We start from the raw sequence: 57671 nt of genomic DNA, 5'->3' as shown, positions 1-57671 counted from the left end.
CTCCCATTGCGAGGTGTGAAATGACTCTGCTGAATCCGGTCCGTGTTCCGACACCGGTGAACCTGCACGACGAAGTGGACGCCGCTGTCGGTGCGCTTCCCGGGAGGTTGCGCGCTGAAGTGGACAAGTGCGCGCTTCTGCACGGGAACGGGAACATCATCGCGATCGTCGAACTCTCCGGCCGCGAGGACGACCCGGCGGAGCTGCTCCGCACCGGCGCCGTGGTCCTGAGCGACTCCGTGACGTCGGCTCGCATCGACGGCGTGCTCTTTTTCTACCCACGGCACGTTCGTGGTCCGCGCATGAAGTTCTTCGACCGGGACGGGACGCCGGAACTCATGTGCGGCAACGGCCTGCGGTGTGTTGCCCGGTACGCCGTCGACCGAGGGCTCATGCCCAGCTGGAGCGTCGTCGTCACCGACGACGGCGTGAAACGCGTTCGCGTGACGGACGAGTACACCGAGGTCGCCATCGGCGACCCGCGCGAAGTGCAGAAACTGGCGGACGACCTCTGGTTCGTGTTCACCGGCGTCCCGCACCTCGTCGTGCTGGCCGACGGTGTGGCCGCAGTCGACGAGGTCGACGTCGCCACCCGGGGTGCGCAGCTGAGCCGCGATCCGGAACTGTGCGCCCGGCTGGGATACCCCGGCGGCCTGCACGTCAACTTCGCGGCGGTGCAGGACCGAAGCCTCGTCATCCGGACCTACGAGGTCGGTGTCGAGGACGAGACTCAGTGCTGCGGCACCGGCGCGACCGCGACGGCCTACGTGGGCTGGTGCGCGGGTCTCGTCTCGTTGCCGGTGACCCTGCGGACGAGGGGCGGCGAAGTCAGCGTCGCCCAGCGGAGCTACGGCCTGACGCTGGCGGGCCCGGTCGGGTACCTCACCGAACCCCGCCGCCCCGCGCGGCGGCTCCCGATCCAGTCGGAGGCCTGACGATGACGGAAACCCGACCCGCGTCCGACCGGCTCGCGGACTTGCAGGGCCAGGATCTCGAGCAGCTCCGGGACCGGTTCTGGGCGCTGGCCCGGCGCGTCGTGGAGCCGCTCGCGCAGTACGCGGCCGAGCACACCACTCCCTCGATCGAGCGATCCGTCCTGCTCCGGATGGGGTTCGACTCCACAGAGGCGGGGGAGCTGGTCGACGCGGCCGTCCGGGGTGGCTGGCTCGGCGACGGCGTCGGCGGGGTGCTGCGGAAGTACGCCGACGACCACGGCATGACCGTTCGTGAGGCTTACCGGGCGATGCTCGGCAAGGATTCGCCGCCGGTGCCCGCTGCCGCGTCCGCCGTGGGACCACCTCTCACCTTGCGCCCGGACGAGCCGCTCCCCGTGGACGCGATCCTCCGCGGGCTCGACGGCTACCGGCCGCGACGCCGCGGCTGGTCCTGGCGCGAGCAGGGCGACAGCGGGTCGACCACGTTCCACTATGGACAGTCCACAAAGCCTCTGAAACGCGGCGCGACGCTGCAGGCGGCCGAGTACTTCGCCGGTATCGACCCGCAGCCCGACTGCGCCATCACGGCGGAGATCGCGTCCGGCCGGTTCGAAGACGACCTCCGCCGGATGCGGATGGCGGCCTGGCACGGCGCCGACCACATCATGGTCATCCGCACCCTCGGGCAAAGCCACTTCGACGGGCTGCTCGAGGGCACCCCCGAGGGCATCGGCGGCGTGCCCATCACGCGCAAGCAGCTACGGGCCACCCGGCGGGCCCTCGACCTGGTCGAAGACGAGGTCGGCCGGCCGATCAACCTGCACTCGTACGTGAGCGGCCTCGCCGGCAGCGAGATGGCCGTCGTGTTCGCCGAGGAAGGCGTCAACGGCGCACACCAGGACTGCCAGTACAACATCCTCTACCGCAACATCAACCCGCTCCGGTCGGTGGTCGACGCGTTCGAGGCCAAGCGCGTGCTCGCGGACGCGGACATCCTGCAGGTCGACGGCGCGCACAACGCCAACTCGACGGCGGTCCGGGCGTGGAACATCTTCCCCGAGCTCATGGTCCAGCACGCGCTGAACTGCGTCATGTCGGAGATCGCGGGCATGCGCCGTGACCGGATCGCCCTCTCCACCGTGCCGCCGACCGCCCCGCCGGCCCCCAAGATCGCCCTCGACCTCCCGTACGCCGTCGCGCTGCGGTACCTGTTCGACGGCTTCGTCTTCCGCGCCCAGCAGAACACCCGGTACAGCACCACCAACGCCCACGAGACGACCGTGCTGCACGTGCTGGACACGCTGATATCCCGGCTCACCAGCGCGGACATCCAGAGCACCATCGCGCCGGACGAAGCCCGCCACGTGCCGTGGCACGGCGCGTCGGTGGAGGCGGTTTCAGCCACGAAACAGGCGCTCGTCGGCCTGGACGGGCTGCGGGAGCAGGTGCGGTTCGACGAGGACGTGATGGGCCCGCGGATCCGTGACCTGATCGCCCGGGCCGTGCTGATGTTCGAGGACGTCCTGGCCTGCGGGGGTTACTTCGCGGCGCTCGAAGAAGGGTTCTTCGTCGACAGTGAGAAGTACCCCGAGCGTGGCGGCGACGGCATCCGACGCTTCCGGGCCGGCGGCGTGGGAGTGGACACGGTCGTCCCGCGCAGTCCGGGCTATTCGGCCCCGGTGTGCAGTCACTTCGGCCGGCGGACCGGTAGCGGGACGGCCGGGCACGAGGGCTGCACCCTGTGCGACGACAACCTCGTCCGGTACATCGACGAGCTCGACGAGGACGACAACGTGCTGCGACGCCGGGAACGCGCGCTCGCCGCGGAACCGGGTGTCATCCGGCCCGAGGCCGAGCACGGTGCCGACGGCCTCGTCACGATCAGCATGTTCGTCCCGCTGCCGGCGGGAAAGGCGGACGCGGCGGCGCTGAAGCTCGCGGAGCGGATGAACCTGCGCGATCCGCACATCGTCGACCGGGTCGTGCTCCACCCCGCCGAGGGCGTCCAGTTCGAGGTGGCCGGGCACACGACCGCCGAGGTGCGGGAGTCCGAACTGCCCGCCGCGGCGGCGGTGAGCGCCGCCCCGAGCAGCCCGGAGACCGTGCGCACGTCCCTGAGCCCGCTGGGGCTGCGAGTCGTGGGGGCCACGCTCGGCAACGACGAACATTCGGTCGGCCTCCAGGAGATCACCAACATCAAGCACCAGGGCCTGGAGTGGTTCGGGGTGACGTGCGCCAACGTGGGTACGTCGGTGCCGGTGGAGGTCCTGGTCGAACAGGCGATCCAGCAGGAGGTGACGGTGGTGCTCGCGAGCCTCGTGGTGTCCCACCACGACATCCACCGGGTGATGATGACCAAGCTGAACGACGTCGCCGTCGCCCGGGGCGTTCGCGACCGGCTCGTGCTGATCGCCGGCGGACCGCAGGTCACCGACGAGATGGCCCGGCAGTGCGGTCTCGATGCCGGCTTCGGCCGTGGCACGCGTGGAGTCGACGTCGCGCGGTTCATCCTCGAATCGGTGACCGCCTCCGAGCGAGCGGTCAGCCTCCGATGACGGCCCTCGGACCCGACGCCCGGCTCGCCGGCGGCGTCGACGGACCCGCCCACCTGCTCGAGCTGCTCGCTCCGGCCCTCGAAGCGGTCCGGAAGGGAACGGCGGAGCGGTCGGGGCCGCTGCCGGCGGGCCGGCCCACCGACGCCGCCGACGCCGTTCGCGCCCTCGGCGACGCCCTGCCGGAGGAGGGCGCCGGTGCCGAGCGGGCGCTCGTGGAGCTGGCCCGGGTGTTCGCCGCGCACGCGGTCGATCCCGCGGACCCGGCCTGCGTCGCGCACCTCCACGCTCCGCCGCTCGCGGTCGCGGTCGCCGCGGACGTCGTCGCGAGCGTCTTCAACTCGTCCTTGGACTCCTGGGACCAGGCACCGTCCGCGACCGCCGTCGAGACCGAGGTCGTCGAAGCACTCGCCCGCCTGGTGCCCTTCGGCGAAGCCGCTTCCGGGGTCCTCACGTCCGGGGGCACGGAATCGAACCTGACCGGCCTGTTCCTGGCGCGCGAGCACGCGCGGCGTACCGCGGGGGACCGGCGGCTGCGGGTCTTCTGTTCCGCGGAGGCGCACTTCTCGGTCCAGCGGAGTGCCGGGGTGCTGGGCATCGGCGAGGACTTCGTCACGGCCGTCGACGTCGACGCGGACCACCGGATGTCCCCGGCCGCGTTGCGTACGGCCATCGCCGAGGCGCGGGCGCGCGGGGAGGCGCCGGCCGCGATCGTCGCCACCGCGGGCACGAGTGACCTGGGCGCGATCGACCCGCTGCGGGAGATCGCCGCCATCGCGGCGGAGGCCGGAGCCTGGCTGCACGTGGACGCGGCCTACGGGGGCGGGGCGTTGTTCTCGCGGCGGCTGGCACCGCTGCTCGACGGGCTGAGCGAGGCGGATTCCGTCGGGCTGGACCTGCACAAGCTCGGCTGGCAGCCGGTGGCCGCCGGCGTGCTGCTCCTGCGGGACGGCGCCCTGTTCGCGCCGCTCGCCCGGCGGGTGGCCTACATCTGCAACGAGGACGACGAGGAGGCCGGCTACACCAGCCTGCTCGGGCGCTCGCTGCGGACGACGCGGCGGGCCGACGCGCTGAAGATCGCCGTCACGCTGCGCGCTCTCGGCCGCCAAGGCGTCGGGGAGCTCGTCGACCGGTGTCACGTCCTGGCGTGGCGGGCCGCGGCGCTCATTCAGGCCCAGCCGCGGCTGGAGCTGTTCCGGGATCCGGTGCTGAGTTCGGTGGTGTTCCGGTACTTGCCCGAACGCGGTTCCGCCGACGAGGTGAATGCCCGGCTCCGCCGGACCCTGCTGCGCAGGGGCCGGGCGGTGATCGGCCGGACCGAGTTCGGCGGAGCCGTCTACCTCAAGCTGACCCTGCTGAACCCGCACACCACTGAAGCCGAGCTGAGACGGCTCGTGGACGACGTCGTCCTCGCGGGCCGTACCGAGGACTGAACGAGCGAAGAAACTCCGTGCCGGCGTGCCGGCACCCACCGATACGGGCCGGTTGCCGTGGTCGCACACGGCACCGGCCCGACCTCCGATCATTCCGGGAGCCGACCATGACGGCCACCATGCCACCCCGTGTGCAGTCCGAAACCGAAACTCACGACAAGAACTACCAGCAGCGGTTGCACCGGAACTACGCGGAACTGCTGCAGGAGGTGCGCGTCGCCCAGACGGGAATCCAGCTGCTGCTCGGGTTCCTGTTCGCGATGGCGTTCACCAACCGGTTCGACACGATAGATTCGTTGCAGCGCAGTCTCTACGTGACCAGCCTGGTGCTGTGCGCCGCGGCATCCGCGCTGATGATCGCGCCGGCGGCGTTCCACCGTGTCGTCTTCCGGCGACGCCTCCGGCCGACCTTGGTGAAGGTCTCCAACCGCTTCGTGCTGGCGGGGCTGACGCTGCTCATGGCGGCGCTCAGCAGCGCGCTGCTGCTCACGCTGGACGTCGTGCTGGGCTTCTCGCGGGCGTTCTGGATCACGATCGGCGTCACGACCTGGTTCTGCCTTCTGTGGTACGTGTTCCCGCTCTACAGCCGCGTCCGACAACGGGACGAGGAATCGCTGGCGGAGCGAGGAAGGCATCGCTCGATCAACATCACGCTGAGCTGACCAGGCGTTCTCCCGAATCCCGAGCCCCGGCCTATTCCGGCTCGTCCTTGACCGGTACGCCCAGGTCGAACTTGTTGCCATAGTCCAGGAGGATGACACCGAACGGGTTCACCTCGGGGTCGAAAGCGTTGTCGAGAGGGACGAGGACATTGATGCCGACCGGCAGGAACCCCTTCGGGTCGAACTTGTCGGGCATGGAGACCTCGAAACCCAAGAGGACCGTATTGACGCGGTCGAAGTCGACCTGTTCGCGCCCGGCGCGCGGGTTCGATGTCCCGCGTACGGCGGGTTTGCTGGGGGCGTTCGCGAAAGCGGTGGAGTTGCCGCCGGCGTCCGCGGTCATGTAGTGGAGGTTCTTGCCCGCCCCGGTCTGCATGAGGTACCGAGCCGCGTCTTGTTCCTCGCGCCACCGCTCCATCGCCGCTTTTCGCTCTTCCGGCGGCAGCCTTGGTCCGATGAGTGCGGCCGCGTAAAAGCCGAGGTACCGGCTGTTCGTGAACGAGGGCTGCAGGCCGGCTGGAGTGCTTCCCGGAGGATCCGTGAGGAACGCGCCGTACTGACCGACGATGACCTTTTCTTGAGGCATGGTGTGGTGCGGCCTGACTCGTCCGACGTAGATGGGCCGGTCAGGGGCGACCGGATGCAGGGGAGCGAGTCGAATGCCGTCCCGAGTGGGGTTAGCGGAGTTCCTGACCAGCTGTTTGAGGTCCCTGACCACTTTGCTTTGAAGCCGGGCGATGATTTTGTCGAACTGTTTTCTGGGCAGCTCGGGCAAGCGCGGGTCATCGGGATCTTCGGAGATTCCTTGCAGGACATTTCTGCCGATGCCGATCTTGGCGGTGATTTCGCCGGCCCTGGCTCGGACCGCGGGGTGGACGTCACCGTCGGGACCGGCGAACTCGGGCTCGACGGCGTAGAGGGGATTGTCGAGAGCGCGCCAGGGGAACCAGCCGTCCATGCCGGCGATCGGTCGCAGGCCGCGGGCCGTGGCGTGGGAGACGAGCACGTCGGGCAGCGGGAGGCCCGGATCGGATGGGGGCCAAGTGGTGCGGACATGCGCTTGGTTCGTCCAGTGCACGACACCGCCGGGCTCGAAGTGCGGCTCCGGGCCGGGTGCGGTGTTGTACAACGCGGCGATCCGGTGGGCGGCGATCAACCCGCCGGAGCGCCCGGCCACCACAGCCGGCACCCGCTCGTGCTCGAGCCTGGCCAGCGCCCACTGCTCGACGATGTCACGGGTGGCATCGGAGAGCAGCGCTCCGGTTTCGTCGAAGCGAAGGTCTAATGCGGGAAAGTAGTTCTGCTGCATGTGCTCCAACGCTGCCCGCAACGAACGCAGGTTGCTGTTGCCCGGGTCGAAGGAGATGAGGAACGCGCGGACGTCCGAGGGGATGTCGGTGACCTCGGTAGCGGTGACGTGGCCTCGCGCCGGGCTCACATCGACGGACACGGGTGTGCTCTCGGTGCGGATGCCGGCGGGCCGGCCCGGCAGGGTCAGGCGGCGTTTCGACGCGTCGGCGTTCTGCTGCGCCGGGCGCTTCGTCCCCGCGACGGCCTCTCGGAAGTGCGTCGGTCCAGGGCCCGGGCCGGAGACGTGGTCCACCGTGGGTGGCGCTCGGCGCTCCTCGACCGGTCCCACTTCCGGTCCGGAGCGCGGGTGAGGCGTTGACGAGAGGGCCCGGCGGGTTCCTTCACCGGCCGGCATCGCGGTGACTTCCTGGTGCCATCCGGCCATCCGGCCCGAGTCTTCCGCGGCCACATCGCGCTGCGATGGTGGCTGTGGGCCACGGGCGGCGATTCCGCCTGCTCCCGAGCCGGTCGCCCACGCGTCTCGTGAGGCATCGGCATCGAAGCGGGCGTCGATCGGCGCCGTGATGTGTGATCCCGCTGCCGGGAGCGGGGCCCCGGCTTGCCGTCGCCAGGAGCCCGCCGTGGCCAGGGAGAGCAGGCCACCGGACAGGTCCGCGACCCTTTCGACGGTCAGGCGTGCCGGTCCGGGCGTCCCCGAGTCGATCACCCACGCTTTCACCAGCGCTTTTCCCCACGCCGGCAGGATCCCGGTTCCGTTGGGGGTGAGCTGGGCGTTGGTGGCGTGGCGGTTTTCGAGGAGGAACTGCTTGAACGTGGCCGGCCTTCCTTCCGCGGGGGCGCCAGCCCTTGACCTCGGCGAGCGTCTCGACCGGCGGCAGGGCGGTGTCAGCCTGCCGCCGCCAGACGTTCACCGTCACACGTCTGATCAGCTCGCCGGACAGCTCTGCGGCTTTCTCGGCGTTCAGGCGTGCCGGCCCCGGCGTGCCGGAAGCGACAACCCAGGCTTCCACCAGGGCTTTTCCCCACGCCGGCAGGATCCCGGTTGTGTTGGGGGTGAGTTGTGCTTCGGTGGCGTGGTGGTTTTCGAGGAGGAAGTGCTTGAACGTCGGTGGTCCGCCCGGGACCGGTCGCCAGTTTTCGACTTCCGCCAGTGCTTCCGCGTGCGGCAGGGCGGTCCCGGCTTGCCGCCGCCAGGACTGCACCGAGGCACGTTTGATCAGGCCGCCGGACAGCTCCACGACCTTCTCGGCGACCAGCCGTGCCGGCCCTGGTGCGTCGGAGGCGATCACCCACGCCTCCAGCAGGGCTTTTCCCCATGCCGGTAGAACTCCCGGCCCGCTGGCGATGAGCTGTGCTTCGGTGGCGTGGTGGTTTTCGAGGAGAAAGGCTTTGAATGTCGGTGGCCCACCCGGGACGGGTCGCCAGTTCTGGACTTCCGCCAGCGTCTCGGCGGCCGGCAGGGCGATCTCGGGTGCGGCTCTCCGCCGCCACGCGATCACGGCTTTCGGCTTGACCAGGCCACCGGACAGCTTCGCGACGTCGTGGTCTTTCAGGCGTGCCGGCCCCGGTGCGTCGGAGGCGATCACCCATGCCTTCAGCAGGGCCCTTCCCCACGCCGGCAGCGGCTCCGATTCGTTGGCGACGAGTTGTGCTTCGGTGGCGTAGTTGTTGTCGAGCAGGAAGGCTTTGAACGTCGCGGGCCCGTCTGCCGCCGGGCGCCACCCCTGAACTTCCTGCCGTGTCTCACGGCTTGGCAGTTTGGCCCCGGCATCGCGCCGCCAGGTGTTCACCGTCACACGTTTGACCAGGTCACCGGACAGCTCCGCGACCCTGTCGCTGGCCAGGCGTCCCGGACCCGGTGCGTCGGAGGCGATCACCCACGCCTTCAGCAGGGATTTCCCCCATACCGACAGCGTTCCCGCTCCGTTGGGGGTGAGTTGTGCTTCGGTGGCGTGGTGGTGTTCGAGGAGGAAGGCTTTGAACGTCCGCGGTCCCCCCGAGGCTGGGCGCCAGGCTTCGGCTTCCGCCAGCGACTCGGCCGTCGGCAGGGACAGTGAGGCCGATCCGAATTCCCCGGTCCGCCGCCATCGGGCGACGGTCGACTGCTTGAGTAGGCCGCCGGAGCGCTTCGTGACCTCGTCGTCCATCAAACGTGCTGGTCCCGGCGAGTCGGTGTCGATCACCCACGCCGTCGCCAGCGCCTTTCCCCACGCCGGCAGAACTCCGGCTTTGTTGGGGGTGAGTTGCGCCTCGGTCGCGTGGTGGTTTTCCAGGAGGAAGTCCTTGAAGGTCTGCGGCCCACCGGCCGCCGGCCGCCAACGGCCGGCTTCCGCCAGTGCCTCCGGGGCCGGCAGAGCGGTCCCGGCGTCTCTCCGCCAGATGCTCACCGTCGAGGGTTTGATCAAGTGACCGGAAAGCTCCGAGGTCCGGTCAACGGTGAGCCGCGCCGGACCCGGTAGGTCGGCGGCGATTACCCAGGCTTCCACCAGGGCCCTGCCCCAAGGCGGGAGCATCCCGGCTCCGTTGGGGGTGAGTTGCGCTTCGGCGGCGTGGTGGTTTTCGAGGAGGAAGTGTTTGAACGTCGGTGGTCCGCCGGGCTCGGGCCGCCAGTCCTCGACGGCCGTCAACGTCTCCGGGGGTGGCAGGTCGGGCCCGCCTTCCCGCAACCAGGTATTCATCGTCGCGGGCGTGATCAGACCGCCGGACAGCTCGGCGAGCCTGCTGTCGGCGAGCCGTGCCGGTCCGTGGCTGTCCGCGGCGAGTATCCAGGCTTCCAGCAGAGCTGTTCCCCAGGCCGGCAGGATTCCGGCTCCGTTGGGGGTGAGCTGGGCGTTGGTGGCGTGGTGGTTTTCGAGGAGGAAGTGCTTGAACGTCGGTGGCCCGCCCGGCTCGGGCCGCCAGTCCTCGACGGCCGCCCGTACGTCCGGAGGCAGCAGGGTGGGCGCCGGGGTGGAGCGTGGCCCCGGCGGGGGAGCGAGAGTAACCGATCCGGGCGGGCCCGGAGGGAGGTTCGTGCCCGTGTGTGTCGTCCCGTCAGCGGCCAAGCGGACCTGAGTGTTCAGACTGTACGGCGACATCGCCACCTTGCGCAGCCGCGGGTCGGCGAGAGCGGTGTCCCGCAGCCGGTGCCAGGTCGGCTCTCGGAGATCACACGTGACCACCGTCGCCTTGGACCATCGGCTCCACGCCGCCAGGTGCGTCGGCAACCCGGACATCGTCGCGACGAGTGCCTCCGGGGTCAGTCTCGCTTCGCCACCTTCAGGCCGGGAGACAGCGAACTCCCCGCCGGCCTGGTGTGTGGCGACCACGAAGGCATCCGCCGGGAACTGGCCGCGGGCCACCGCGGCCCGCAACGCGGCGGCCTCGGCAGGGGCCACGAACCCGACACCGGCAGGACCGCCCTCACGCGACAGAGGAACGGCGATCACCGGGCCTGCCGGTGACTCCACCACCATCAACCCGGCCTCCTCGTCGCGAAGAGAACCCCGGCCTTCTGTGACCGTATCGTCGGTGAATCCACCGGAATCCCGCGTACCGGACGCGACGGCGGACCCGATCGCCACATCCGAGTCCGCTGTGGTTCGACCGTCGCCGGTACGGGCCGATCGCGTCACCACGACGTCAGCGACCTGGCTGTGCGCGTGTTTCGGCGGTTCGGAAAGGAAGTGCTCCAGCGTTCGCGGTGGAACCGCGCCACGACCGACCGGCTCCACCGCCCTTGTGGCGAGCGGCTTTCCGGCAGTGGCCGAGACCTCTGGTGCTTCAGCCGAGAACAGTGCATCGCCGGTCTTGCCGGAACCCGGGACCACGCCGGCCACGGCTGTCCGTCCTGACCGTACGTTCGTGCCGTAAGCCGGCGAAGCTCCCGGCCCGCCCGCCGCGGCCTTCGACAACGTCGTACCAGCCGTCGCCGCGGAGTGCGGGCCGGGAACGTGCTCGCCCGGGGAGGCTGTGACGGCCAGGGCGCCCTGAGGTGTGCCCGCCGAAACACCACCACCATCCACACCAGACAAACCCACCCCACCAAACACCACCCCCAACCCCCGACCACCCACCACCACCCGACTGTCCTCATACGACGGAAGGACGACGTCCCCACCCCGCTCAACCACCGGCACCACCGAATACGGCGGCGGCGACACCTCCACACCCACCGCAGCGTCGGCAACACCCGCCTCGACCCCACCACCGGTCTCGCTCTTGACGTCACCCTTCACCACACCCGACACCACCGGAACCGGCCGCACCCCACCCACCGCCGCCAACGCCGCATCCAACGTCCCCACATCACCACCACCCGACCCACCCCCACGACGCCCACCCCCAAACCTGCTCAACGCCCCCAAAACACCCGCCGTCAACGCCCCCGGAGAATCCGTCACCACATTCACCAACGGCGCCGACACCACCGCCGCCCCCACCTGCCCACCCGCATACACCACATCACCCACCGCCGACACATACCGCGGAACTCGCCCCGCCACCGCCACCGCCACCACCGCCGACCGCCCCACCACCGCACCCCCCAACGCCGCCGCATGAAACACCCCCGCAGTCGCCCCACCGATAAAACCCCCCTCCACCGCCGACAACACCGACCTGACATCCACCTCATCCCGCAAACCCGCCGCCTTCTGCACCCCCTGAATCCCCAGATCCATACCCCCCATCAACCCCGCACCCATCACCCCGAACTTCACCGCCTGCTTCCCCGTCACCACCACCGCACCACCCACCTCCCGCCACGTCACCGCCCCCAACCGCGCCGCCGCCGCCCCCGCACCCGACCTGATCGCCGCCGACGCCCCCGCCACCGCCGCCTCCACCGACAACGACCCCAACCTCACCAGCAACTCCCGGAACAACGCCCACAACCCCACCCGCGCCGCCGCCTCCACCACCGGCACCAACAACGCACCCACCACCGACGACAACAACGACACAATCGCCGCCAACGCCAGCAGCGACATCACCACCATCTCGATCTGGCCCTTGACCGTGTCCGCCGCGCCCCTCGTCAGCATCTTCGACAACTCACGCCCCGCCGTGATCCCACCCTCCAACCCCGACACCGCATCCCCACCCAGCCACCCACCGACAAACTCCCCCACCTCACCCACCAACACCGCACCCACCTCAGGCGACAACTCCCGCACCACCCCCAGCAACTCCTCCAACCACCGCACACACACATCCCACGAATCCCGCAACGAATACAACCGAGCACCATTACCCTCCGGCCACGGCGCACCCAACACCTTCAAAAAATTCTGCACACCATCCGGCAAATCAGCGACACCCGAACCCCGCAACACATGAACCCGGCCCACCACCTCCGCATCCGACATCCAGTCCGACAACCACACCACCCCCCTCAGCAAGTGCACGTGCGCCATCGCCGCCGGAGTCACCGCGGGCCGCGACCCGGTTCCTCGGCGCTTCCGAGCACACAGCATCGTCCTGCACGCAGCGGCAATCGGCAGCAGTCGTTGCCCGCACCCTGCTCGATCAGCCGGACAACCCTCACGAACAGACTGCTCGTCGGCGGCCCTTCCCGATCGGTCCACGACAGAGGTGGACGGACGCTGACGCGTCCGTCCACCTCGTACCTTGCGTCCGGCCCGAGATCAGTTCCGGACGGAGTACTGGTCGTTGTCGTACACCGCGACCTCGGCGCCACGCGGGGCGCTGTAGCCGAGAGAGCCGATGTAGCGGTCGGGGTTGTCGGCGTAGACCACGTCGACCTGTTCCCAGGAGCCGTCGCCGCCGAAGTCGAAGCGGACACAGATGTTGCCCGACGGGACGGTGCTGCTTCGCATGTGGTCGCGCCAGGGAAAACTGACGTACGCCCCGTGGCTCGAGTAGTTGCAGACATCGATCTGCCCCGCCCCGGCCGCGGCCGCGACACCGGGGACGAGCACGGCCGCCGCGGCGGCCGTGCCGGCAACTGCGGTCAGTTTGACCAACCTTCGCATCACGCTCGAACTCCTTGCAGATAAGGGAACCAGGAAGCCTCAGCTTCTCTCCCGCAGGACGCGAAATGAGCTGGAAGGGAAAAACTGACAACGCAACCTGCACGTTGAGGCACGACAGACGCCGCCCGGTCTCCGCGTCGATCGAGCCCGACCTGGACCTTTCATGCACACCTGGTGCCATGAAAGGACATCGATCACGTCGTCCGGCGCCCCGCCGGGGTGCGGGGCGGTCTACTTCCCGCGGCGAGGCGTCTCGAAACTGATCACGCCGCGACACCAGAATGACGAGGAGCCATGGCCGACACCGTAGTGCTGGACACCGATCTGACGCTCGACCGGTTCGTCGCGATCGCTCGGCACGGTGCGCGAGTCGAGTTCGCACCGTCCTACGCGGACCGGGTACGGAAGTCCCGCTCGCTGGTGGAGCGATTCTTGCTCGAGAACCGGCTGATCTACGGGGTGACCACCGGCTTCGGGGACAACTACACCGAAGTGATCGCGGCGGATGACGCCGTCGAGTTGCAGCGCAACATCGTGCGTTCTCACGCCGTCTCGGTCGGCGCCTGCCTCGAAGAGGAAGTGGTGCGCGCCATCTGGCTGATGGAGCTGGTGGGGTTGGGAAAGGGCTTTTCCGGGGTACGCCTGGAAACCCTGGACCTGATTCGGCACCTGCTCAACACCGGAGTGTGTCCTCGGGTGCCGGGAGAGGGGTCGGTCGGGTACCTCGCGCCCGAGGCACACATGGCCCTGGTGCTGATGGGCGAAGGCCAGGCCACGGTCGACGGCGAACTTCTCGGTGGCCTGGACGCGCTTCGCCGGACGGGGGCCGAACCGGTGGTCTTCGGCGCGAAGGAGGGGCTCGCGCTCACTAACGGAACCCACTCGGTGACGGCGATCGGAGCCCTTGCCGCCTACGACGCGGACCGGGTCGCACGGCACTGCGACCTCGCCGCCGCCATGTCCTTCGAAGCGCTCAAGGGGAACACCCGGGCGTTGGATCCCCGGCTGCACGCTTTGAAACGACACGCGGAGCAGAATGGTGTGGCCCGCAATCTGAGCCGGCTGCTGCATAACAGCGTGATCTGCGCCCGGGACCGGGGCAACCGGCTGCAGGACCCGCTCGGTCTTCGTGCTGTGCCGCAAATGCACGGCGCGGCGCGGCGCGTGCTGAAGAACGCCGTGCAGGTGGTCTGCGAGGAGCTCTGCTCGGTCGGCGACAACCCGGTCATTTATCCCGAGGGCGAGGACGGCGAGGTGCTGACGGGCGGCAACTTCGACGGCACCTACGTCGGCCTGCAAGCCGATTCGGTGGTCAACGCGCTGGCCGTGCTGGCCAAGATCTCCGAGCGCCGGACCGACCGCATGGTCAACGGCCACTTCAGCGGGCTTCCGGCGTTCCTCGCCGCGCAGCCGGGGCTGCACAACGGCTACATGATGCTCCAGTACACCGCCGCCGCACTGTGTATGGAACTGCGCGCGCTCGCTTGGCCGGCGTCCGCCGATACCGTCCCGACTTCGGCGAATCAGGAGGACGCGGTGAGCAACGCCTACCTCGCGGCGACGAAGGCGTACCGCGCGGCCGGCAAACTGCACTATGTCGTGGCCATCGAGCTGTTGTGCGCCGCGCAGGCACTGGATTTCCTGGTCCCTGATCGCCCCGGTCCGGCGACCGGGGCGATGCACCGGACCATCCGGGCGGCGGTGCCCACAGCCGAAGCCGACCGCGCGTTTCACGCGGACATCGGGAGCGTGCGGGAAATGATCAGAGCGGGAACGCTGCTGGCGGAATGCGAAAAGGTCACTGGTCCCCTGGAATGAGCCCGGCCGGGGCGTCTCACATGCGGTAGTGCTTCAGCGGCTCGGACAGGCCCCAGCGTGGGATGATGGTCGAAGCGAGTCCACTACGACGGGAGATCCCGAGCTTGCGGTACACAGTGGACAGATAGAGTTCCACCGTGCGCAAGGCGACGTGCATGCGCTCCGCGATCTCCTTGTTGCTGAACCCGGAGCGGGCCAGGTGGGCCACCCGGAATTCCTGCGTGCTCAGGCTGCGGAACGGCCCGTCCGGGCGCCAGAGCTCGAGGACGGCGTCGATGCACTCGACGCAGTACTTGTTGCCGGTCTGCCGGGCGATCTCGCGCGCGCCGAGCAAGGCCTGCTCACCCTCGTCGAACCGGCCCTCGAGGTTCAGGCGCGATCCCAGTGTGTAGAGCACATGGCGGATTTCGTACTTCTCCCCGCTCTGTTCCAGCAGCTCGGCAGCGGTGCGCAGCAGCTCGTCCGTCGCGGGGTCTTCGGAAACCAGCGCGTCGACCCACAGGGCCTTGCCGACCGCGGAGGCGGTGCCCCAGCGGTGGGCTTCCATGAGTTCCTCGCGGGCAAGTGCCACGGCGAGGTCCGTGCGGTCGACGGCGCGGGCGCACCGGGCCGCCGCCGAGCGCCACGGGATGACCGCCGGGTTGATCACCGCCCACCTGAGCAGTTCCCGTCCGCAGCTCAGGAACTCCTCGCAGGCCGCCTGCGGGCGGCCGGCCGCCTCTTGCAGGAGACCACGGGCCCAGAGCAGCTCGGCTCGGTCGCCGGCGTCGGTCAGCACGCCGTCGAAACCGTGCTGGTGGAGGAGCTCCGTCGCGTCCTCGACCTCACCGAAGTCGACCAGCGCGGCCACGGTCCACGCCACCGCCAGGCTGTGCAGCTGGGGGAAGACGCCCCCGGCGAGCAGTCGCGAGAACAGGCCGACCGCGACGAGCGGCTCGCCGTCGAGATAGGCCAGGCGGGCCCGCAGCAGCGTGAGGGCGTCCCGGTAGCGCGGCGTCTGCGTCCAGGCCGGATCTTCCGCGGCTTGTTCGCAGTGGTCCCGGGCGATGTCGACGCGGTCCGAGTACACCAGGGTGAGGATCGCGTGCCAGAAGGTGCCGACCTCCCGCCGCCCCGGCGACGCGAGCACGGCCTCCGCCGTGGCGACCGCCTCGTCCCGGTCGCCGATCCGGTTGACCAGGAGCAGGGCGCGCATCGAGGCCGGCCGCTCGTCCGGGACGGCCACGCGTTCGCCCACGATCCGGCGCGCCGGGTCCGGCCGCGGACCGCCGGCGATGTAGACCAGGCCGGCCAGCTCGGGCGCGGTGACCCCGGCCGGCCCCGCTTGGATCAGGCCCAGGGTGTCGAGGACGGTCTTGTTCGCTTCGCTCCACCGGCCCAGCCGGGCGAGCTCGGCCAGCGTGGTACGGGTGGCCGACAGGCGCGCTGACGGGTACTCGACCGGGTCCCGATCCTTCCGCGTTGCCACTCAGTACCCGCCCGATCCACCGTTGTGCGTGCTCACGGGCCTGTCGGCCCGCATTTCGTTGATCTTGACAACCCTTGCCGACCCACGGTAGGTCGCGCCGGCGTGGTCGTCAAATGAGGGTGTCCCGATGGACACCAGGCTTTCACCTGCCTGTCCGGCGGGGTCGGCGACCTGCCGTCCGCGACGGGCTGGGACCAGCACCCGACTGGAACCCTTCCAGCCTGACGCGGCGCCATGCCGCAGGTCGGCTTCAAGGCACGCTCCGGACATGAAGGAACAACTCGACACTGTCAATGACCACTCTCATACCTCTCATATGCTCGTTGCAGCGCTTCTCCTCTTTTGCGTTCGACAGTCCGGAGATTCTCAGGACGAGTCATGAAGCCCTCGGGTCCGGCAAAGAACTGGGCAACAGTCCTGGCTGCGTTCTTCCCGCCGGCTTGGACCATTCTGGCCACTATTCGTTCGAGGTCGACCTGGGAAACTCCGTGATTCAAGTCTCGCTCACGCCAAACGATATTCTGCTCGCTGATGGCTGGAACTGAGCGGTGGTAGGCGATCAGGCGGCGAGCTTCAAAAATTCCAGCCTCTATCTTGAGTGGTGTTTTCCTGAGCAATCTCGATGTGAGTGCGATTTCGACGGAAAGCCAGTCTGCGATGGTGTGGGAATCGTAATTTCCTGCAAATGCCCAGGGTTTTGCCCCCGCGGCATAGAACAGGTCATCAATTACCCCGTATTCATTCGTTTCCTCGGCCCTGTTGAGTCGATCGGCCGACACGCCGCCGTATGCGTCGTTCGCCTGGCTTCGCAGGAGACCGGACTTGAGCCTCCGTCCGTGTTCAGCGCCAAATCCAGATGCGCTGAAGCCCGCGGTGACTGATCGGATCGGACTGACATTTCGTCGCCGGCTGTGATGCGAGCCGTGAGGCCCAGCCCGGTCCCGTTGGGTTGCCGGGCCCAGCCCGGCCCGGGCCGCGGAGGCAGCCTCGAGGTGATTCCGGCCGGAGGCGGATGACTTGGCGGGCCTTCCGCCGCCCGTCCTCGCCGGTTCTCTGCGGGGCGCATCACGAGTCGTCGGAGGCGGCAAGGCGCCCACTCGCCCCTGCGGTGGGCCTGGGCGAACAACGCCACACGTCTATATGGACCATCGCGGGGGCCAGGCGAACGCCACAGAACCCAGCGGCTGCTCGGTTTCCGCCAGCGCAACGCCCACGCCGTGCTAGGGCGCTCGGCTACCGACCATACGTGGCCGACCACACGGACAGACCCCGGTTGGTGATCACAGTTCGTGCCGGTGAAAGGGCATCGAGGAGCACCGGACTGGCGTCACCCGGCCCCTGTACTTTTGCGATGTCGAGTTCGTCGTCGGCGAGGGAGACCCCGTGGCTGACCAAGCAAGTGGTCAGCGCGGTGACTTCGAGGATGACCGGCACGCCGCGCTCCGGCACAGAGTCTCCTGTGGTGCGCGAAATGCGTTGCCGTGGAGAGTGCCGAATCAGATTCTGCCGGATTCTCCGTGTCTTGAGTCGTCGAGATACGGAGGGCAGCAACGTGCAGAACATCTTTTCCGATGCCGTCGATGGCCTTGCAGAAGTACCCGACGAATCCGTCGACTGTGTCCTGGCACGGCCGGACGTTCGTCTTGTCCCGGCCGATGCCGCGGTCATCGGTCTGCGGGGCGTCTGGTCGGAGGTGCGCCGAGTGCTTCGCCCCACGGGTACGTCGTGGCTCACCTTGTGCGACCACCGTGTCGATGGTTCGCAGGTCGGCCTTCCCTGGCGCGTGGCGTTCACCCTGCAACGCGCGGGATGGCTGCTTCGCAATGCCATTGTGGATGGTGCTGGCGAGAGCTGGTCTCCGCCCCGGATGACGTTTCTCCTGGTGCGGCAGCCGCAGTACTACTTCGAACTTCGTGTTCCGCGATCTTCTGGTCCTCATCGTGGTGATGTCGTGCTCTCGGGAGAGCAAAGTGTCGATGAGCGCTTCGCAGCCGTCGGCTGTCCGGCGGACGGCATCACCCTGAGTTTGTTCGGTGGCGAACGGGTTCAGGCCGACGCATGACCATTTATGACGACGGACAGACGATGCTGTGTAGTGGTGATGCTGTCGAGGTGGTGCGGCAGCTGCCGATGCACTCGGTGGACTGCGTGGTGACATCACCGCCGTACTGGGGACTACGGGACTATCGAGTCGGGCGCCAACTCGGTGCAGAGGCGACCGTCGATGAGTACGTCGAGCGCCTTGCCCTGCTCTTCGACGAACTGGCCGGGGTACTGGCACCGTGGGGCACGGTGTGGCTGAACCTGGGAGACAGCTACGGCGGTTCGTGGGGTTACTACGTCGCTGCTGGCTCCGGCGCACGCACCGCAGCACAGCGGTCACGGAACCCCTATGGGACGCATCGACCGCCGCAGGCATCGTCCCGCGCGAAGGATCTCGTCGGCGTGCCGTGGCGAGTGGTACTCGAACTGATGAGCCGCGGCTGGCTGCTGGAGCGTGAGATCATCTGGCACAAGCCGAACGCGCGGCCGGAGAGCGTCCGAGACCGGTTCGCGCACCAGTACGAGAACATCTTCGTGCTGGCCCGAGACCGGCGAGACCGCTGTGAGACCGGTGAGACGTCGGTGTGGAGCGTCTCGTCGGACCGCGGCCGAGTAGGGCACCCGGCGAAGGGAACGCTGGAGATCGCGCGTCGCTGCGTGCGGATGGGTTGCCGTCCAGGCGGGACGGTTCTCGATCCGTTCTCCGGCAGCGGGACCACCGGGATCGCCGCGCGAGAGCACCGGTGCCGGTACATCGGTGTCGACCTCAACCCGGAATGGCACGAGCTTGCCCTGCAACGGCTGGGGCTCAGCAATGGCAGCTGAACTGGAGCACGCGATGACGCTGGCCGAGGTGGCCGCGCTGCCGGCAGTCGTGGACCTCATGACGGCCGCTCGGGCGCTGGGGATCCGCCGCACCACAGCGTATGCCCTGGCCCGGGGTGGCTCCTTTCCTTGCCCTGTCGTCCGGGTCGGCGGGTCGTATCGGGTGCCGACGTCGGGGTTGTTGCGGTTGCTGGGGCTTGCCACCTGATCAGGTGATCTTTCCCGGGCTCGGGCTTCCCCGAGTGGTGCCCGCAGCGCGAGCATTCGGGCTGGAGAAAGCCCTTGGTGGGTGCTTGACGAACGAGAGGTGAGGTGTCCTCAGTGGCCAACGGCTCGGTGTTCCGGCGGTGTTCGTGCCGGGACGAGAACAAGAAGTCGCTCGGCAGCGCGTGTCAGAAGCTGAAGAACAAGCGGCACGGTCAGTGGTTCTTGCGGATCGAGCTGCCTCCGGACGCCGAGGGCAACCGTCGGCCGCGGCGCCGTGGTGGCTACGAAAGCGCGACGGAGGCGGAGAAGGGGCTGCAGCGGGTGCGAGACCTGCTCGGTATCGCGGAGGAGGGCGATACCGAGACCTTGGGCAGGATCGGAGACTTGCTCGCGGGACTGATCTCGCAGAAGCAGCCGTTGCCCGAGATCGATGCGGTGCGTCGTCTCGTCCGGGCGGGAGCTCAGGTGCTGGAGCACCCGATGATGGAGGCGGTCTTCGACAAGTTCCTGGCGTTGAAGAAGCGCACCGTGAGCCGGAACATGTACCGCTCGTACGAGTCGCAGATCCGGTTGTACTTGCGTCCGCACTTGGCCAAGGTGCGAGTGGACCGGTTGCGGGTCGGGCATTTGGACGAGATGTTCGAGGCGATCGTGGAGCGCAACGATCTGATCGGCCAGTACCGGGCCAGTGGGGATCCGGAGAAGGTCGCGGCGGTGAAGTGGCAGCGCCCGGTCGGGCCGGCCTCGCTGCACCGGATCAAGGAGACGCTGCGGGCGATCTTGCGGCCGTATGTCGATCAGGGCTTGCTGACGCACAACGTGGCGAAGCTGGTCCAGTTGCCGCCGGCGGTGCGTCCGACGCCGAAGTTGTGGACTCCGGAGCGGGTCGCGTTATGGCGTCGCACGGGAACTGTCCCGTACCCGGTGATGGTCTGGGACGGCGAGCAGACCGGCCAGTTCTTGGACTTCGCGATCAACCATCCGCTCTATCCGCTGTTCCATCTGATCGCCCACACCGGCTTGCGGCGCGGCGAGGCGTGCGGGCAGCGCCGCTCGGACACCTTCCTCGACGCCGGGAGCATCGAGGTGGCCAACCAGATCGTCCAGTACGGCTGGGAGACCGGTCAGGGCAAGCCCAAGACGCCGTCGTCGGAGGGGATCGTGCCGATCGATCCGAACACGGTGTTGATCCTGCGGGTCCATCTGGCTCTTCAGGACGCGGCCAGGGCCAAGTTCGGTGACGGCTGGCCCGATCACGACTTGCTCTTCACCAAGCCGGACGGCAGCCCGCTGCACCCCGCCGATGTGGCTGACGAGTTCGCCCGGTTGATCACGCTGGCCGGCTTGCCCCCGATCACCCTGCACGGTCTCCGCCACGGGGCGGCGACGCTGGCGCTGGCGGCGGGGGTGGACATCAAGGTGATCCAGCATGCTCCGGCACTCGTCGATCAAGGTCACGATGGACCTCTACACCAACGTCGGGAAAGAAGTCCTGGACGACGCCGCCCGGAAGCTCGCCGGAGCCATCCCGCGGCGGCCGCTTTCACTCCCTGGCACTCTCGGGCTCCCCTCGGGCTCGCAAGAGACCACTGTGGACAGTCCAGAAGCGGAAGAAGAAGTTCCGGAAACCACAAATCCCCAGGTTGAAGAGATTTCAACCTGGGGAGTGAGGGTGCGCCATCAGGGACTCGAACCCCGAACCCGCTGGTTAAGAGCCAGCTGCTCTGCCAATTGAGCTAATGGCGCCGGTGTCTGCCGGAGGTTTCCCTCGGCGACGTGGAAAAGATTAGCACCAGCCGCCGAGCCTGTTTCAGGGGGGTCCCCTTGTGCGGGTTCGGGCGTTCCCGCCCCGGTGTCCGGGCTGGTCGGGCACACTGGAGCCGGACATGGACGACTAAACAGGCGGGTGGCATGAGGCGTTCGAGCGGCAGGTGGGCGCGGTTGCTGGTGGCCGCGGGGGTGATCGGCCTCACGGTGGCCGGGTGCAGTGGCAGCCCTTCGGGTGAGACGCCGCAGGTGACGACGTCCGCGTCCGCGCCGAAGCCGGTGTTGAAGGCCGCCGCGCTCACGCTCACGCCGGCCAAGGACGCCAAGGACGTCGCGCCCGGTGAACCCGTGAGCGTCGCCGTCGCCGACGGGAAGGTCGGGGACGTGAAGCTGACCGGGGCCGACGGGAAGGCCGTCGGCGGGAAGCCGCGGGCGGACGGCGCCGGGTGGGACTCCGCCGAGCCGCTCGGGTACGGGAAGACCTACAAGCTGACCGCGACGGCCACCGGGACCGACGGGAAGCCGGTCACGTCGGAGTCGAGCTTCACGACCGCCAAGCCCGCCCGCCAGCTCGGCGTCTCGGTGAACCTCGTCGAGGGCGAGACCGTCGGCGTCGGGCTGCCGCTGATCTTCACCTTCACCGGCAACGTCGCCGACAAGGCCGCGGCCGAGAAGGCGCTCAAGGTCACCGCCGAGCCGGCCACCGAGGGCGCGTTCCGCTGGTCCGGCGACAAGCAGGCGACCTGGCGGCCGAAGGACTACTGGAAGAGCGGCACCAAGATCAAGGTCGACGCCGCCGTCTACGGCAAGCCGCTCGGCAACGGCAGCTACGGCCGCGAGGACAAGACGATCACCGGCGCCGTCGGCGACAAGCTCGTCGCGGTCGCCGACGGCGGCACCCACCAGATGACGGTCTCCGTCAACGACAAGGAGGTCAAGACCATGCCGACCTCCATGGGCAAGCCGGGCCACACCACGCCGGCCGGGACCTACACCGTGATGAGCGAGCACACCGGCTACACGATGGACTCCGGCACCTACGGCGTCCCCGAGGACACCCCCGGCGGCTACCGCACCTTCGTCCAGTACGCCGTCCGCCTGTCCTACAGCGGCATCTTCTACCACTCCGCGCCGTGGTCGGTCCGGCAGCAGGGGCACAGCAACGTCAGCCACGGCTGCCTGAACCTGTCCACCGAGAACACCAAGTGGCTGATGGACACGTCCAAGAAGGGCGACGTCGTCACCGTGCAGAACAGCGGCGGCCCGAAGCTCGAATCCACCGACGGCTGGAGCGTCTGGCAGCTGTCCTGGGACGAGTGGCGGACCGCCGCGAACTAGCGGTTGTCGTACTCCTCGCGGGCCGCGTCGATGTGCGGCAGGTGCTCGATGCTCCACGCCAGCAGCGGCGCGGTGGCCTCGCGCAGGGTGCGGCCCATCGGCGTCAGCTCGTAGCTGACGTGCGGGGGCATGACGGCGACGACCGTGCGGGTCAGGATGCCGTCGCGCTCGAGGTCGCGCAGGGTCACGGTGAGCATCCGCTGGCTGATGCCCTCGACGGACCGCTTGAGCTCGGTGAACCGCCGCGGCCCGTCCTTGAGCATGCGCACGACCAGCAACGCCCACTTGTCCCCGACGATGCCGAGGACTTGGCGGGCCTTGCACGGGTCCTCCATGGTTACCTCCTGGGAACCGGGGCACCAAAATGTGCCGTATTGCCCGGTGCGCGTCGAGTGGATCACGATGGTCTCGGTTACCAAATGGTACCGAGGCACGAGGAGGAACCACTCGACCATGACGACATTTCTGCTGGTACACGGCGCTTGGCACAGCGGACGCAGCTGGGACCGCGTGGTCCCGCTGCTGGAGGCCGCCGGGCACCGGGCGTTCGCGCCGTCCCTGACCGGCTACGGCGACAAGGCGCACCTGCTGACCCCGGACGTCGGGCTCGGCACCCACGTCGACGACATCGCCGGCCTGATCGAACACGAGCAGCTCGACGACGTCGTGCTCGTCGGCCACAGCTACGCCGGGATGGTCGTCTCGGGGGTGGCCAACCGCGTCCCGGAGCGGATCGCGCACCTGGTCTACCTCGACGCGATGGTGCCCGAAGACGGCGAAACCGCGATCGACGTGATGCCGATCAGCAAGCAGCTCGTCGACGCGGCCGTCGACGGCTGGCGCGTGCCGCCGCTGCCGGAACTGCCGCCGCCGCTCGGCCTGTTCGGCGTCACCGATCCCGGCGACGTCGCCTGGCTGCGTTCGATGCTCTCGGACCAGCCGGTGCGGTGCCTGACGGAGCCGGTGCGGCTGGACGACCCGGCCGTGCGGGCGATCCCGCGCACGCACATCCACTGCGTCGCCGGCCGGCCGGAAGGCATCACCCGGCGTCCCGTCCCGCCGGGCGAGCGGGTGCGGGAGCTGCCGACCGGCCACGACTGCATGATCACCATGCCCGCCGAGCTGGCCGGCCTGCTGCTCGAAGCGAGCTAGCCCGACTCCCGGACGAGCTTCCGCGCCTCGGCTTCGGTGTCGACCGCGGGGCCCGAGCCCCACAGCGGCTTGTTCGCCGTCTCGCGGCTGAAGTACACCGCGACGGCGCCGATCGCGCCGGCCGCCATCATGTACCAGGCGGGCCAGAAGTCGTGGCCGGTGGACGAGATCAGCGCCTGCATGACCAGCGGCGTCGTGCCGCCGAAGAGCGACACGGAGATGTTGAACGCGATGGACAGCGCGCCGTAGCGGATCGCGGTCGGGAACAGCGCGGGCAGCGTCGCGGGCATCGAGACTTCGAAGCAGAGCAGCAGCAGGCCGAGCCCCATCAGGCCGAGGAAGGTGACGACGAGACCGCCGTCGTGCACCAGCAGTATCAGCGGCCAGGAGAGCACGAGGAAGCCGAGGCAGCCGGCCATCATCACGGGCTTGCGGCCGATCTTGTCGGTGATCCGGCCACCGACCAGGATGATCAGCATCATCACGACCATCACGACGATGATCAGCAGCAGGCCGTGCGTCGCGTCGAGGTGCAGCTGCTCGGACAGGTACGTCGGCATGTACGACAGCAGCATGTAGTCGGTGACGTTGAACACGAGCACCAGGCCGATGCAGATCAAGAGCGAGGGCCAGTAGTCGGTGAACATCTTCCAGAACGGCTCGCCGGAGCGGCCGCGCTTCTCGGACTCCGCGGCGTGCTTCTGGAACGCCGGGGTCTCTTCGAGCTTGAGCCGCATGTAGAGGCCGATGATGCCGAGCGGGCCGGCGACCAGGAACGGGATCCGCCAGCCCCAGTCGAGCAGCGTCTCGTGCGGGACCCAGGTCTTCATGCCGGTGACGACGGTCGCGCCGAGCACGTAGCCCGAGAGCGTGCCGAACTCGAGCCAGGAGCCCATGAAGCCGCGGCGTTTGTCGGGGGAGTACTCGGCGATGAACGTCGTCGCACCGCCGTATTCGCCGCCGGTGGAGAAGCCCTGCACCATCCGGGCGAGCACCAGCAGGATCGGCGACCAGACGCCGATGGAGCTGTACGACGGGATCAGCCCGATGCAAAGGGTGCCGATCGCCATCATGATCATGGTGACGGCGAGGACCTTCTGCCGCCCGATCCGGTCGCCGAGGGGCCCGAACACGAGCCCGCCGAGCGGCCGCATCAGGAACGCGGCGGTGAAAGCCCCGAACGTCCCGATCAGCCGCACCCCGGGCGCCACGCTCGCCGGGAAGAATACCTCGGAGATGGTGTCGGCGATGTAGGCGTAGACGCCGAAGTCGAACCACTCCATCGCGTTGCCCAGCGCGGCGGCCGCGACGGCCCGCTTGAGCAGCGACTGGTCGACCACGGTGATGTCCTCGTACCGCAGTTTCTTCTTGCGCAGCGTCACCCGTGAACGTTCCACGAGATCACCGTGCACCCCGGTCGAGACTCCCGCACGTTGAGCCATCCGGTCGTGAGGGTTACCACCGGCAGGCGAAGGCCATCCGGGTGAACCCGGATCGCTACACTGGCCGCGCGCCTCTCGCCGCAGGGCGTTTTGCCAGGTTTTCGAGGGGTGTGCTGCTGCTCGTGGTGCCCCGAGGGGGTTACCCGATGTCGACGGTCGTCGTTCCGGAAGCGCCGGTCGAGCGCAGGTTGCCGGCGCCGCTCTGGTGGTCCGTGCTCTCCGGCCTGCTGTTGCTGGTGGTGTTCGCGGGCTACACGGTGTGGGCCGGGATCTGGACGTCGACCGGCATCTACCTAGAGGACTTCAAGTCCTATGTGGCCACCGGCCAGGCGGTGCGGGCGGGTGCGCCGCTGTACGAGCCGGGCGTGTCCCACCTGCCGACGATCGGCGGCACGTTCAAGTACACGCCGTTCGCGGCCGGGGTGTTCGTCGCCCTGACGCTGGTGCCGAAGCTGCTCCTGCCGATGCTGGCCCTGCTGGTGAACCTGTTTTCGCTGCTGGCGGTCGTCTGGATCTCGCTGGGTCAGCAGGGTTACGCCCGCGACCACGGCCGCGTCGCCGCGACGGCAGCTCTGACGGCGTTGGCACTGCCCCTGCAGCCGGTGCTGATGAACTTCACGGCCGGCCAGATCAACCTGGTCCTGCTGATACTGGTGCTGGCGGACCTGACGGGCCGCAACCGCTGGTGGACAGGCGTAGGCGTAGGAGTAGCGGCGGGCATCAAACTGATCCCGGGCATCTTCGTCATCTACCTGCTGGCCACCCGCCGCTTCCGCGCAGCAGCAGTAGCAGTAGGCGCATTCGCCGTAACGGCCCTAGCAGGCTTCGCAGCCCTACCGGGCGACTCAAAAGCATTCTGGGCAGCCAACCTGGCCGACCCCTCGAGGATCACCGGCGACAGCGACGCAATGTCCCCGGAAAACCAGTCAATCCGAGGCGCCTTGGCCCGCCTCCTGGGCATAGCCGACGTCCCAGGCCCCATCTGGATCCCCGTGGCCGGCGTGGTCGCACTGGCAGCCCTCTGGATCGCGGTCCGAGCCCACCGCGAAGGCCGAGAGCTGCTGGCAGTGAGCGTCATAGGCGCAACAATGGTCCTGGTAACCCCCTGGACCTGGACGCACTACTGGGTCTGGTTCATCCCGTTCTTCGCAATGGCCGCCGGCGGCGCCCTACGCTCCCGCACGTGGTGGCCAGCAGCAATCTTGACGGCGGTCTACCTGCTGACATTCGCCTGGAAGGTAGGAGAGGGACGCTCAAACGTCCCGCTGGTAGGCCTGGTAATCCTCCCAGAGACCTACCCGACAGCAGCCCAGGCGCTAGCCCACACGTTGTACGTGCTCCTAGCCCTGGCCCTACTGGCCCTGGCGGCAGCCCGCCCAGCCTGGCTGAACCCGTCAAAGGAAGACTTCATACCCGCAACCTGACACGCCCGGGCCGACCACACGGGATGGGGGTCCGGGGGCATCCCCCGGCGGGGGTGTGGGGGTTCGACCCCCACAGGAAAAGGCAAAACCCCGACTCGGGAAAGGTCCCGCAAGGGACCGACCAAGTCGGGGCATCGGGGTGAGCGACGGGTTTCGAACCCGCGACCTCCTGGACCACAACCAGGTGCTCTACCAGCTGAGCTACGCCCACCATCTGAGGCAACCGCGTGCGATCACCTCGATGCCGTAATCGTAGCGGGTGCCCGCGCGTGGTTTTCCGGGGGGTTACCCCTGGTGCTGTTCGCGCACTTCAGCGGCGGCGGCTTTGGCTTCGTCGCTGCTGGGGCCGGGTTGGGCGACGAAGGCGACGCGCCGGTAGTAGTCGAGTTCGCCGATGGATTCCTTGATGTCGGCGAGGGCGCGGTGGGCGAGGCCCTTTTCCGGCTTGGCGTAGTAGATGCGCGGGTACCAGCGGCGGACGAGTTCCTTGATGGAGGAGACGTCGACGAGGCGGTAGTGGAGGTGCGCGTCGAGGGCCGGCATGTCGCGGGTGATGTAGCCGCGGTCGGTGGCGATGGAGTTGCCGGCCAGCGGCGCGGTGCCGGGTTCGGGGATGTACTCGCGGATGTACTCGAGGACGCGGCGCTCGGCTTCTTCGAGGGTCACCGTGGAGCGGCGCACTTCTTCGGTGAGGCCGGAGTGGGCGTGCATCTCGCGGACGATCTCGGGCATGCCGGCGAGTTTTTCCTCGTCGGCGTGGATGACGATGTCCACTCCCTCGCCGAGCACGTTGAGCTCCGCGTCGGTCACGAGGGCGGCGATTTCGATCAACGCGTCCTTGCCGAGGTCGAGCCCCGTCATCTCGCAGTCGATCCAGACTAGGCGGTCGGTCACCTGGTGACCCTAACCCGACACGGGGACAAGAGGTGCGTTACCTGCACGTACGGCGCGTTTACGCTCGCGGGGCCGCCACCGGTGTGGTGCAGGACACAGATCGGGGAGTCGCGAGTGACGGAGCAGGGGACGCCGGCGGGCGAGATCGCCGCCGGTTATGCGAGTGAGGGTGCCGCGCTGGAGCTGGGTGCGGTGGTGATCGACGGGCAGGCGGACGCGGGTGCCGCCGTGCGCCTGCCGTTGGCGACGCTGAACCGGCACGGGCTGGTCGCGGGGGCGACCGGGACGGGCAAGACGAAGACGTTGCAGCTGGTGGCGGAGCAGTTGTCGGCGGCCGGGGTGCCGGTGGTGCTCGCGGACGTGAAGGGTGACCTGTCGGGTCTCGCGGCGGCCGGCGAGGCGACCGACAAGGTGTCGAAGCGCTCGCAGGAGCTGGGTGACGACTGGGCGGGGACGGCGTTCCCGGTGCAGTTCCTGTCGCTGGGGACGGGCGGGAAGGGCGCGCCGATCCGGGCGACGATCACGAGCTTCGGGCCGGTGCTGCTGTCGAAGGTGCTGGGGCTGAACGAGACGCAGGAGTCGACGCTCGGCCTGATCTTCCACTGGGCCGACCAGCGCGGGCTGGCGTTGCTGGACACGAAGGACCTCCGGTCGGTCATCACGCACCTGACCAGCGACGAGGGCAAGGCGGACCTCAAGGGCATCGGCGGCGTCTCGGCCGCGACGGCCGGGGTGATCCTGCGTTCCTTGTCCAACCTGGAGGCCCAAGGCGGGGAGGACTTCTTCGGCGAGCCCGAGCTGGACGTCCACGACCTGATGCGCGCCCGCGACGGCAAGGGCGTCGTCACGCTGCTGGAGCTGGACAACCTGCAGGCGAAGCCGGCGTTGTTCTCGACGTTCCTGATGTGGCTGCTGGCCGAGCTGTTCGAGGAGCTGCCGGAGGAGGGCGATCTCGACCAGCCGAAGCTGGTGTTCTTCTTCGACGAGGCGCACCTGCTGTTCAACGGCGCGTCGAAGGCGTTCCTGGAGCGCATCGAACAGACCGTGAAGCTGATCCGGTCGAAGGGCGTCGGCGTCTTCTTCTGCACGCAGCTGCCCACGGACATCCCGAACAACGTCCTCTCCCAGCTGGGCGCGCGGATCCAGCACGCGCTGCGGGCGTTCACCCCGGACGACCAGGCGGCGCTGGCCAAGACGGTCAAGACCTACCCGAAGACGAAGTTCTACGAGCTCGACACGGCGTTGACGTCGCTGGGCATCGGCGAGGCGATCGTCACGGTGCTGTCGGAGCGGGGCGCGCCGACGCCGGTGGCGTGGACGCGGCTGCGGGCGCCGCGGTCGAAGATGGGCTCGATCGGCGCGGAGGCCGTCGCCGCTTCGGTCGCTTCGTCGGATCTGCACGCGAAGTACGCCGAGACGATCGACCGGGAGTCGGCCTACGAGAAGCTGGCCGCGAAGGTGGCTGCGCCTGCGCCCGACGCCCCTGCGCCCGAGTCCGCGCCTGCGCCCGCTCTCAAGAAGGAGAAGGAAGAGCCCGGGATGATCGAATCGGCGATGAAGAACCCGGCCGTGAAGTCCTTCATGCGGTCCGCGGCCAGCGCGCTGGGCCGGGAGATCACGCGCGGGCTGTTCGGCAACCGGAAGCGCTGAGAAAACCTGACGCGACCTGTCAGGTATCGCTGCCAAGCTTGCGCCCATCACCGACGAACAGGGGAAACCAGCCATGACCAGCACCGCCACCGCGTCGTTCGTCCTCGACAAGTGGGAGCCGCAGGCGACCGATGAGGCCGCGGGCACGGAGTTCGCCCGGGTGGCGATCGCCAAGACGTTCACCGGCTCGGTCGAGGGGACCAGCACGGTCGAGATGCTGACGGCGTCCAACGCGACTTCGCGCGCGTACGTCGCCTTCGAACGTCTCGCCGTCTCCGTCGACGGCCGCAAGGGCGCGTTCGTCCTGCACCACACGGCCGACGACACCGGCCTGACGCTGAAGATCCTCACCGGCTCCGGCTCGGGTGAGCTGGCCGGGATCTCCGGCACGGCCGAGATCGGGCCGGACCACACCTTCACGCTCACTTACGAGCTGTAGACAGCGCGAAGGCCGTTTCGAGAGCCCCCGATTGACTCTCGAAACGGCCTTCGCCGTGTTCCCCGCTCCCCGAAGCGGGAGGGACGGGCCGCCCCGAACACGGCCCGTCCACGTCTTTCAGTTGTTCACGATCTGGTCGACGATCTTCTTGGCGTCGTTGATCGGGATGGCGAAGCCGATCCCGACGCTGCCCGCGGAGCCGTTCGCCGACGCCGTCGGGCTGTAGAGCGCCGAGTTGATCCCGATCACGTTGCCGCTCGCGTCGACCAGCGCGCCGCCGGAGTTGCCCTGGTTGATCGAAGCGTCCGTCTGGATCGCGGTGTAGCTGGGCGAGTCGCTGGTCTGGTTCGAGGTGCGGTTGAACGGCGACTGCTGCTGCTCCTGCTCGCCTTGGCCGATGTCGGACAGATTCCGGTTCAGCGCGCTGACGATGCCGGTCGTGACAGTGTTCTGCAGCCCGCCCGGCGAGCCGATCGCGATGACCTCCTGGCCGACGGCGAGCTTGCTCGAGTCCCCGAGGCTGGCGGCGGTCAGGCCACTGGCGTTCTTCGCTTGGACCACCGCGATGTCGGCCTTGGTGTCCGCGCCGACCACACTGGCCTGGTACTTCGTGCCGTCGGACGTCGTGATGACGACGCTCTGGGCGCCGTCGACCACGTGCGCGTTGGTCAGGATCCGGCCGTCGGCGCTGAGGATGACGCCGGAGCCGATCGCCTCGCCCTGGTCGGTGGTGACGTTGATCTGCACGACGCTCGGCGTCACCTTCGCCGCGACGCCGCTGACGTCACCGGACGTGCTGTTGGCGACCGTCTGCCCCGTCGCCGCCGGTGCGCTCACCGACGTCGTGCCGTCCGCCGAGGTCGCGGTCAGCCCGACGATCGCGGCGCCGCCGACGCCCCCGACCAGCGCGGCGCCGAGCGCGGTCGCGCCGACCAGCATCGCGACCCGGCCGCCCCGGCGCGGCTTCTTGAGGGCCTGCGGTGCCGGCGGCTGCGGGGTGAAGAGCGGATTCGGCGCGGCCTGCTGGGGGTAGGCGTACTGCGCGTACGGCCCGTACTGCTGGGTGTGCTGGTGCGGCTGGTGCCCACCGGGTGAGGCGGGGCCGGGCCGACTCTCGTTCTCGGTCATGAACCAAGATTCGCGCCTGTGCTTGTGAACAACCTGTGGAAATCCCTCAGGCTTTGCTGAGAAGAATCAGCTGAGAAAACTCAGGCGGTTCTCAGGCTTTCCGCGCGCCTCAGTCGAAGAACGCCGGAACGTCCAATGCACCTCCCGCCGCTTCGAACTCGTCGTGGACGGCCTTCCGCAGCTCGGCGTCGCCGAGGTAGTCCGCGGCGGTCAGGGCCAGCCCGAGCGCGCCGTCGCGGACGCCCGCGTCACCCGTCTCCGAACCGGCGGCGGCCGCGAACTCCTTGGTGTGCAACGCGACCGTCGGCCCCGAGATCCCGAGCATCGGGTGCAGCGCCGGCATCCGGTAGGAGAGGTTGCCGAGGTCGGTGGACCCGGTGAGCGACTCCGGGACGATGCCGGGCGGCAGTGGCTTGCGGCCGGTGCCGGCCTGGTTGACCGACCAGCGCCCGGCGAGCGTGGTGTTGAACCGGATCGGCAGGTAGGCGGCCTGGGCGTCCCAGATCAGCTCGACGCCGCAGCCGGTCATCGCCGCCGCGCCCTCCGCGATCGACGTCATGCGGGTGGCCAGGTCCCGCAGGGTCTCGGGGTTCTGGGAGCGCAGGTAGAACAGCAGCGCGGCGCGGGCCGGGATGACGTTCGGCCGCGCACCGCCGTCGCTGAACACGCCGTGCACGCGATCGCTCTGCGGAAGCTGCTGCCGCAGCGCCGAGACGCCCTGGTAGGCCGCGACCGCCGCGTCGAGCGCGTTGCGGCCCATGAACGGCTGGGCCGAGGCGTGCGCGCCGACGCCGTGGAAGACCATCTCCAGCTGACGGCGGCCCAGGAACGGGTGCAGCGCGACGTCGTGGCTGAACGGGTGCAGCATGATCACCGCGTCGACGTCGTCGAAGACACCCGCGCGCGCCAGGATCTCCTTGCCACCACCGCCTTCCTCGGCCGGCGTGCCGATGAGGCTGACGCGCCCGCCGAGCTTCTCGGCCACCGCCGCGGCGCCGAGGAAGCCGCCCGCGGCGGTGGTGCAGATGACGTTGTGGCCGCACGCGTGGCCGAGACCGGGCAGCGCGTCGTACTCGGCGAGGACGGCGATGTGCGGGCCGTCCCGCTCGGGCGTGCTCACGCGCAGCGCGGTGTCGAGGCCGCCCACGCCGACGGTCGCTTCGTGACCATGGCGCGCCAAGAGGTCCGCCAGCGCGCCGACCGAGCGGTGTTCCCCGAACCCCTCCTCGGGGTGGGCGTGCAGATCTTGGCTCAACGCCACCAGATCGGGTGAACTGCGCTCGACCGCTGACGTCACCTCGGCCCGGGTCGCCTCGTCCGCGCCGGTGTGCGGCGAGGACAGCGGCTCGGCCGCCGCCACCGCGTCGGCCGTGGCTTCGACCAGGGAGCGGAGGTAGCTGTCGTCGGGCGGGACGGGTTCGGCGTGGGTCATGGGGCGATGCTAACCGCCACCCCCGACAGTTCGCGGCGCTCAGCCCAGCCGGGCCGCCACGATCTGCGTGACCCCGGCGTACCGCTCGGTGATCTCGGTGAAACCGCGGGCGCGCAGGCTCGCCGCGATTTCGCCGCGGTCGAACATCTTCTGGCCGCTGACGATCCCGCCGGCGGACTCCAGCAGCCGCGCGGGCTGCCGGCCGCGGCGCGCGCTGGTGAGCAGCACGATCCGGCCGCCGGGCTTGAGCACGCGCGTGAAGGAGTCCAACGCGGTCTCCGGCTCGGCGAACATGTGGAGCGCGGCGAAGCAGCAGACGGCGTCCACAGTGGACTCTCGCAGGGGGAGGCGCACCGCGTCCGCGCGCAGGTAGGCGACGCTGTCCGGGCCGCCTTCGGCCACGGCCTTGGTGAGCATCGTGCGCGCGCCGTCGAGGCCGATCGCGAGCCCGGCCGGGCCGACGGCGTCGCCGAAGGCGCGGGTGAACCGGCCGGTGCCGCAGGCGACGTCCAGCGCGGTCAGGCCCGGCTTCAGGTCGAGGAGTTTCGCGGCGAGCCGGACCTCGCCCGCCATGCTGGGCCCGGCCGGACCCTTGAGCGCGCGGCCGAGCGCGGGGCGCCAGTACCGCTCGTAGACCCGCGGGAGCAGGGTGGTGCGCATCAGGCGCTGCGTGATGCCGGTGGACGGGCCGGCCTGGTCCGCCGTGCCCAGCAGGTCGAGGAAGCCCGCGCGGGTTTCCGCGGGGGTCTCCAGCAGCTTCTCGAGCCGGTCGAGGGCGGTGGTCGGCACAGGCGCTCCCGTCGTTTCGGATACCGGCAGTATGCCCAAGCCGAGGTCACTCGACCGAGTGAACAACTCCGGGCGCGGGCGTTCGAGGCCCGGAATTGTCGGTGCCCCTTCCTAACGTCGTCGGCGAGGTGGCGATCCACCGATCACCGACTCCGAGGAGGAGACATGGCGGTTTCCAAGATTTCCGCACCGAGCGGGGAGATCCCGGTCCGCGGCCCGTTCGACCTGGCCGCGGCGGCGAAGTTCCTGACCGGGTTCGCGCCCGCCGGGCGGCCGGAAGCGGACACGGAGCCCGGAGCGCTCCGCGTGGCGTTCCCGGTCGACGGCGCGTGGACGCCGGTGGGAGCGGTACTGAGACAGAGATCGCCGGGCGTGGTCGAAGTGGAGGTCCACGCCCCCGAGGAGCACACGGAAGCCGTCCTGGCGCAGGTCACGCGGATGTGCTCGCTGGACGTCGACGCCACCGGGTTCCCGGAAGCCGGCGAGCGCGATCCGGTCGTCTCGATGCTGCAAGGCCTGCACCCGGGGCTGCGGCCGGTCCTGTTCGCGTCGCCGTACGAGGCGGCGTGCTGGGCGGTGCTGAGCCACCGGATCTGGATGTCGCAGGCGGTGCGCCTGCGCCGCGGCCTCACCGAGCGCCACGGCGTGCAGGTCGAGGTGGACGGGGCGAAGCTCTGGTCGTTCCCGGCGCCCGGCGAGCTGGCGAAACTGGAGTACCTGCCCGGCGCACCGGTGCAGAAGCTGCACCGCCTGCGAGCGATCGCCGGGGCGGCGGCCGAGGGCCTGCTCGACGCGGCGACGTTGCGGGCGATGCCGGCCGACGACGCACTCAAACAACTGCAGCTGTTGCCGGGCGTGGGCCGGTTCAGCGCGGAGCTGATCCTGATCCGCGGCGCCGGGCACCCGGACGTCTTCCCGCGTGGGGAGAGCCGCCTGCACGAGATCATGCGCGAGGCGTACCACCTCCCGGACGCGGGAGTGGCGGAACTGGCCGAGATCGCGGAGGCCTGGGCGCCGTTCCGGAGCTGGACGTCGTTCCTGTTCCGGGTGGAGGGCGAGGCCCGGATGCGGGAGTCGCGCTGAGCTGAGCCGCGGCTGTCGTGCTGTCCGCGGCACCCTGATCACCGTTCTCGCCCGAGCCGAGGAAAGGAGGTACACCACCGAGCCGAACCCATACCGGAAGCCGTGGACCTCGCTCCGGTGGGGACTCACCGTAGCCAGATGTCGCCTGTGGTGAGGTGTCCGGGTGAGCTCGCCCGTTCAACTCGCGCTCGACAGCACGGCCCGTGACGTCCCGGCGGCCCTCCAGGCCGCCGCCGACCCGGCCGCGAACCTGCTGGAGCAGGCCCAGACGCCCGCCGTGATCACGCTGGTCGCCGGGGGCGTGGCGCTGCTGGTGGTGCTCGTCGGCGGCACGATGTGGCGGCGGGCGCGCAACGTCGTCACCATCGTGCACGAGGCCGGCCACGGGCTGGCGGCCGTCCTGGTCGGCCGGCGCCTGCAGGGCATCAAGCTGCACTCGGACACCTCGGGCGTCACCGTCTCGCGCGGCAAGCCCGAGGGGCCGGGGATGGCGTTCACCGCGATGGCCGGGTACCTGGCGCCGTCGGTGCTGGGGCTGCTGTTCGCCAGCCTGCTGGGCAACGACCTGGTCGGCACGGTCCTCGTGCTGATCGCGCTGCTGCTGCTCGGCGTGCTGGTGATGGTGCGCAACGCCTACGGGGTGTTCACGGTCGTGGCCAGCGCGGTGGTGCTGGCGCTGGTCGCCTTCGTCGCGCCGGTCGAGGTCCAGGCCCCGTTCGGCTACCTGCTGACGTGGTTCCTGCTCTTCGGCGGCGTCCGGCCGGTGATCGAGCTGCAGACCAAGCGCCGCCGGGGCCAGGCCCGCGACTCCGACGCCGACCAGCTCGGCCGTCTCACGGCGGTCCCGCCGATCCTCTGGGTCCTGGTGTTCGCGGTGGCCACGGTCAGCTGCCTCATCGCCGGCGGCCTGTGGCTGCTGGAGCCCGTGGCCAAGTAACCACGGCCCGGCTGGCACGGCGCGGCGGGCCCGGCATGGCACGGTGGGCCCGACGCGGCGTGGCGGTGCTGCCGTGCTCCGGTACCGCTGGGTCGCGGCGCAGTCGAACCGTGGCGCACATGAGCCGTGGCGCACCTGAGCCCTGGCGCTCCCCACCGGGGAGCACTCGAAGCGTGGCGCACTCGACCCGTGGCAGGCTTGGACGCTGCGCACCTGAGCCGTGGCGCTCCCCGCCGCGGCGCGCTCGGGCCTGTGGTGCGCTCGACCCGTGGCGCCCCCTGGCCGCCGGGCCTGGCCCATGCGGCAAACTGGACTCTCGCTGGTCAGCCGGAGGGAGCCGAACGATGGACGAGGTCGCCAAGGCCGTGGAGGAATGCGCACGGGCTGCGAAGCTGGCCGCGCCGTCGCTTGCCGCAGCCAGTGCGGAGGCCGTGGACGCCGCCCTCGCCGGGATGGCCGAGCGCCTGCTCACGCACCGCGACGAGATTCTCGAGGCGAACCAGGCTGACGTCGAGCGCTCGAAGGCCGAGGGGATGAGCGCCGGTCTGCTCGACCGGCTCACCATCACCCCGGAGCGGCTGACCGGCATGGCCGAGCAGCTACGGCTGCTCGCCGGCGCGCCGCACCAGGAGCGCTCGGTCGAGGTGTCCACGCTGGACGGCGGGCTGCGGCTGGTCGAACGGCGCCGTCCGGTGGGCGTGATCGGCGCGAACTACGAGGCGCGCCCGAACGTCACGGTCGACGTGGCGTCGCAGCTGGTCAAGTCGCGCAACGCCGGCGTGCTGCGCACGGGTTCGGCCGCGCTCGGCTCGGCGCAGCGGCTGCGTGAGGTGGTCATCGCGCCGGCGCTGACGGCGGCCGGCATCGACGCCGACTGCGTCCAGCTGGTGCCGCGCGTGGAGCGCGAAGCCGCGTCCGCGCTGGTGCGGCTGCCGGACCTGGTGCCGCTGGTCATCCTGCGTGGCAGCGGGGACAGCACCCGCGCCCTCGCCACCGAAGCCGCGGTCCACGGCGTGCGCACGCTCGCCCACGCCGACGGCGGCGGCGTCCTGTACGTCGACCGCGGCGCGGACGTCACCAAGGCACGCGACCTGGTCTTCGCCAGCCTCGACCGGCTCGGGGTCTGCAACCGGCTCAACCTGCTGCTGATCCACGAGAACATCCACGACGACGTCTGGCCGGGCATCGCCGACGCGCTGGCCGAGCGGGGAGTAACGCCTTCGCTGGCCCCGCACGAACACGCGATCGGCTACGAGTGGGCCCTGGACTCCGACCGCGAGGCGACGGTCACGGTCGCCACGGTCGGCGCCCTCGCCGACGCCGTCGAGATCGCGAACGAGCAGACATCGGGCCTGGCCGCGGGCATCGCGACCGAGGACGAGGCCGCCGCCGACGCGTTCTTCGACGGCTACACCGGCACGGGCGTGTTCTGGAACGCCCCGACCCGCCTCCTGGACGGCTTCAAGCTCCTCGCGGTCCCGGAAACGGGCATCAACCTGGACAAGGTCCCCGGCCCCCGCGGCCCGGTGACGTACACGGACCTCTACGTCCGCCAGTACGCCGTCCTGCCCGCCTGACCACGACCCGCGGCGAAGGACCTGCTCGGCCGCCACGGACGGCGGCCGAGCAGGAGCCCGTCCGGATCCACAGGGCGACAGCACGCGGGGCGGAACCGGCCGGTCTGGGACTGCGGGCTGACCGCCGTGCCCCTGACTACCGCCAAGTTCTCGCGGCCGTCGCGCAGCACCTCGGACTGCCGTGCCGAGGCAGCTCCCAGAGCTGGAATCCCGTCGGCGCCGAAGCCCGCAGGAATCATTCCGCGCGGCTGGCAATCCGCGCATCGACCCCGCAGTGCCACCCTCCCCGGCGGTGCGACCCCCTGCGGTGCGAAACCTGCCGCGCTAGCGGCGGCGGCGCAGCTGCCGCACCGGGGCTATGCCGGTCAGCGTGTGCAGGTCGTCCGCAGTGTCGGCCGCGTTGGCCACCAGCTCCGGGCGGTCTTCCAGGTCGTGCAGGTGGCGGAAGATCGCCGTGGGGCCGTCGCCGACCGCGATGACCGCCACCAGGCGGCCCTCCGGGTCGCGGGTGAGGCCGGTCGTCACCGCTATCTCGCGACCGACCGTGTCGAGCGTGGTGAGCGTCCGCTCTTTCTGCCAGCCTCGCGTGGTCATGTTCCCCTGCTCCGAGTTCGGGTGGTGACACGTCGTAGACGTCCCGATCGCCCGCGGTGTTACAGCCCGGCATACTGGATCGGGTGATCGACCGGCCGCACGTCCTGCTTTCCGCCGCGCAGTCCCTCGACGGCTTCCTCGACGACACCTCGCCCGAACGGCTCGTGCTGTCCACTGAGGACGACTTCGCCGTCGTCGACCGGCTGCGGGCCGAGGCCGACGCCATCCTCGTCGGAGCCGGGACCGTGCGGGCCGACAACCCGCGGCTGCTCGTCCGGTCGCCCGACCTGCGGCGGCGACGCCTGGATCAGGGGAAATCCGAACAGCCGGTCAAGGTCACCCTGACCACCCGCGGCCTCGATCCCGGCGCGCAGTTCTTCACCGTCGGGGACACCGAGAAGATCGTCTACGCCCCGCCCGGCGCCGCGGACCAGCTCAAGCACGTCGCCACCGTCGTCGACGCCGGCGATCCGCCCGACTTCGGCCGCGTCCTCGACGACCTCGGCGCGCGCGGCATCAAGAACCTGCTGGTCGAGGGCGGTGGCGGGATCCACACGCGGTTCCTCGCCGAAGGGCTCGCCGACGAGCTTCGGCTGGCGATCGCGCCGTTCTTCGTCGGGCAGCCGGACGCTCCCCGGTTCGTCGGGCCCGGGCTCTACCCGCGGCCGCTGCGTCTCACCAGCGCCCGCGAACTGACCGGCATGGCGATCCTCGAGTACCGCGCGGCCGACGAGCCGACCGGCCGGGACGTCCAGCGGCTCAGGGAGGCCATCGCGCTCGCCGCCGACTGCCCGCCGAGCCACACCTTCCGGGTCGGGGCCGTCGTCACCGACGCCGACGGCGAGGTCATCGCGACCGGGCACTCCGGGGAGGGCGATCCGCTCAACCACGCCGAGGAATCGGCCCTCGCCAAGTGCGAAGGCGACCCACGGCTGGCCGGCGCGACCATCTACAGCTCGCTCGAACCCTGCAGCAACCGCAGCTCGCACCCGCGCAGCTGCACCCAGCTCATCCTCGACGCCGGGATCCCGCGGGTCGTGTTCGCCTGGCGCGAGCCGCCGGTCTTCGTCGACGCCCAGGGCACCGAGCTGCTGCGGCAGGCCGGGCGGCACGTCGTCGAGGTGCCCGCGCTGACCCCGGAGGTCCAGCGCGAGAACACCCACCTGACCTTCTGACGAGCGAAGGCCGCCCCGGGAAACCCGGGACGGCCTTCGGTGGAACAAGCTCAGCAGGCGCCGTTGTCGGTCCAGACGCCCCATTCGCCGGTCGTGCCCGGCTCTTCGCCCTGCGTCCACCACTTCGCGGTGAACTTGTGGCTGTTGTGCTTGACCACGTCGTCCTTCACGTAGACCTTCGCCTTGTCCCACTCCGCCGCGGTGCAGGAGCCGCCGCCCGGGGTGGTCGGGGTGGTGGTCGTCGGCGGGGTCGGCGTCGTCTGGGGCGGGGTCGCGCCGGCGAAGCGGACGCTGAACTTCGTGAAGTCCCAGTCGTTCTGCGGCACGTTGCTGCAGACGCCGTTGTCGGTCGTGCCGACGCAGGCGCGGTCGCGGTTGACCGACCAGAACGTGAAGCGGCCCAGGCCGTGGCTGGTCGCGTAGTCGTACACGGTCTGGAAGTCCGCGGTGTAGAACATCTCCGACGCGTCCGACTTGCCGTTCATGCCGGAGAAGCCTTCGTGCGAGTACGCCGTCGCGCTGTCCCAGCCCATGTGCGACATCAGCAGGCCGTGCAGGGCCTCGAGCGCGGACACCTGCGACGAGCCGCCGTTGAAGCCGCCGTCGAACGGCATGATCGAGAAGTTGTTGGGGGAGAAGCCGATCGACTTCGCCTGGTCGAGCAGCTGCGTGCCGAACCAGCCGGTGCCGGCCGCGGTGCCCGGCATGGTCACCGACACGAACAGGCCGGGGTTGTTGGCCTGCAACGTCTTCGCCGCGCCAAGCTCGTTCGCGATGGCCGCGGTGTTCTCGTACTCCGGCTCTTCGAGGTCGAAGTCGATCGCCTTGAGCGAGTACTTCGAGATGACCTGCTGGTACGCGGCGGCGGTGGCGGCCACGGTCCCGCAGGTCTGGCCGAGCTTCGTGCCGCCGTAACCGCCGACGGACACCGAGACGTCACCACCCGCGCCGCGGATCCGGGAGATCACGCCGGCGACGTTCGTGTCCGAGGAGACCGCGGCCGTGCCGTCCCAGGTCGGGCTGCAGCCGCCGCCGTTGGGCGCCAGGATGAACGCCAGCTGGAACGCCTTGAGCCCGGTCGCGTTCATCACGGTGACCGGGTCGGGAGGATTGTTGCTCACGGGCATCAGATACGGCGCCGCGGCGTACCAGTTGTTGCCCAGCGCCGCTGTCGCGGAGGGCGCGCCGATCACGAGACTCACTGCTGTACCGATGAAGGTGGCGGCGGCGAGCCCGACGGCGGCCAGTCTGCTTCTGCGCATGATCTGTCCTCCCGGTGGGGTTCGAGGGTGGTCAGATCATTGGACTAGACCATTTCAAAGTCAAGACGAAGGCGGGGTTACGGGCGAAACCCGAGAAATGTCGCATTCCGAAGACGACGAAAGGCGGTTGCGCCACCGACGCAACCGCCTCCAGTCAAGTCGCTCAGCGCAGGGCGCCAAGAGGCAGGCTCCCACTTCCACATGGATTGGTCGCGGCATCGATGGGGACAACTGCGTCACTCCGACTCCAGGTCGCCCTCCAAGGACAGGTAGACCTCGCGCATCTGGGCCAGCAGTTCGGGGTCCGGCTCCTCCCACAGGCCGCGATCCGCCGCTTCGTTCAAGCGCTCCACGATTCCGCGTAGCGCCCACGGGTTCGCCTTGCGCAGGAACTCCTGGTTCGTCTCGTCCAGGACGTACGTCTCGGTCAGCTTCTCGTACATCCAGTCGCCGACCACGCCCGCTGTTGCGTCGAAGCCGAAGAGGTAGTCCACCGTGGCCGCCAGCTCGAATGCGCCCTTGTAGCCGTGACGCCTCATCGCCGCCAGCCAGCGGGGGTTCACCACGCGGGCGCGGAACACGCGCGCCGTCTCCTCGCCCAGGGTGCGGGTGCGGACCGCGTCCGGGGTGGTGCTGTCGCCCACGTAGGACGCCGGGGCCGTGCCCGTCAGCGCGCGGACCGTGGCGATCATGCCGCCGTGGTACTGGAAGTAATCGTCCGAGTCGGCGATGTCGTGCTCGCGGGTGTCGGTGTTCTTGGCCGCCACCACGATCCGCTTGTACGAGCTCTCCATGTCCTCGCGCGCCGGGCGGCCGTCCAGGTCGCGGCCGTACGCGAAGCCGCCCCAGACCGCGTACACCTCGGCCAGGTCCTTGTCGTCGCGCCAGTTGCCGGACTCCATCAGCGGCAGCAGGCCGGCGCCGTACGCGCCCGGCTTCGAGCCGAAGATCCGGGTCGTCGCGCGGCGCGTGTCGCCGTGCGTCGCCACGTCGGCGTCGACGTGTGCTCGCACGAAGTTCTCCGAAGGGGGCTCGTCCAGGCCGGCTACCAGCCGTACCGCGTCGTCCATCATCGTGATGACGTGCGGGAACGCGTCGCGGAAGAAGCCGCTGATGCGGATCGTGACGTCGATGCGCGGGCGGCCCAGCTCGGCCAGGGGAATCGCCTCGATGCCGGTGACGCGCCGTGACGCCTCGTCCCACACCGGCTGGACGCCCAGCAGCGCCAGGACCTCCGCGGCGTCGTCGCCGGACGTCCGCATCGCCGACGTGCCCCACACCGACAGCCCGACCGAACGCGGCCAGTCGCCGGTGTCCTCGCGGTAGCGGCGCAGCAGCGAGTCCGCGAGCGCCTGGCCGGTCTCCCAGGCCAGCCGGCTCGGGATGGCCTTCGGGTCGACCGTGTAGAAGTTCCGGCCGGTCGGCAGCACGTTGACCAGCCCGCGCAACGGCGACCCGCTCGGCCCGGCCGGGATGTAGCCGCCGTCCAGCGCGTGCAGGATCGCGTCGAGCTCGCCCGCGGTCGCCGCCAGCCGCGGCACGATCTCGTTCGCCGCGAACTCCAGGATCAGCCGGACCTGCTCGTCCGGGCCGCCCAGCTTGTCGTCGATGATCCCGCGCACCGCCGTGACGTCCCAGGAGCGCCACTCCATCGCTTCGATCAGCGAGCGCGCCGTCTTCTCGATCTTGTCCACTTCGGACGTCGGCGCGTCGGAGTTCTCCTTGAGCCCCAACGCCGACCGCAGCCCGGGGATCGCGCCTTGCTTGCCGCCCCAGATCTGCTGGGCGCGCAGCATCGCGAGCACGAGGTTGACGCGCGCCTCGCCGGTGGGCGCGGCGCCGAGGATGTGCAGGCCGTCGCGGATCTGGGCGTCCTTGACCTCGCACAGCCAGCCGTCGATGTGCAGCAGGAAGTCGTCGAACTCGGCGTCGTGCGGGCGCTGCTCGACGCCGAGGTCGTGGTCGAGCTTCGCGGCCTGGATGAGCGTCCAGATCTGTGCGCGCACGGCGGGCAGCTTGGCCGGGTCCATCGCCGCGATGTTCGCGTGCTCGTCGAGCAGCTGCTCCAGCCGCGCCATGTCGCCGTACGACTCGGCGCGCGCCATCGGCGGGATCAGGTGGTCGACGATCGTCGCGTGCGCCCGCCGTTTCGCCTGCGCGCCCTCGCCGGGGTCGTTGATCAGGAACGGGTAGATCAGCGGCAGGTTCCCGAGCACGGCGTCCGGCGCGCACGACGCCGAGAGCCCGGCCGTCTTGCCCGGCAGCCATTCGAGGGACCCGTGCTTGCCCAGGTGGACGACGGCGTGCGCGCCGAACTCCTCCTCCAGCCAGCGGTAGGCGGCCAGGTAGTGGTGGCTCGGCGGCAGGTCCGGGTTGTGGTAGATCGCGACGGGGTTCTCGCCGAACCCGCGCGGCGGCTGGATCATGATGATGACGTTGCCGCTCTGCAGCGACGCCAGCACGATGTCGCCGTTGTCGACGTACAGCTCGCCGGGCGCCGGACCCCAGTGCCCTTCGACGCCTTCGCGCAGCTCCGCGGGCAGCGCGTCGAACCACTCCTGGTAGCGCGCGGCGGGCACCCGGATCGGGTTGCCGGCCAGCTGCTCCTCGGTGAGCCACTCCGGGTCCTGGCCGCCGGCGGCGATCAGCGCGTGGATCAGGGCGTCACCGTCGGGCTGGTCGGTGCCGGTCGGCTCGACGCCCGGGAACGCGTCCGCGCCCAGGTCGTAGCCCAGATCCCGCATCCGCCGCAGCAGCTCGATGACCGACGCGGGCGTGTCCAGCCCGACCGCGTTGCCGACGCGGGAGTGCTTCGTCGGGTACGCGGACAGCATCAGCGCGATGCGCCGCTCCGGAGCGGGCGTGTGCCGGAGACGCGCGTGCGCCAGGGCGATCTTCGCGACGCGGGACGCGCGCTCGGCGTCCGGGATGTACCGCGGCAACCCGTCTTCGTCGAGCTCCTTGAACGAGAACGGCACGGTGATGAGCCGGCCGTCGAACTCCGGGACGGCCATCTGGTTGCCGGCGTCCAGCGGGGAGAGGCCCTCGTCGCTCGCCGCCCACGTCTCGCGGTCGCTGGTCAGGCACAGCGCCTGCAGGATCGGGACGTCCAGCGCGGCCATCTCGGCGACGTCCCACGCCTCGTCGTCGCCCCCGGCGCCCACCTCGGACGGCTTCGTGCCACCCGCCGCGAGCACCGTGACCAGCAGCGCGTCGACCTTGCCCAGCTCGGCCATCATCTCCGGCTCGCGCGTCCGCAGCGACGCCGTGTAGACCGGCAGCGCGCGCCCGCCCGCGGCCTCGATCCGATCGGCGAGCGTGTGCACGAACGCCGTGTTCCCGGACAGGTGGTGCGCGCGGTAGTAGAGGATCCCGATGACCGGGCCGTCCGTGTGCGAAGGAGGCCGCTCGAGGATGCCCCAGCCGGGCTGCACGGCGGGCGGCTCGAAGCCGTCGCCGGTGAGCAGGAGCGTGTCGGACAGGAACCGGTGCAGCTGCGTGAGGTTCGCCGGCCCGCCCTGCGCGAGGTAGGCATGGGCCTCGGCGGCGATGCCCGCCGGGACGTTCGAGAGCTTCATCAGCTCGGCGTCCGGCGTCTGCTCCCCGCCCAGGACGACGACGTGCGCGCCCGAGGAGAGCAGCGTGTCGAGGCCCTCCTGCCAGCTCCGCGGGGTGCCGAGGATGCGGACGACCACGATGCGCACGCCGTCGAGCAGGCCCGGCAGCTCGGCGACGTCGAGCCGCGAGGGGTTCGCCAGCCGGAACTCGCCGTCGCACGAACGCGCGCTGAGCAGGTCGGTGTCCGAAGTGGACAGAAGCAGGATCACGAGGTTCCTCCTCGGGGTCCGCGCCCCGGGTAGACGGGCGCGCCGGCCGGAGTTCCTGGCTTCCCGGAGAGCGGGCTCTCCGGTGACAGTGGCGGGACCGCCCCGGACTCTCACCGGGTTCCTCCACCTGCCGACGCGTGGGTATCGGACTCACTCTCCGGTGCGCCCGGGCGTGGCGTCAAGGTGACGTGCACGGCTCCCGGGTCGGTAGCCTGGTGGCCGGGCTACAGGATCGGGGTAGGGCCACGGTGGATTCCTTCCTCCACGACTTCACCGACGCGCAGTCGAGCCGCCACCCGTACCGCGTGCCGACCGCGGCGGAACTCCGGATCGCCGAAACGGGGTTCGCCGCGTTCCTCGACCGGCGGCCGCACGACCTCGCCGAGCTGGGGTTTTCCGTCGAGGACGACACCCTGGTCGTGCAGGAGCCCGGCACCGAACGCGCGTGGGGGCTCTACGTCGTCGACCGGTCCGCGCCGCCCTCGCTGGTCGTCGAGGTGCCGCACGCCTCCTCCGACCTGCGGACCGAACGGCTCGGCCTGGCCCTCTTCCGCGAGACACCCGGGGCCGTGCTCGTGGTCGGGGGCGCGCACCGCCGGCGGGAGGACCCCGCGCACGAGACCCGCAGCGTCTTCCACGTCGTGACGACGCTGCTCGCCCGGCGCGGCCTGCCGCAGGTGCAGCTCCACGGCTTCGGCGACGCCACCCTGACCTCGGCCGACGTCGTGCTCTCGGCCGGCGCGGCCGAGGCCGGCGACGCGGCCCGCCGGGCGGCGGACCGGCTCACCGCCGACGGCTTCCGCGTCTGCCGGGCCTGGGCCGAGCCCTGCCGGGGCCTGGCTGGCACCACGAACGTGCAGAGCCAGGCCGCCGCGGGCACGCCGTTCCTGCACGTCGAGCTCAGCCGCACGGTCCGCGAGACCCGCCGCGCCGACGTCGTCCGCGCGCTGGTGGACGCCGACCTTCGCAAGCCCTAAGCGGACCGCTCTCCCAGCCGCGGGAACGGCTTCATCGAGAACAGGACCTCGACGTTGACCTCGAAGAAGTCCGCGATCCGCAGGGCCAGGTAGAGGCTCGGGCTGTACTCGCCGCGCTCGAGGTAGCCGATCGTCTGGTAGTGCACGCCCAGCGCGTCGGCCAGCTCGCGGCGGGAGATCGACCGCTCCGCGCGCAGCATCGCGATCCGGTTGTAGACGACCTCGCTCATGACTCACCCCACACGCTGCATGGCCTTCTCCCGCCGTTCGGCCACCGACGAACCCGACTCGCGCCGCGCCATGCGGCGGAGCAGGACCGGGGCCAGGGCCAATCCGATCACGGACCACGCGACGAGCACGGCGAGGGTCGGCAACGGCCGCCACGAATGGCCGATCTCGGCGACGACCGCGCTGTCCGGCAGCAGCGCCGAGCGCATGCCGAGGCCCAGCCAGTACATCGGGAACACCTGCGCGATGCCCTGGACCCAGACCGGCAGCGCGATCACCGGGTAGAAGATCCCGGAGATCGCGCCCAGCCCCATGACCGGCAGCACGATCAGCCCCGTCGACCGCGGGCTGCTGATCAGCGAACCCAGCGCGGCCCCGATCGGCAGGGTCGCGAACAGCCCCAGTACCAGCACGCCCAGCAGGTGCAGGTAGGACCAGAGGCCGTCGGGCCCCAGCGACGGGTACAGGAACAGGCACGGGATCAGGACCACCAGCAGCGACGCCCCCTGCCCGAGCGACAGCGTCGTGGTCTTCCCGACCAGGTAGCCGAGCATGCCGTTCGGCGTCGCCTTCGCCCGCAGCAGCGTGCCGTCCTCGCGGTCGATGACCAGGTAGCTCGCCGCGCCGGTGAGCCCGGTGAACACGATCCCGGCGCCGAGCACGCCGGGCACGGTCGCCGCGCCGAGGGAGAACCCGGTGCCGGGCACCGTCGCGTCGCGCATGAAGAACACCACGCCGAGGAAGAGCGCGGCGAAGACGATCTGGCCGACCAGGTCCTCGCGGTTGGTCCAGGTCTGCTTGAACTCGATCCAGCCGCGGGCCAGCCCGGCCCGCACCGCGACGGTGTTCATCGCGCACCCGCTTCCTGGAGGCCGAGTTCCGTCTCGCCGTCGGTTTCGGCGCGGTGGACGAGTGTCATGTAGGTGTCCTCCAGCGACGCGCGGCGGACTTCGAGATCCGCCACCGCCTCGCCGTGCTGCTTGAACAGGTCGTGGACGTACTTCGTGGCCTCGGTCGTCGAGTGGACGAAGTGCCGGCCGTCGATCGTCCAGCGGACCTCGGCCTCGCCGGCGATCTGCCGGCTCAGCGCGTCGGCCGAGCCGTCGGCGATGATCCGGCCGCCGTTGAGGATGAGGATCCGGTCGGCCAGCTTCTCGGCTTCGTCGAGGTCGTGCGTGGTCAGCAGGATCGTGGTGTCCAGCTCGTCGGACAGCCGGTGCACCAGGTCGTGGAACTCGCGCCGGGCCTCCGGGTCGAAGCCCGCGGTGGGCTCGTCGAGGAAGAGCAGCTCCGGCCGGCCGACGATGCCGATCGCGACGTCCAGCCGCCGGCGCTGGCCACCCGAAAGGGTCTTGATCTTCTTGTGCGCGTGGTCGGTGAGCCCGACCGCCGCGATCAGCTCGTCGGCGTCCCACGGCCGCGTGCACGCCGGTGTCGAGTACGGCGCGTAGTACCGGCCGAGGTGGGCGAGCAGTTCGCGGACGCGCCACTTCCCGTGGTCGCGCCAGGACTGGAGCACGACCCCCAGGCGGGCCCGCCAGTCCTCGCCGCCGTGGGCCGGGTCGACGCCCAGCACGCTCACCTCGCCGGCCGACCGCATCCGGAAGCCCTCGAGGATCTCGATCGTCGTGGTCTTGCCCGCGCCGTTCGGCCCGAGCAGGCACACGACCTCACCCCGGTACGCCTCGAACCCGACGCCGTGCAGGACGTCGTTCGCGCCGTAGCGCATCCGCAGCCCGCTCACGCGGACCACGGGATCCGCTGGATCTCTCATGACCTGACCCCCATCCGACTGATGCGATCGAATGTAGCACACCTGCTACATTCGGTCGGACTTGTGGGGTACCCGGAACTTGACCGGCGGTCATCCGGTTCGCGGTGCATGGGAACTTGGCTGGGGCTGGCCCTTCCGGGCGGCGTGGTGATCCTGCTGGTCATGGCCGCGATCGAGCTGCGGCCGCGCAAGAACGGCTCGCGGTTCAAGGCGCGGCTGTCCGCGACCTACGTCGAAGAGACCACCGCGTTCCTCTACGGCACCAAGCGGCGTGAGCTGGAACACCGGGAAACGATGTCCATGCTCGTCGAGCAGGACGCCGACGGCGCGCCTCCCCGGCGTGACGTGGACCTGGACGCCGGAACGGCCGTGCTGCGCCCGCGTCCGGCCGCGAGGGAGCCCGGGAACCGCGAGTTACAGTGACCTCATGCCGACCCCCGCGCGTGTGCGAGCCGACGCGTGCCCCGGTGTTTTCGCCACCCACGACGCCGCGGACGGCCCGTTGGCGCGGGTGCGGCTGCCCGGGGGTGCGGTTTCCGCCGTGCAGCTGCGGGCGCTGGCCGACTGCGCCGAGGCGTGCGGCGACGGCGACCTCCACCTGACCTCGCGCGGCAACGTCCAGCTGCGCGGGGTGACCCGGCCCGGCCTCGCGGGCCGGCTGGCCGACGCGGGCCTGCTGCCGTCGCCGTCGCACGAGCGGGTCCGGAACGTCCTCGCCTCGCCGCTGAGCGGCCTGACCGGCGGGCTCGCCGACGTCCGCGGGCTGGCGGCCGCGCTCGACGCCGTCCTGTGCGCGACGCCGGAGCTGGCGTCGCTGCCCGGGCGGTTCCTCTTCGCGTTCGACGACGGACGTGGTGACGTGGCCGGCGAAGGCGCCGACGTCTGCTGGCGCGCGACCGGTCCCTCCGAAGGAACCCTGCTGCTCGCGGGCGGTGACACCGGACGTCGCGTGGCTCTGGCTGACGCCGTCTCGACGCTGATCGACGTCGCGCTGGAGTTCCTCCGGGTGCGCGGGTCCGCTTGGCGCGTCGCCGAGCTGGACGACCCGGCGTGGCGCGGGGCGCCGGTGCCGCGGGTCGACGTTCAGGTCCCGGTCGGGATGCTGTCCGCGTCCGCCGCGGGGGTGATCCCGCGGTTCGGGCAGCTCTCGGCCGCGCAGGCCCGCGCGCTGGCCTCCTGCGGGCCGGCGGTGGTCACGCCGTGGAAGTCCGTGGTGCTGCCGGACGCGCCCGCCGATGTCTTCGAGCGGCTCGGCTTCGGTGGCGAGCCCCTGGGGACCAGCGCGTGCATCGGCCGTCCGGGCTGCGCGAAGTCGCGCGCCGACGTCCGCGCCGACGCCGTGTTCCGGTCCGGGCTGCGCGCGCACTTCTCGGGCTGTGAGCGGCGGTGCGGGAAGCCGTCGCAGTCCACTGTGGACGTTGTCGCCGAAGCGGGCGGCTACCGGGTCGACGGCCGGTGGGTGCCGTTCGAAGAGCTGAAAGGAACGCTGTGATCGACTACCTGCGGGACGGTGCCGAGATCTACCGGCACTCGTTCGCCACGATCCGCGAGGAAGCGGACCTGGCGATCCTGCCCGACGACGTGGCCGGCCTGGCGGTCCGGATGATCCACGCCTGCGGCATGGTCGATCTGGTCGACGACGTGCGGTACACCCTCGACGTCGTCGAGTCCGGCCGTGCCGCGCTGGAGGCGGGCGCGCCGATCCTGTGCGACGCGCAGATGATCGCCAGCGGCGTCACCCGGCGTCGCCTGCCCGCGGGCAACGAAGTCGTCTGCACGCTGTCGGACCCCAGCGTGCCCGGCCTCGCCGAGCGGATGGGCACGACGCGTTCGGCGGCGGCCTTGGAACTGTGGCGTGACAAGCTGCCCGGCTCGGTCGTGGCGATCGGCAACGCGCCGACCGCGCTGTTCCGCTTGCTGGAGATCCTGGACGAAGGCGCCGGAGCGCCGGCGGCGATCATCGGCGTGCCGGTCGGGTTCGTCGGCGCGGCGGAGTCCAAAGTAGAGCTGGCGAAGCGGGCACCCGCGCCGTACCTGGTGGTGCACGGACGTCGTGGCGGCAGCGCGATGGCCGTCGCCGCGATCAACGCGTTGGCGAGCACCGAAGAATGACCGGCACGCTGTACGGCGTCGGGCTCGGCCCCGGCGACCCGGAACTCATGACGGTCAAGGCCGCGCGGCTGATCTCGGAAGCCGCGGTGATCGCGTACCACAGCGCGCGGCACGGCCGGAGCATCGCGCGGTCGGTGGCCGAGCCGTACCTGCGTGCGGGGCAGATCGAGGAGAAGCTCGTCTACCCGGTCACGACCGAGACGACCGACCACCCCGGCGGCTACGAGGGCGCGATCGCGGACTTCTACGAGCTGAGCGCGAAACGGCTCGCCGAGCACCTGGACGCGGGCCGCGACGTCGTGGTGCTCTGCGAAGGCGATCCGTTCTTCTACGGCTCGTACATGTACATGCACGAACGGCTTTCCGGCCGGTTCGCCGCCGTGGTCGTGCCGGGGGTGACGTCGGTGAGCGCGGCGTCGTCGGTGCTCGGCCGCCCGCTGGTCCAGCGCGACGAGGTCCTGACGATCCTGCCGGGCACCCTGCCCGCGCCGGAACTGGCCCGGCGTCTCGCGGACACCGACGCGGCGGCGGTGGTGAAGCTGGGACGCACGTTCGGTTCGGTGCGGGAGGCGCTGGCGGAGGCCGGGAAGCTCGACGACGCGTTCTACATCGAGCGCGCGACGTGGGGGGAGCAGCGGATTTCGCCGTTGGCTTCGGTGGATCCCGCTTCGGTGCCGTACTTCTCGCTGGCGTTGCTGCCTTCGCCGGCTTACGCGTCTCGTCAGGCTACCGCGGTCGCTCCGGTTCCTTCGACGGCCACCGGCGAGGTCGTCGTGGTCGGGCTGGGGCCCGCCGGTCCGGAGTGGCTGACGCCGGAGGCCTCGGCCGAACTGGAGGCGGCGGAACACATCGTCGGGTACGGCCCGTACGTCGCGCGGGTGCCGCAGAAGGCCGGGCAGCAGCGGCACGCGTCGGGCAACCGGGTCGAGGCGGACCGCGCGGTGGAGGCGTTGTCGCTGGCCGCTTCCGGCGCTCGCGTGGCCGTGGTCTCCTCGGGCGATCCGGGGGTGTTCGCGATGGCGTCGGCGGTGCTGGAGCAGGTGTCTTCGGGTCACGGCGCGGGCGTCCGGGTCCGGATCGTCCCGGGCGTGACGGCGGCCCAGGCGGCGGCGTCCCGGGTCGGCGCGCCGCTGGGGCACGACTACTGCGTGCTCTCGCTGTCGGATCGGTTGAAGCCGTGGGAGATCATCGAGAAGCGCTTGGACGCGGCCGGCGCGGCGGATCTGGTGCTGGCGCTGTACAACCCGGCTTCGCGGACTCGTACGACCCAGCTCGCGGACGCCCGCTCTGTCTTGCTGCGGCACCGCTCGCCGTCGACTCCGGTCGTGGTGGCGCGGGACGTCGGCGGCCCGGAGGAGGACGTCCGGATCACGACGCTGGGCGAGCTGGACCCGTCCACTGTGGACATGCGCTGCCTGCTGATCGTGGGCTCGTCCCGCACCCGCGCGGAGAACGGCATCGTCTGGACGCCCCGCAGCTACTGAAAGCCGTGAAGGACTCCTTACCGGCCGTAAGAGCCGGGAAGGAGTCCTTCACGGACAACGTCAGCGGGTGGGGTCCTTGCCGTTCGGCTGGCTCGGGCCTGGGCCCGGGGACCACCAGCCGGGGACCGTCTTCTCGCCGTGGATCACCGTCGGGGCGATGCCTTCGGTGAACGGCTCGATCTGCAGCAGCTGGCCCCACGACTGGCTCGGCTGGCCGATCAGGTAGCTCGGGACCTCGGGCTCCTCAGCCAGCTCTTCGAGCCAGCCGATCGGGCCGCCGTTGGTCGAGGACGCCCACTCCGCCTCGTCCGCCAGGCCGCCCGCCGTGATGCGGTACTCCGGGACCTGCGAGATCCCGTCGTGGGACATCACCGGCTGGGCGCACGGGTACACGAACGACGCCGGCCAGTCGATGTACACCGGCTTCGAGCCGATCTTGTCGGTCAACGTCGTGAACGTCGGGACGCGCGGCGCCGACGCCGCGATCCAGCCGTCCTCCGTGAGGTCGTTGTCGACGATGTTGATGCGCAGCGCGTTCGTCTCCGGCGGGAGGTCGCGCAGGTTGATGCGGGTGTCGTTCCAGCCACCCGTGCCCCCGCCCGGCGGGAGCACGAACTGGCTGCGCAGGATCTTCACGCCCTCGGGGGTGTTGACGCCGTAGTCGAGGCTGACCGACGTCGGCCGGCGGGACGCGCCCGCCGTCGCCACCACGACCTGGCCGTCCGCGGGCTTCTCCGTCAGCGCGTACCAGTCGCTGCGCAGGCGGCCCGCGCGCGTCTCGGGGTCGAGGTAGCTCGACCACATCGGCACGTTCTCCGGCGTGAACCCGTGCGGCGGCTCCGCCAGGGGGTCCTTGTCGTCGACCGAGCGGGTGTGGAAGCCGGTCTGGACGCGGCCGTTGTCGCGGTCGGGGTTGGGCAGCGGCGAGTTCTCCGGCGGCTTGGTCTCGTCGGGGACGGTCCGCTGCTCGGACTGCGGGTGCAGGATGCTCGTCGCCGCGTCGCGCTCCACCATGACGTGGTCGGAGAGGTTGCAGCTCTTGCCGAACAGGTGCCCGACGTTCGCCGCGCCCAGGCTGTAGCTGCCGGCCTGGTTGTGGATCGCCCACGCCATCGTGACGAACTCGCCGCCCGCCACCAGGCCGCAGACCACCACCAGCGACAGCGAGCCGAGCCGCAGCGCGCGCAACCGGCCTTCCTGCACCGGTGGCGCGGCGGTGGGCCGGTGCGCGCGGACGTTCTCGACGAACGCGTATACCCCCGCGATCGCGGCCGCCACCAGCAGGATCGTGGACAGCGGGATGCCGCCGATCGACGGCGCCACGTTCGTCCACTGGACGCCGAGGCGCGAGACGAACCAGTACGTGTTCGGCCCGGTCGCGGCCAGCGCGCCGACGACCAGCAGCCCGGCCAGGAACGCGGCGCGGTTGCGTTTGGACCGCAGCACCGTCGAACTGGTCGCGAGGGCCGTCAACGCCGCCATCGACGCCCCGACCGCCGCGAACGCGCCGAAGTGGTGGGTCCACTTCGTCGGCGTCAGGGCCAGGAGCAGGAAGAACAACGCCGTCGTGCCGATCAGGCGGCGCGCGGGGCCGAGCGACGCGCCCTGGATGCGGCCGCGGCGCAGCAGCATCACCAGGCAGGTGGCGGTGCACAGCACGATCAGCAGCACCGGGAACCGGCGTGGCGCCGAGCCGTCCGGCAGGTCGGCGAACAGCAGCTGGTAGCGCGCGAGCTCCTGGAACCACGACAGGTTCGGGCCGACCTGGGTGCGGATCCGGGTCGCCTCCTGGACCGTCGCGAACGTCTGGTCGGCGAACACCACGACCAGCACGAGCAGCCCGGCCGCGGCGACCGGCGCGAGCACCGGCAGCCAGCCGTTCTCGTTGGCGCGCTGGCGGATCAGCTTGAACAGCGGACGCGCGGCGACCAGGTACGGCGCCACCGCGATCAGCCCGGTCGGCGTCGCGGCCAGGGTGAACCCGGCCGCGGTCAGGCCGAGGCACAGCGGCAGCAGCCGCCGCGTCACCAGGGTGCGTTCGACGGCGCAGATCGCCAGCAGCGAGCCGAGCGCGGCGACCGGTTCCGGCCGGACGCCGTTGTTGTAGGGCATCCACCAGACCAGGAACACCGTCGCCGCGGCCCAGCTGGCCGGGCGGCTGGTGCGGACCTGGGCGCCCAGGCGCGGCATGACCTCGCGGCTGATCAGCAGCCAGCACAGGACGCCGAGCAGGAACGACGGCAGCCGGATCCACGGCGGCACCACGCTGACGTGCGCCATCAGCTCGAACACGTGGTAAAACCAGCCGAACGGCGCCTCGGCGACGCCGAACCAGCGGTGGTAGTTCGTCAGGAACCCGGTCTGCTCGGTGACCCGCGCCATGGTCAGGATGTAGCCGTCGTCCGAGGTCACAGGCCCGATGAAGACCCACGCGCCGAGCGCGGCGATCACCGTGGCGTCCCGCATCGTCAGCCGCCACCAGCCGACCGGCGCCCAGCGCGGGGCGCGGCGGGCGAAGCCGGAGTCGCGGCGCCAGACCGCGATCATGCAGCCGATCAGCGACAGCACGGCCAGCACGCCGACGGTGATCTTCAGCGCGGTCGGCGACGTCTGGTACCGCGTGTCCGGCACGACCGAGACGTGCAGCCCGGCGATCGGGTCCTTGCTCGAGTTGATCGAGGAGTAGATGCCGACCACGCGCGGGCGGACGTCACCGTCGGCGTGGAACACCGGCGTCCCGGCGACGGCCAGGGTCATCTGCTTCGCGTCGACGTCCAGCTCGACGTCGCACTTCTCGGCCGGCAGCGGCTGCTGGGCGATCTGCTGGCCCTGGCTGGAGGCGATCAGCACCCCGTTGTCGACGCGCAGCTGCATCCCGACGCCCTTGCCGGACTTCGGGTCGGTGCGGCCGTCGGGCACGGTGGCGAACAGGAGGCCGGGGCCGTTCGTGCGGGCGTCGACCGAACGGACGGCCGCGCACGGCAGTTCGGCGCGCAGATCCTGGGCCCAGTACCCGGTCAAGGGCGCGTTGACGGAGCGGGTGTCGCTGCCGGTCGGCCAGACGACCTCCGCCGTGTCCTGCACCACCGGCAGGAAGGGGAAAGCCAGCGCGCACAGGGCCGAGAGCAACCCCAGCGCTACGGCAATCAGACGCATCGGCGCAACGCTAACGGGTCAGACCGAGGCGGTTCACCCAGACCCCGGGTCACGCGGCGTGAACCGCCCGTGGTGTATCGCCCCGGCCAGGGGACGGCGGCTGCGCCACCCGTGGCGTTCCAGGTCGGGCACGGTTTCGAGCCGGCTGACCGGGCCGGTGCACAGCCACGCGACGGGCCGCACGCCGGCCGGGATGCCGAGCAGTTCGCGCAGGAACGGCTCGCGGTAGAAGCTCACCCAGCCGACGCCGAGACCCTCGGCGGTCGCGGCCAGCCAGAGGTTCTGGATGGCCAGGCAGACCGAGTACAGGCCGGCGTCGGCGATGGCGTGCCGGCCGAGCACGTCGGGCGCGCCGCGCGCGGGGTCGTAGGTGACGACGATGCCGAGGCTCGACTCGAGGATGCCCTCGATCTTGATGTTCGCGAAGGTGCCGGCGCGCTCTTCGCCGAGCTGTCCGGCGAAGACGTCCCGCTCCTCGTGGACGTGCTTCGCGAACCGCTCGCGGGTCGCGTGGTCGTCGACCAGCACGAAGTCCCACGGCTGGCTGAGCCCGACGCTCGGCGCGGCGTGCGCGGCTTCGAGGATCCGCATCAGCGTCGCCTCGGGAATCGGCTCGCCGGTGAACTCGCCGCGGACGTCGCGGCGCTTGCGCAGGACTTCGTAGAACTCTTCGATCATCGGTTCAGCACCCATTCGACGGCCTCGGGCCCGGTCGCGGCGGTCTCGGTCACCGGCCTCGGCGGTCGCCGGACCAGCAGCACGGGCACGCCCAGCTCGCGGGCGGCTGTGAGTTTGGCACTGGTCAGGTCGCCGCCGGAATCCTTCGTGACGAGGACGTCAACCCGGGCGAGCAGTTCGCGCTCGCTGTCCACTTCGTACGGTCCGCGCGCGAGGAGCAGTTCGTGGTGCCGGGGCAGTGGCGGTTCGGGCGGGTCGACGCAGCGGATCAGGAACCAGAGGTCGTCGAGGTGCGCGAAGGCGGGCAGCCCTTGGCGGCCGCTGGTGAGGAAGACGCGTTTGCCCAGGCCGGGGAGTTTCCTGGCGGCGTCGGGGAGGTCGTCCGCCCAGTGCCAGACGTCGTTTTCACCGGCTTCCCAGCCGGGCCGGGCGAGCCGCAGCAGCGGGATCTTCGTGAGTTCGGCCGCCTTCGCCGCGTTGGCGCCGATGCGCTCGGCGAACGGGTGCGTCGCGTCCACGACGGCGCGTACGTCGTTCTCGCGCAGCCAGGCCGCGAGGCCTTCCGCGCCGCCGAAGCCGCCTACGCGCACTTCGCCGACCGGGAGCCGTGGCCGCGCGACGCGTCCCGCCAGGGAAGACACGACGCGCACTCCGCGGTTGGTCAGGTCCGAGGCGAGCTGCCGCGCTTCGCCCGTGCCGCCGAGGATGAGGATCACGAAGGACGTCCGTAGCCGACGGCTTCCCGCCAGCGGTCGAGCGTTCGCATGTTGGCCAGCGTCTCCGCCCAGGTCAGCTCGGGCGCCTGCCGGTCACCGACGTGCGCGGCGACGTGATCCGCTTCGCGCGCGAAGAGCCCCTGGCTCGCTTCGATCTCGATGACCTGGGGTTCTCCGTCGAGCGGGGTGAGGACGATCTGCGACGTCACCGGCTTGCGCAGCGCGTGGATCCACGCCGGCCGCGGCACGTGCAGCTGTCCTCGGCTGCCGTAGACGTGGATGCCGTCCTCCTGCGCGAGCCGGAACCCGCACGAGAGCCGCGCGAGGATGTCGCCGGGCAGTCGCAGCAGGCCGGTCGCGTACTCGTCGACACCGGTCGCGGACAGCTTCGCCATCCCCGTCACCTCTTCCGGCTCCACGACGTCGACGCCGAGCGCCGCCTGCGCGACCAGGCGCGCCAGCGACGTGCAGTAACAGCCGACGTCGAGGATCCCGCCGCCGCCGAGCGCGAGGTCGCCGAGCCGGGCCACCTCGCCGTCTTCACCGTCTTCGCCGGCGTAGCTGAAGGTGACGTCGACCGCGCGCACCTCGCCGATCGCGCCGGACGAGATCAGCTCGGCCAGCCGCCGCGTCTGCGGGTGCAGCCGGTACATGAACGCCTCCATCAGGAAGACGTCGTGTGTGCGGGCCGCGGCGATGACCTCCTCGGCGTCGGCGGCGGTGACGGTCAGCGGCTTCTCGCACAGCACGTGCTTGCCCGCTTCGGCCGCCGCGATCGCCCATTCCCGGTGCATCGGGTGCGGCGTCGAGACGTACACCGCGTCGACCTCCGGATCGGCGAGGAGGTCTTCGTAGCTGCCGTAGGCCTTCGGGATCTCGAAGCGCGTCGCGAACTCGCGCGCCCGGTCGGCGGACCGCGCGGCGACGGCGGTCAGCACGCCGTGCTTGCTCTCGTCGACGCCCGCGGCGAACTCGGCGGCGATGGTCCCGGCGGCCAGCAGGCCCCAGCGCAGGTGCGTCACAACGACTCCGGTTGGTTCGCCCGGTCGCGGGCACTGGAATAGAGGAAGCTGTCCGGAAACCCGGCCGCGGCGAGCACCCGGCCGACGAAGATGGTCGCCGCCCGCGTCATCCCGGCCGCGCGGACCAGCTGCGGGAGTTCGCCGAGCACCCCGCGCACGACGGTTTCGCCGGGCTGGCTCGCGAGCGCCACGACGGCGACCGGGCAGTCGGCGCCGTAGTGCGGGGCGAGCTCGCCGGTGACCCGTTCGACGTGGTTGATCGCCAGGTGCAGCGCGAGGGTCGCCCCGGTGGCGGCGAACGCGGCCAGCGTCTCGCCCGGCGGCATCGCGGTCGAGCGGGCCTGCACGCGCGTGATGATCAGGCTCTGCCCGACCGCCGGCACGGTCAGCTCCCGCCCGAGCACCGCGGCCGACGCCGCGAAGGCGGGCACGCCGGGCACGACCTCGTACGGCACGCCGGCGGCGTCGAGGCGCCGCGCTTGCTCGGCGACGGCGCTGTAGAGCGACGGGTCGCCAGAGCACAACCGGACGACATCGTGCCCGGCCCGGTGCCCGTGGACCAGCTTCTCGACGATCTCCACCAGGCTGAGGTTCGCCGTGTCCACCAGCTCCGCGGACGGCGGGCAGTACGCGAGCAGGTCGGTGGGCGTCATGCTGCCGGGGTAGAGGCAGCCGCCGCAGCGAGCCAGCAGGTCACGCCCGCGCACGGTGATCAGGTCCGCGGCCCCGGGGCCGGCACCGACGAAGTACACGGTCATCGGCTGCTCCCCAGGGTGCGGGCCGCAGTGGCGCGGCCGGACGTTCGTCGTGCGTCGTGGGTGCGGACCGAGGCGGCGCGGCCGGACGGTCGCGGTGCGCTGTAGGCACCGACCGAGGCGGCGTGGCACGACGGCCGCCGCGCGACGCGGGCACGGACCGAGATGGCGTGGCCGGTCGATGGCCCTCGCCCGCAGCCGCGGGCTGCTGTGGTGCAACCGGTCGTTCGCCGTGCGCCGTGGGCACGAGCCGCGGTGGCGCGGCCAGACATTCGCCGTGCGCCGCGGGTGCGGGCCGCGGCCGTGGCTGCCGCCGTGGCACGGCCGGTCATCGGCTGCTCCATTGCGTCACGGTCCGCGCCGGCGTCCAGCCGGTGAAGCCGCCCAGCGGGGCGGCCCGCTCGACCGCGATCCGCAGCAGCTCACCCCCGTGCTGCTCGTACGCCCGGGCCAGGACCTGCTCGGCCTCCAGGGTGACTCCGTGCGCCACCACTCGCGCGCCCGTGGTCAGGCACGCGTCCAGTACACCCGGCACCGTGACGCCGCCTCCGATGAAGACGGCGTCCGGCGCGGGCAGCGCGCTCAGCGCGTCGGGTGCTTCTCCGGTCACCACCTCCAGTTCCGGTACTCCCAGGTCGACCGCGTTGCGGCCGATCCGCTCGGCGCGTTCGGGATCTCGCTCGATCGCGATCGAGCGGTTCATCGCGTGCATCCGCGACCATTCGATGCCGACGCTGCCCGCGCCCGCCCCGACGTCCCACAGCAGGTCGCCGGGGCTCGGGGCGAGGCGGGCCAGCGCCGAGACCCGCAGGTCGCGCTTCGTCAGCTGGCCGTCGTGGGCGTACACGTCGTCCGGGATGCCGATCAGGGGCAGCGCCGGGCCGGTGCACTCCAGCGCGAACACCGTCAGCGGACCGGGATCGCCGGTCCAGCCGTCGAAGATGCGCTCTTCGGGCCCGCCCAGGTTCTCCAGCGCGAACAGCTCGCTCTCGCCATAACCCCGCACGGTGAGCAGGGAGCGCAGAGCCGCCGCGTCGGCACCCAGGACGAGCACCCGCCGGCGCGGCGCGAGCACCCGGGCCGCGCGCGCCGACGATCGGCCGACGAGGGTCACCACCTCGGTCTCCTCGGCGGACCAGCCCAGCCGGGCCCGGGCCAGTGTCACCGACGAGAGCGCGGGCAGCGCCTCGACCTCGTATCCATGAGCCACCAGAGTAGAACCCACCCCCGACAAAAACGGATCTCCGCTGGCCAGGACGCACACGCGGTGGCCGTCGTGCTCGGCGAGCAGCGCGTCCAGACCGGGCAGCAACGGCGAAGGCCACGGCACCGCCGGCACCTCCGCGGGCAGGTACCCCAGCTGCCGCGGCGCGCCGACGACGACGTCGGCGCCGAGGACGAGGGCCTGGGCTTGTTCCGAGAGCCCGGGCCAGCCGTCGGCGCCGATCCCGACCACCGTCAGGCGTCGTGGGCTCCGCGGTGGGACGTCGTCGGAATCCCCGGGTCCCGTTGCAGGTCGACGTGATTTTTCGCGCACGATTTCCCACCCTAAGCGAGGCGGGCGCTGTGCGATGATCGGCCGGTCGCCGACCTCCGCCGCCCGAAGGAGTGCTGTTGAAGCCGTACCCGT

General features: G+C 70.5%; 48 protein-coding genes, 2 tRNA genes and 1 riboswitch (1 of these 51 running past the window's edge). Of the genes, 24 read left to right on the top strand and 26 right to left on the bottom strand.

The window, feature by feature from the left end; all coding sequences use genetic code 11:
• The first annotated feature begins 20 nt into the window (after nt 1-20).
• The 4 genes from dapF to MUY22_RS00990 all read left to right on the top strand — a co-directional run bounded on the left by dapF (nt 21) and on the right by MUY22_RS00990 (nt 5582).
• Nucleotides 21-935: a diaminopimelate epimerase gene (dapF, locus tag MUY22_RS01005; protein WP_247055999.1), complete on the top strand. Its 915-nt coding sequence runs from the start codon at nt 21-23 to the stop codon at nt 933-935.
• Between the two features lie 2 nt (nt 936-937).
• On the top strand, nt 938-3490 hold the full coding sequence (oraE, locus tag MUY22_RS01000; RefSeq protein WP_247055997.1) for a D-ornithine 4,5-aminomutase subunit OraE: 2553 nt from the start codon (nt 938-940) through the stop codon (nt 3488-3490).
• Nucleotides 3487-4920, top strand: a complete 1434-nt coding sequence (locus tag MUY22_RS00995; RefSeq protein ID WP_247055995.1) for a pyridoxal-dependent decarboxylase — start codon at nt 3487-3489, stop codon at nt 4918-4920. The genes oraE and MUY22_RS00995 overlap by 4 nt, the downstream gene beginning before the upstream one ends.
• A gap of 107 nt (nt 4921-5027) precedes the next feature.
• Nucleotides 5028-5582 (top strand): DUF6328 family protein, encoded by a 555-nt coding sequence (locus tag MUY22_RS00990; protein ID WP_247055993.1) that lies wholly within the window; start codon nt 5028-5030, stop codon nt 5580-5582.
• Nucleotides 5583-5613: 31 nt separating this feature from the next.
• On the opposite strand, the gene MUY22_RS00985 is transcribed toward MUY22_RS00990, so the two are convergent.
• The 3 genes from MUY22_RS00985 to MUY22_RS00975 all read right to left on the bottom strand — a co-directional run bounded on the left by MUY22_RS00985 (nt 5614) and on the right by MUY22_RS00975 (nt 12868).
• Entirely contained in the window at nt 5614-7341 is a 1728-nt protein-coding gene (locus MUY22_RS00985; protein ID WP_247055991.1) for a hypothetical protein, read from the bottom strand.
• Nucleotides 7274-12253 (bottom strand): hypothetical protein, encoded by a 4980-nt coding sequence (locus tag MUY22_RS49420; protein WP_256475326.1) that lies wholly within the window; start codon nt 12251-12253, stop codon nt 7274-7276. The genes MUY22_RS00985 and MUY22_RS49420 overlap by 68 nt, the downstream gene beginning before the upstream one ends.
• 267 nt (nt 12254-12520) lie before the next feature.
• Nucleotides 12521-12868: a hypothetical protein gene (locus tag MUY22_RS00975; protein WP_247055988.1), complete on the bottom strand. Its 348-nt coding sequence runs from the start codon at nt 12866-12868 to the stop codon at nt 12521-12523.
• Between the two features lie 294 nt (nt 12869-13162).
• Between MUY22_RS00975 and hutH the strand changes: the two genes are divergently transcribed.
• Nucleotides 13163-14686 (top strand): histidine ammonia-lyase, encoded by a 1524-nt coding sequence (gene hutH, locus MUY22_RS00970; RefSeq protein ID WP_247055987.1) that lies wholly within the window; start codon nt 13163-13165, stop codon nt 14684-14686.
• A 16-nt stretch (nt 14687-14702) separates the two neighbouring features.
• Here hutH and MUY22_RS00965 read toward each other — a convergent pair whose 3' ends face one another.
• From MUY22_RS00965 to MUY22_RS00955, 3 genes are all read right to left on the bottom strand, one after another.
• Nucleotides 14703-16154, bottom strand: coding sequence for a helix-turn-helix transcriptional regulator (locus MUY22_RS00965; protein WP_247055984.1), 1452 nt, complete (start codon nt 16152-16154; stop codon nt 14703-14705).
• Nucleotides 16155-16444: 290 nt separating this feature from the next.
• The gene (locus MUY22_RS00960) at nt 16445-16933 is read right to left on the bottom strand and encodes a hypothetical protein (protein ID WP_247055982.1); all 489 of its coding nucleotides are present in this window, start codon (nt 16931-16933) and stop codon (nt 16445-16447) included.
• Between the two features lie 454 nt (nt 16934-17387).
• Nucleotides 17388-17603: a hypothetical protein gene (locus MUY22_RS00955; protein WP_247055980.1), complete on the bottom strand. Its 216-nt coding sequence runs from the start codon at nt 17601-17603 to the stop codon at nt 17388-17390.
• A gap of 103 nt (nt 17604-17706) precedes the next feature.
• Here MUY22_RS00955 and MUY22_RS00950 point away from each other — a divergent pair, with 103 nt between their 5' ends.
• The 4 genes from MUY22_RS00950 (at nt 17707) to xerC (ending at nt 20876) form a co-directional block, all read left to right on the top strand.
• Nucleotides 17707-18216, top strand: coding sequence for a hypothetical protein (locus tag MUY22_RS00950; RefSeq protein WP_247055978.1), 510 nt, complete (start codon nt 17707-17709; stop codon nt 18214-18216).
• Nucleotides 18213-19022, top strand: a complete 810-nt coding sequence (locus MUY22_RS00945) for a site-specific DNA-methyltransferase (RefSeq protein ID WP_247055976.1) — start codon at nt 18213-18215, stop codon at nt 19020-19022. The genes MUY22_RS00950 and MUY22_RS00945 overlap by 4 nt, the downstream gene beginning before the upstream one ends.
• Nucleotides 19012-19230 (top strand): helix-turn-helix domain-containing protein, encoded by a 219-nt coding sequence (locus MUY22_RS00940; protein WP_247055974.1) that lies wholly within the window; start codon nt 19012-19014, stop codon nt 19228-19230. The genes MUY22_RS00945 and MUY22_RS00940 overlap by 11 nt, the downstream gene beginning before the upstream one ends.
• A gap of 113 nt (nt 19231-19343) precedes the next feature.
• A complete protein-coding gene (xerC, locus tag MUY22_RS00935; RefSeq protein ID WP_247055972.1) occupies nt 19344-20876 on the top strand; it encodes a tyrosine recombinase XerC in 1533 nt (510 codons plus the stop codon).
• 26 nt (nt 20877-20902) lie between these two features.
• Here xerC and MUY22_RS00930 read toward each other — a convergent pair.
• Nucleotides 20903-20975 (bottom strand) — tRNA-Lys (locus tag MUY22_RS00930).
• Nucleotides 20976-21140: 165 nt separating this feature from the next.
• Here MUY22_RS00930 and MUY22_RS00925 point away from each other — a divergent pair.
• Entirely contained in the window at nt 21141-22334 is a 1194-nt protein-coding gene (locus MUY22_RS00925; RefSeq protein WP_247055969.1) for an Ig-like domain-containing protein, read from the top strand.
• Here MUY22_RS00925 and MUY22_RS00920 read toward each other — a convergent pair.
• Nucleotides 22331-22669, bottom strand: a complete 339-nt coding sequence (locus MUY22_RS00920) for a helix-turn-helix domain-containing protein (protein ID WP_247055967.1) — start codon at nt 22667-22669, stop codon at nt 22331-22333. The two genes, MUY22_RS00925 and MUY22_RS00920, sit on opposite strands and share 4 nt — an antisense overlap.
• Nucleotides 22670-22787: 118 nt before the next feature.
• On the opposite strand from MUY22_RS00920, the gene MUY22_RS00915 reads away from it, so the two are divergent.
• Nucleotides 22788-23486 (top strand): alpha/beta fold hydrolase, encoded by a 699-nt coding sequence (locus tag MUY22_RS00915; protein ID WP_247055965.1) that lies wholly within the window; start codon nt 22788-22790, stop codon nt 23484-23486.
• Here MUY22_RS00915 and proP read toward each other — a convergent pair.
• Entirely contained in the window at nt 23483-24928 is a 1446-nt protein-coding gene (gene proP, locus MUY22_RS00910; RefSeq protein WP_247055963.1) for a glycine betaine/L-proline transporter ProP, read from the bottom strand. The two genes, MUY22_RS00915 and proP, sit on opposite strands and share 4 nt — an antisense overlap.
• A gap of 146 nt (nt 24929-25074) precedes the next feature.
• On the opposite strand from proP, the gene MUY22_RS00905 reads away from it, so the two are divergent.
• Nucleotides 25075-26352 carry a glycosyltransferase 87 family protein gene (locus MUY22_RS00905; protein WP_247055960.1) on the top strand — a complete coding sequence of 426 codons (1278 nt, stop codon included), beginning with the start codon at nt 25075-25077 and terminating at the stop codon, nt 26350-26352.
• 138 nt (nt 26353-26490) lie between these two features.
• Here the strand turns inward: MUY22_RS00905 and MUY22_RS00900 are convergent.
• A tRNA-His gene (locus MUY22_RS00900) sits at nt 26491-26563 on the bottom strand.
• A gap of 74 nt (nt 26564-26637) precedes the next feature.
• Nucleotides 26638-27246 (bottom strand): oligoribonuclease, encoded by a 609-nt coding sequence (gene orn / locus MUY22_RS00895; protein WP_247055958.1) that lies wholly within the window; start codon nt 27244-27246, stop codon nt 26638-26640.
• A gap of 114 nt (nt 27247-27360) precedes the next feature.
• On the opposite strand from orn, the gene MUY22_RS00890 reads away from it, so the two are divergent.
• Nucleotides 27361-28896 (top strand): helicase HerA-like domain-containing protein, encoded by a 1536-nt coding sequence (locus MUY22_RS00890; protein ID WP_247055956.1) that lies wholly within the window; start codon nt 27361-27363, stop codon nt 28894-28896.
• 73 nt (nt 28897-28969) lie between these two features.
• Nucleotides 28970-29335 (top strand): DUF3224 domain-containing protein, encoded by a 366-nt coding sequence (locus MUY22_RS00885; protein WP_247055954.1) that lies wholly within the window; start codon nt 28970-28972, stop codon nt 29333-29335.
• Between the two features lie 117 nt (nt 29336-29452).
• Here MUY22_RS00885 and MUY22_RS00880 read toward each other — a convergent pair whose 3' ends face one another.
• The 3 genes from MUY22_RS00880 to MUY22_RS00870 form a co-directional block, all read right to left on the bottom strand.
• On the bottom strand, nt 29453-30463 hold the full coding sequence (locus tag MUY22_RS00880; RefSeq protein WP_247055952.1) for a S1C family serine protease: 1011 nt from the start codon (nt 30461-30463) through the stop codon (nt 29453-29455).
• A 109-nt stretch (nt 30464-30572) separates the two neighbouring features.
• Complete coding sequence (locus MUY22_RS00875) at nt 30573-31895, bottom strand: M20 family metallopeptidase (RefSeq protein ID WP_247055950.1); 1323 nt, start codon at nt 31893-31895, stop codon at nt 30573-30575.
• Nucleotides 31896-31934: 39 nt separating this feature from the next.
• Nucleotides 31935-32684, bottom strand: coding sequence for a class I SAM-dependent methyltransferase (locus MUY22_RS00870; protein ID WP_247055948.1), 750 nt, complete (start codon nt 32682-32684; stop codon nt 31935-31937).
• 165 nt (nt 32685-32849) lie between these two features.
• On the opposite strand from MUY22_RS00870, the gene MUY22_RS00865 reads away from it, so the two are divergent.
• The 3 genes from MUY22_RS00865 to MUY22_RS00855 all read left to right on the top strand — a co-directional run bounded on the left by MUY22_RS00865 (nt 32850) and on the right by MUY22_RS00855 (nt 36281).
• Nucleotides 32850-33767 (top strand): DNA-3-methyladenine glycosylase, encoded by a 918-nt coding sequence (locus tag MUY22_RS00865; protein ID WP_247055946.1) that lies wholly within the window; start codon nt 32850-32852, stop codon nt 33765-33767.
• Nucleotides 33768-33930: 163 nt separating this feature from the next.
• Nucleotides 33931-34704: a M50 family metallopeptidase gene (locus MUY22_RS00860; RefSeq protein WP_247055944.1), complete on the top strand. Its 774-nt coding sequence runs from the start codon at nt 33931-33933 to the stop codon at nt 34702-34704.
• A 344-nt stretch (nt 34705-35048) separates the two neighbouring features.
• Nucleotides 35049-36281: an aldehyde dehydrogenase family protein gene (locus MUY22_RS00855; RefSeq protein ID WP_247055942.1), complete on the top strand. Its 1233-nt coding sequence runs from the start codon at nt 35049-35051 to the stop codon at nt 36279-36281.
• Nucleotides 36282-36605: 324 nt separating this feature from the next.
• Here the strand turns inward: MUY22_RS00855 and MUY22_RS00850 are convergent, their stop codons facing one another.
• Complete coding sequence (locus MUY22_RS00850; RefSeq protein ID WP_247055940.1) at nt 36606-36875, bottom strand: hypothetical protein; 270 nt, start codon at nt 36873-36875, stop codon at nt 36606-36608.
• 83 nt (nt 36876-36958) lie between these two features.
• Between MUY22_RS00850 and MUY22_RS00845 the strand changes: the two genes are divergently transcribed.
• The gene (locus MUY22_RS00845; protein ID WP_247055938.1) at nt 36959-38050 is read left to right on the top strand and encodes a dihydrofolate reductase family protein; all 1092 of its coding nucleotides are present in this window, start codon (nt 36959-36961) and stop codon (nt 38048-38050) included.
• Between the two features lie 50 nt (nt 38051-38100).
• Here the strand turns inward: MUY22_RS00845 and MUY22_RS00840 are convergent, their stop codons facing one another.
• Both MUY22_RS00840 and cobN read right to left on the bottom strand, forming a co-directional pair.
• Nucleotides 38101-39312 (bottom strand): chitinase, encoded by a 1212-nt coding sequence (locus MUY22_RS00840; protein WP_247055936.1) that lies wholly within the window; start codon nt 39310-39312, stop codon nt 38101-38103.
• A 236-nt stretch (nt 39313-39548) separates the two neighbouring features.
• Nucleotides 39549-43139: a cobaltochelatase subunit CobN gene (cobN, locus tag MUY22_RS00835; protein WP_247055934.1), complete on the bottom strand. Its 3591-nt coding sequence runs from the start codon at nt 43137-43139 to the stop codon at nt 39549-39551.
• Between the two features lie 49 nt (nt 43140-43188).
• Nucleotides 43189-43263, bottom strand: a riboswitch (cobalamin riboswitch).
• Nucleotides 43264-43387: 124 nt separating this feature from the next.
• Here cobN and MUY22_RS00830 point away from each other — a divergent pair.
• Nucleotides 43388-44116 carry a hypothetical protein gene (locus MUY22_RS00830; RefSeq protein ID WP_247055932.1) on the top strand — a complete coding sequence of 243 codons (729 nt, stop codon included), beginning with the start codon at nt 43388-43390 and terminating at the stop codon, nt 44114-44116.
• Here MUY22_RS00830 and MUY22_RS00825 read toward each other — a convergent pair.
• The 3 genes from MUY22_RS00825 to MUY22_RS00815 are packed head-to-tail and all read right to left on the bottom strand — an operon-like array spanning nt 44113 to nt 46118.
• Nucleotides 44113-44346 (bottom strand): helix-turn-helix transcriptional regulator, encoded by a 234-nt coding sequence (locus MUY22_RS00825; protein WP_247055931.1) that lies wholly within the window; start codon nt 44344-44346, stop codon nt 44113-44115. The genes MUY22_RS00830 and MUY22_RS00825 overlap by 4 nt on opposite strands.
• A gap of 3 nt (nt 44347-44349) precedes the next feature.
• Nucleotides 44350-45195, bottom strand: coding sequence for an ABC transporter permease (locus MUY22_RS00820; protein WP_247055928.1), 846 nt, complete (start codon nt 45193-45195; stop codon nt 44350-44352).
• On the bottom strand, nt 45192-46118 hold the full coding sequence (locus tag MUY22_RS00815; RefSeq protein WP_247055926.1) for an ABC transporter ATP-binding protein: 927 nt from the start codon (nt 46116-46118) through the stop codon (nt 45192-45194). Before MUY22_RS00815 ends, MUY22_RS00820 begins: the two co-directional genes overlap by 4 nt.
• Nucleotides 46119-46226: 108 nt before the next feature.
• Here MUY22_RS00815 and MUY22_RS00810 point away from each other — a divergent pair, with 108 nt between their 5' ends.
• The 4 genes from MUY22_RS00810 to MUY22_RS00795 are packed head-to-tail and all read left to right on the top strand — an operon-like array spanning nt 46227 to nt 49714.
• Complete coding sequence (locus MUY22_RS00810) at nt 46227-46541, top strand: DUF6191 domain-containing protein (protein ID WP_247055924.1); 315 nt, start codon at nt 46227-46229, stop codon at nt 46539-46541.
• Nucleotides 46542-46545: 4 nt separating this feature from the next.
• Nucleotides 46546-47610 (top strand): precorrin-3B synthase, encoded by a 1065-nt coding sequence (locus MUY22_RS00805; RefSeq protein ID WP_247055922.1) that lies wholly within the window; start codon nt 46546-46548, stop codon nt 47608-47610.
• Nucleotides 47607-48230 carry a precorrin-8X methylmutase gene (locus tag MUY22_RS00800; RefSeq protein WP_247055920.1) on the top strand — a complete coding sequence of 208 codons (624 nt, stop codon included), beginning with the start codon at nt 47607-47609 and terminating at the stop codon, nt 48228-48230. The genes MUY22_RS00805 and MUY22_RS00800 overlap by 4 nt, the downstream gene beginning before the upstream one ends.
• On the top strand, nt 48227-49714 hold the full coding sequence (locus tag MUY22_RS00795) for a precorrin-2 C(20)-methyltransferase (RefSeq protein WP_247055919.1): 1488 nt from the start codon (nt 48227-48229) through the stop codon (nt 49712-49714). Before MUY22_RS00800 ends, MUY22_RS00795 begins: the two co-directional genes overlap by 4 nt.
• Before the next feature lie 60 nt (nt 49715-49774).
• Here MUY22_RS00795 and MUY22_RS00790 read toward each other — a convergent pair whose 3' ends face one another.
• From MUY22_RS00790 to cbiE, 6 genes are all read right to left on the bottom strand, one after another.
• Complete coding sequence (locus MUY22_RS00790) at nt 49775-52870, bottom strand: arabinosyltransferase domain-containing protein (RefSeq protein WP_247055918.1); 3096 nt, start codon at nt 52868-52870, stop codon at nt 49775-49777.
• Nucleotides 52871-52903: 33 nt separating this feature from the next.
• Entirely contained in the window at nt 52904-53548 is a 645-nt protein-coding gene (bluB, locus tag MUY22_RS00785) for a 5,6-dimethylbenzimidazole synthase (protein WP_247055917.1), read from the bottom strand.
• Nucleotides 53545-54264: a cobalt-precorrin-6A reductase gene (locus MUY22_RS00780; protein ID WP_247055916.1), complete on the bottom strand. Its 720-nt coding sequence runs from the start codon at nt 54262-54264 to the stop codon at nt 53545-53547. Before MUY22_RS00780 ends, bluB begins: the two co-directional genes overlap by 4 nt.
• Nucleotides 54261-55286, bottom strand: a complete 1026-nt coding sequence (locus MUY22_RS00775; protein WP_247055914.1) for a Gfo/Idh/MocA family protein — start codon at nt 55284-55286, stop codon at nt 54261-54263. Before MUY22_RS00775 ends, MUY22_RS00780 begins: the two co-directional genes overlap by 4 nt.
• Nucleotides 55283-56044 (bottom strand): cobalt-precorrin-4/precorrin-4 C(11)-methyltransferase, encoded by a 762-nt coding sequence (locus MUY22_RS00770; RefSeq protein WP_247055913.1) that lies wholly within the window; start codon nt 56042-56044, stop codon nt 55283-55285. The genes MUY22_RS00775 and MUY22_RS00770 overlap by 4 nt, the downstream gene beginning before the upstream one ends.
• Nucleotides 56045-56369: 325 nt before the next feature.
• A complete protein-coding gene (gene cbiE, locus MUY22_RS00765) occupies nt 56370-57578 on the bottom strand; it encodes a precorrin-6y C5,15-methyltransferase (decarboxylating) subunit CbiE (protein ID WP_371827569.1) in 1209 nt (402 codons plus the stop codon).
• Between the two features lie 77 nt (nt 57579-57655).
• On the opposite strand from cbiE, the gene MUY22_RS00760 reads away from it, so the two are divergent.
• Nucleotides 57656-57671, top strand: the start of a protein-coding gene (locus tag MUY22_RS00760; RefSeq protein ID WP_247055909.1) for a putative cobaltochelatase. The gene runs 1949 nt beyond the window's last position; 16 of the gene's 1965 nt are visible here — the first part of the coding sequence; it begins with the start codon at nt 57656-57658; its stop codon lies beyond the right edge, outside the window.

Source organism: Amycolatopsis sp. WQ 127309 (assembly GCF_023023025.1).
Taxonomy (GTDB): Bacteria; Actinomycetota; Actinomycetes; order Mycobacteriales; family Pseudonocardiaceae; genus Amycolatopsis.
Note: the sequence above shows the minus strand (reverse complement) of the source record. Positions and strands in the feature narration are given on the sequence as shown.

Excerpts from the sequence above, each read along its gene's own strand:
- dapF (WP_247055999.1), top strand. The coding sequence starts at position 21 with ATGACTCTGCTGAATCCGGTCCGTGTTCCGACACCGGTGAACCTGCAC.
- oraE (WP_247055997.1), top strand. The coding sequence starts at position 938 with ATGACGGAAACCCGACCCGCGTCCGACCGGCTCGCGGACTTGCAGGGC.
- MUY22_RS00995 (WP_247055995.1), top strand. The coding sequence starts at position 3,487 with ATGACGGCCCTCGGACCCGACGCCCGGCTCGCCGGCGGCGTCGACGGA.
- MUY22_RS00990 (WP_247055993.1), top strand. The coding sequence starts at position 5,028 with ATGACGGCCACCATGCCACCCCGTGTGCAGTCCGAAACCGAAACTCAC.
- MUY22_RS00975 (WP_247055988.1), bottom strand. The coding sequence starts at position 12,868 with ATGCGAAGGTTGGTCAAACTGACCGCAGTTGCCGGCACGGCCGCCGCG.
- hutH (WP_247055987.1), top strand. The coding sequence starts at position 13,163 with ATGGCCGACACCGTAGTGCTGGACACCGATCTGACGCTCGACCGGTTC.
- MUY22_RS00945 (WP_247055976.1), top strand. The coding sequence starts at position 18,213 with ATGACCATTTATGACGACGGACAGACGATGCTGTGTAGTGGTGATGCT.
- MUY22_RS00940 (WP_247055974.1), top strand. The coding sequence starts at position 19,012 with ATGGCAGCTGAACTGGAGCACGCGATGACGCTGGCCGAGGTGGCCGCG.
- MUY22_RS00925 (WP_247055969.1), top strand. The coding sequence starts at position 21,141 with ATGAGGCGTTCGAGCGGCAGGTGGGCGCGGTTGCTGGTGGCCGCGGGG.
- MUY22_RS00920 (WP_247055967.1), bottom strand. The coding sequence starts at position 22,669 with ATGGAGGACCCGTGCAAGGCCCGCCAAGTCCTCGGCATCGTCGGGGAC.
- MUY22_RS00915 (WP_247055965.1), top strand. The coding sequence starts at position 22,788 with ATGACGACATTTCTGCTGGTACACGGCGCTTGGCACAGCGGACGCAGC.
- proP (WP_247055963.1), bottom strand. The coding sequence starts at position 24,928 with ATGGCTCAACGTGCGGGAGTCTCGACCGGGGTGCACGGTGATCTCGTG.
- MUY22_RS00905 (WP_247055960.1), top strand. The coding sequence starts at position 25,075 with ATGTCGACGGTCGTCGTTCCGGAAGCGCCGGTCGAGCGCAGGTTGCCG.
- MUY22_RS00885 (WP_247055954.1), top strand. The coding sequence starts at position 28,970 with ATGACCAGCACCGCCACCGCGTCGTTCGTCCTCGACAAGTGGGAGCCG.
- MUY22_RS00880 (WP_247055952.1), bottom strand. The coding sequence starts at position 30,463 with ATGACCGAGAACGAGAGTCGGCCCGGCCCCGCCTCACCCGGTGGGCAC.
- MUY22_RS00875 (WP_247055950.1), bottom strand. The coding sequence starts at position 31,895 with ATGACCCACGCCGAACCCGTCCCGCCCGACGACAGCTACCTCCGCTCC.
- MUY22_RS00865 (WP_247055946.1), top strand. The coding sequence starts at position 32,850 with ATGGCGGTTTCCAAGATTTCCGCACCGAGCGGGGAGATCCCGGTCCGC.
- MUY22_RS00855 (WP_247055942.1), top strand. The coding sequence starts at position 35,049 with ATGGACGAGGTCGCCAAGGCCGTGGAGGAATGCGCACGGGCTGCGAAG.
- MUY22_RS00850 (WP_247055940.1), bottom strand. The coding sequence starts at position 36,875 with ATGACCACGCGAGGCTGGCAGAAAGAGCGGACGCTCACCACGCTCGAC.
- MUY22_RS00840 (WP_247055936.1), bottom strand. The coding sequence starts at position 39,312 with ATGCGCAGAAGCAGACTGGCCGCCGTCGGGCTCGCCGCCGCCACCTTC.
- MUY22_RS00825 (WP_247055931.1), bottom strand. The coding sequence starts at position 44,346 with ATGAGCGAGGTCGTCTACAACCGGATCGCGATGCTGCGCGCGGAGCGG.
- MUY22_RS00820 (WP_247055928.1), bottom strand. The coding sequence starts at position 45,195 with ATGAACACCGTCGCGGTGCGGGCCGGGCTGGCCCGCGGCTGGATCGAG.
- MUY22_RS00815 (WP_247055926.1), bottom strand. The coding sequence starts at position 46,118 with ATGAGAGATCCAGCGGATCCCGTGGTCCGCGTGAGCGGGCTGCGGATG.
- MUY22_RS00810 (WP_247055924.1), top strand. The coding sequence starts at position 46,227 with ATGGGAACTTGGCTGGGGCTGGCCCTTCCGGGCGGCGTGGTGATCCTG.
- MUY22_RS00805 (WP_247055922.1), top strand. The coding sequence starts at position 46,546 with ATGCCGACCCCCGCGCGTGTGCGAGCCGACGCGTGCCCCGGTGTTTTC.
- MUY22_RS00795 (WP_247055919.1), top strand. The coding sequence starts at position 48,227 with ATGACCGGCACGCTGTACGGCGTCGGGCTCGGCCCCGGCGACCCGGAA.
- MUY22_RS00790 (WP_247055918.1), bottom strand. The coding sequence starts at position 52,870 with ATGCGTCTGATTGCCGTAGCGCTGGGGTTGCTCTCGGCCCTGTGCGCG.
- bluB (WP_247055917.1), bottom strand. The coding sequence starts at position 53,548 with ATGATCGAAGAGTTCTACGAAGTCCTGCGCAAGCGCCGCGACGTCCGC.
- MUY22_RS00770 (WP_247055913.1), bottom strand. The coding sequence starts at position 56,044 with ATGACCGTGTACTTCGTCGGTGCCGGCCCCGGGGCCGCGGACCTGATC.